Origin of the sequence: Paenibacillus sp. WLX2291, from assembly GCF_046603665.1 — a bacterium.
GTDB lineage: Bacteria > Bacillota > Bacilli > Paenibacillales > Paenibacillaceae > Saccharibacillus.
On the sequence record NZ_CP176755.1, the window covers coordinates 5517227 to 5574897 of the forward strand.

General features: G+C 46.0%; 49 protein-coding genes and 1 riboswitch (1 of these 50 cut by a window edge). Of the genes, 12 read left to right on the forward strand and 37 right to left on the reverse strand.

The window, feature by feature from the left end; translation table 11 throughout:
• The 8 genes from ACDE64_RS23585 to ACDE64_RS23620 form a co-directional block, all read right to left on the reverse strand.
• A protein-coding gene (locus tag ACDE64_RS23585) for a hypothetical protein (RefSeq protein ID WP_411348552.1) crosses the window boundary here: on the reverse strand, window positions 1-11 show its start. 229 nt of this gene lie to the left of the window's left edge; only the first 11 of its 240 coding nucleotides appear in the window; it begins with the start codon at window positions 9-11; its stop codon lies beyond the left edge, outside the window.
• A 159-nt stretch (window positions 12-170) separates the two neighbouring features.
• On the reverse strand, window positions 171-1307 hold the full coding sequence (locus ACDE64_RS23590; RefSeq protein WP_411348553.1) for a glycoside hydrolase family 43 protein: 1137 nt from the start codon (window positions 1305-1307) through the stop codon (window positions 171-173).
• A gap of 243 nt (window positions 1308-1550) precedes the next feature.
• Entirely contained in the window at window positions 1551-4706 is a 3156-nt protein-coding gene (locus ACDE64_RS23595; protein WP_411348554.1) for an S-layer homology domain-containing protein, read from the reverse strand.
• A gap of 137 nt (window positions 4707-4843) precedes the next feature.
• A complete protein-coding gene (locus tag ACDE64_RS23600; protein ID WP_411348555.1) occupies window positions 4844-6166 on the reverse strand; it encodes a PQQ-dependent sugar dehydrogenase in 1323 nt (440 codons plus the stop codon).
• Between the two features lie 282 nt (window positions 6167-6448).
• On the reverse strand, window positions 6449-7849 hold the full coding sequence (locus ACDE64_RS23605; protein ID WP_411348556.1) for a sugar porter family MFS transporter: 1401 nt from the start codon (window positions 7847-7849) through the stop codon (window positions 6449-6451).
• A 467-nt stretch (window positions 7850-8316) separates the two neighbouring features.
• Window positions 8317-9741: an L-arabinose isomerase gene (gene araA, locus ACDE64_RS23610; protein WP_411344486.1), complete on the reverse strand. Its 1425-nt coding sequence runs from the start codon at window positions 9739-9741 to the stop codon at window positions 8317-8319.
• Window positions 9742-9831: 90 nt separating this feature from the next.
• Window positions 9832-10527, reverse strand: coding sequence for an L-ribulose-5-phosphate 4-epimerase (locus tag ACDE64_RS23615; RefSeq protein WP_411348557.1), 696 nt, complete (start codon window positions 10525-10527; stop codon window positions 9832-9834).
• Window positions 10521-12146: a xylulokinase gene (locus ACDE64_RS23620; RefSeq protein ID WP_411348558.1), complete on the reverse strand. Its 1626-nt coding sequence runs from the start codon at window positions 12144-12146 to the stop codon at window positions 10521-10523. Before ACDE64_RS23620 ends, ACDE64_RS23615 begins: the two co-directional genes overlap by 7 nt.
• 791 nt (window positions 12147-12937) lie before the next feature.
• Between ACDE64_RS23620 and ACDE64_RS23625 the strand changes: the two genes are divergently transcribed.
• The 5 genes from ACDE64_RS23625 to ACDE64_RS23645 all read left to right on the forward strand — a co-directional run bounded on the left by ACDE64_RS23625 (window position 12938) and on the right by ACDE64_RS23645 (window position 17493).
• Window positions 12938-14011, forward strand: coding sequence for an iron-siderophore ABC transporter substrate-binding protein (locus ACDE64_RS23625; RefSeq protein ID WP_411348559.1), 1074 nt, complete (start codon window positions 12938-12940; stop codon window positions 14009-14011).
• Entirely contained in the window at window positions 13986-15044 is a 1059-nt protein-coding gene (locus tag ACDE64_RS23630; RefSeq protein WP_411348560.1) for a FecCD family ABC transporter permease, read from the forward strand. Before ACDE64_RS23625 ends, ACDE64_RS23630 begins: the two co-directional genes overlap by 26 nt.
• On the forward strand, window positions 15041-16072 hold the full coding sequence (locus tag ACDE64_RS23635) for a FecCD family ABC transporter permease (RefSeq protein ID WP_411348561.1): 1032 nt from the start codon (window positions 15041-15043) through the stop codon (window positions 16070-16072). The genes ACDE64_RS23630 and ACDE64_RS23635 overlap by 4 nt, the downstream gene beginning before the upstream one ends.
• Window positions 16072-16896 carry an ABC transporter ATP-binding protein gene (locus tag ACDE64_RS23640; RefSeq protein WP_411344492.1) on the forward strand — a complete coding sequence of 275 codons (825 nt, stop codon included), beginning with the start codon at window positions 16072-16074 and terminating at the stop codon, window positions 16894-16896. Before ACDE64_RS23635 ends, ACDE64_RS23640 begins: the two co-directional genes overlap by 1 nt.
• Window positions 16897-17268: 372 nt before the next feature.
• On the forward strand, window positions 17269-17493 hold the full coding sequence (locus ACDE64_RS23645; RefSeq protein WP_411344493.1) for a hypothetical protein: 225 nt from the start codon (window positions 17269-17271) through the stop codon (window positions 17491-17493).
• Window positions 17494-17856: 363 nt separating this feature from the next.
• Here the strand turns inward: ACDE64_RS23645 and csaA are convergent, their stop codons facing one another.
• Together csaA and ACDE64_RS23655 are read right to left on the reverse strand one after the other, a co-directional pair.
• On the reverse strand, window positions 17857-18189 hold the full coding sequence (csaA, locus tag ACDE64_RS23650) for a chaperone CsaA (protein WP_411348562.1): 333 nt from the start codon (window positions 18187-18189) through the stop codon (window positions 17857-17859).
• Between the two features lie 95 nt (window positions 18190-18284).
• Complete coding sequence (locus ACDE64_RS23655) at window positions 18285-19211, reverse strand: DMT family transporter (protein ID WP_411348563.1); 927 nt, start codon at window positions 19209-19211, stop codon at window positions 18285-18287.
• A gap of 185 nt (window positions 19212-19396) precedes the next feature.
• On the opposite strand from ACDE64_RS23655, the gene ACDE64_RS23660 reads away from it, so the two are divergent.
• A complete protein-coding gene (locus ACDE64_RS23660; RefSeq protein ID WP_411348564.1) occupies window positions 19397-20299 on the forward strand; it encodes a helix-turn-helix domain-containing protein in 903 nt (300 codons plus the stop codon).
• A gap of 303 nt (window positions 20300-20602) precedes the next feature.
• Here ACDE64_RS23660 and ACDE64_RS23665 read toward each other — a convergent pair whose 3' ends face one another.
• Window positions 20603-21979, reverse strand: coding sequence for an amino acid permease (locus tag ACDE64_RS23665; protein ID WP_411348565.1), 1377 nt, complete (start codon window positions 21977-21979; stop codon window positions 20603-20605).
• A 142-nt stretch (window positions 21980-22121) separates the two neighbouring features.
• A riboswitch (glycine riboswitch) is annotated at window positions 22122-22202 on the reverse strand.
• 120 nt (window positions 22203-22322) lie between these two features.
• The gene (locus ACDE64_RS23670; RefSeq protein WP_411344496.1) at window positions 22323-23009 is read right to left on the reverse strand and encodes a TetR/AcrR family transcriptional regulator; all 687 of its coding nucleotides are present in this window, start codon (window positions 23007-23009) and stop codon (window positions 22323-22325) included.
• 169 nt (window positions 23010-23178) lie between these two features.
• Here ACDE64_RS23670 and ACDE64_RS23675 point away from each other — a divergent pair, with 169 nt between their 5' ends.
• The 3 genes from ACDE64_RS23675 (at window position 23179) to ACDE64_RS23685 (ending at window position 25761) form a co-directional block, all read left to right on the forward strand.
• A complete protein-coding gene (locus tag ACDE64_RS23675) occupies window positions 23179-24540 on the forward strand; it encodes an MATE family efflux transporter (protein ID WP_411348566.1) in 1362 nt (453 codons plus the stop codon).
• A 361-nt stretch (window positions 24541-24901) separates the two neighbouring features.
• Window positions 24902-25531 (forward strand): hypothetical protein, encoded by a 630-nt coding sequence (locus tag ACDE64_RS23680; protein WP_411348567.1) that lies wholly within the window; start codon window positions 24902-24904, stop codon window positions 25529-25531.
• Between the two features lie 23 nt (window positions 25532-25554).
• Complete coding sequence (locus tag ACDE64_RS23685; protein WP_411348568.1) at window positions 25555-25761, forward strand: hypothetical protein; 207 nt, start codon at window positions 25555-25557, stop codon at window positions 25759-25761.
• Between the two features lie 58 nt (window positions 25762-25819).
• Here the strand turns inward: ACDE64_RS23685 and ACDE64_RS23690 are convergent, their stop codons facing one another.
• From ACDE64_RS23690 to ACDE64_RS23710, 5 genes are all read right to left on the reverse strand, one after another.
• Window positions 25820-26134: a hypothetical protein gene (locus ACDE64_RS23690; protein ID WP_411344500.1), complete on the reverse strand. Its 315-nt coding sequence runs from the start codon at window positions 26132-26134 to the stop codon at window positions 25820-25822.
• 133 nt (window positions 26135-26267) lie between these two features.
• Entirely contained in the window at window positions 26268-26555 is a 288-nt protein-coding gene (locus tag ACDE64_RS23695) for a hypothetical protein (RefSeq protein WP_411348569.1), read from the reverse strand.
• Window positions 26556-26637: 82 nt separating this feature from the next.
• Window positions 26638-26838 (reverse strand): hypothetical protein, encoded by a 201-nt coding sequence (locus ACDE64_RS23700; RefSeq protein WP_411348570.1) that lies wholly within the window; start codon window positions 26836-26838, stop codon window positions 26638-26640.
• Window positions 26839-27161: 323 nt separating this feature from the next.
• Window positions 27162-28904, reverse strand: a complete 1743-nt coding sequence (locus ACDE64_RS23705) for an ABC-F family ATP-binding cassette domain-containing protein (protein ID WP_411348571.1) — start codon at window positions 28902-28904, stop codon at window positions 27162-27164.
• Between the two features lie 227 nt (window positions 28905-29131).
• Window positions 29132-29467 carry a winged helix-turn-helix transcriptional regulator gene (locus tag ACDE64_RS23710; RefSeq protein WP_411348572.1) on the reverse strand — a complete coding sequence of 112 codons (336 nt, stop codon included), beginning with the start codon at window positions 29465-29467 and terminating at the stop codon, window positions 29132-29134.
• Window positions 29468-29572: 105 nt separating this feature from the next.
• Here ACDE64_RS23710 and ACDE64_RS23715 point away from each other — a divergent pair, with 105 nt between their 5' ends.
• Entirely contained in the window at window positions 29573-29956 is a 384-nt protein-coding gene (locus ACDE64_RS23715) for a RidA family protein (RefSeq protein ID WP_411348573.1), read from the forward strand.
• A gap of 283 nt (window positions 29957-30239) precedes the next feature.
• Here the strand turns inward: ACDE64_RS23715 and ACDE64_RS23720 are convergent, their stop codons facing one another.
• Window positions 30240-30872, reverse strand: coding sequence for a flavin reductase family protein (locus ACDE64_RS23720; protein ID WP_411348574.1), 633 nt, complete (start codon window positions 30870-30872; stop codon window positions 30240-30242).
• 328 nt (window positions 30873-31200) lie between these two features.
• Between ACDE64_RS23720 and ACDE64_RS23725 the strand changes: the two genes are divergently transcribed.
• Entirely contained in the window at window positions 31201-31599 is a 399-nt protein-coding gene (locus ACDE64_RS23725) for a MerR family transcriptional regulator (protein ID WP_411348575.1), read from the forward strand.
• Between the two features lie 163 nt (window positions 31600-31762).
• Here the strand turns inward: ACDE64_RS23725 and ACDE64_RS23730 are convergent, their stop codons facing one another.
• From ACDE64_RS23730 to ACDE64_RS23740, 3 genes are all read right to left on the reverse strand, one after another.
• On the reverse strand, window positions 31763-32044 hold the full coding sequence (locus tag ACDE64_RS23730) for a hypothetical protein (protein WP_411348576.1): 282 nt from the start codon (window positions 32042-32044) through the stop codon (window positions 31763-31765).
• Between the two features lie 518 nt (window positions 32045-32562).
• Window positions 32563-33924, reverse strand: coding sequence for a TerD family protein (locus tag ACDE64_RS23735; protein WP_411348577.1), 1362 nt, complete (start codon window positions 33922-33924; stop codon window positions 32563-32565).
• A 258-nt stretch (window positions 33925-34182) separates the two neighbouring features.
• Window positions 34183-35016 (reverse strand): serine/threonine protein kinase, encoded by an 834-nt coding sequence (locus tag ACDE64_RS23740; RefSeq protein ID WP_411348578.1) that lies wholly within the window; start codon window positions 35014-35016, stop codon window positions 34183-34185.
• Between the two features lie 331 nt (window positions 35017-35347).
• On the opposite strand from ACDE64_RS23740, the gene ACDE64_RS23745 reads away from it, so the two are divergent.
• A complete protein-coding gene (locus tag ACDE64_RS23745; protein ID WP_411348579.1) occupies window positions 35348-36331 on the forward strand; it encodes a YndJ family transporter in 984 nt (327 codons plus the stop codon).
• Window positions 36332-36998: 667 nt separating this feature from the next.
• Here ACDE64_RS23745 and ACDE64_RS23750 read toward each other — a convergent pair.
• The 16 genes from ACDE64_RS23750 to yycF all read right to left on the reverse strand — a co-directional run bounded on the left by ACDE64_RS23750 (window position 36999) and on the right by yycF (window position 57645).
• On the reverse strand, window positions 36999-37934 hold the full coding sequence (locus ACDE64_RS23750; protein ID WP_411348580.1) for a nucleotidyl transferase AbiEii/AbiGii toxin family protein: 936 nt from the start codon (window positions 37932-37934) through the stop codon (window positions 36999-37001).
• Between the two features lie 3 nt (window positions 37935-37937).
• Entirely contained in the window at window positions 37938-38708 is a 771-nt protein-coding gene (locus tag ACDE64_RS23755) for an Abortive infection protein AbiEi (protein ID WP_411348581.1), read from the reverse strand.
• 496 nt (window positions 38709-39204) lie between these two features.
• Window positions 39205-40704: an aldehyde dehydrogenase family protein gene (locus tag ACDE64_RS23760; RefSeq protein ID WP_411348582.1), complete on the reverse strand. Its 1500-nt coding sequence runs from the start codon at window positions 40702-40704 to the stop codon at window positions 39205-39207.
• 27 nt (window positions 40705-40731) lie between these two features.
• Window positions 40732-41817, reverse strand: a complete 1086-nt coding sequence (locus tag ACDE64_RS23765) for a 5-methyltetrahydropteroyltriglutamate--homocysteine S-methyltransferase (protein ID WP_411348583.1) — start codon at window positions 41815-41817, stop codon at window positions 40732-40734.
• Window positions 41818-42364: 547 nt separating this feature from the next.
• Entirely contained in the window at window positions 42365-43933 is a 1569-nt protein-coding gene (locus ACDE64_RS23770) for an SAM-dependent methyltransferase (RefSeq protein ID WP_411348584.1), read from the reverse strand.
• 175 nt (window positions 43934-44108) lie between these two features.
• Window positions 44109-45509 (reverse strand): Fic family protein, encoded by a 1401-nt coding sequence (locus tag ACDE64_RS23775; protein WP_411348585.1) that lies wholly within the window; start codon window positions 45507-45509, stop codon window positions 44109-44111.
• Complete coding sequence (locus ACDE64_RS23780) at window positions 45496-45822, reverse strand: helix-turn-helix domain-containing protein (protein WP_411348586.1); 327 nt, start codon at window positions 45820-45822, stop codon at window positions 45496-45498. Before ACDE64_RS23780 ends, ACDE64_RS23775 begins: the two co-directional genes overlap by 14 nt.
• Before the next feature lie 95 nt (window positions 45823-45917).
• Window positions 45918-46397 (reverse strand): 23S rRNA (pseudouridine(1915)-N(3))-methyltransferase RlmH, encoded by a 480-nt coding sequence (gene rlmH / locus ACDE64_RS23785; RefSeq protein WP_411348587.1) that lies wholly within the window; start codon window positions 46395-46397, stop codon window positions 45918-45920.
• 1111 nt (window positions 46398-47508) lie between these two features.
• Window positions 47509-49674: an acyltransferase family protein gene (locus ACDE64_RS23790; protein ID WP_411348588.1), complete on the reverse strand. Its 2166-nt coding sequence runs from the start codon at window positions 49672-49674 to the stop codon at window positions 47509-47511.
• 519 nt (window positions 49675-50193) lie between these two features.
• Window positions 50194-50361, reverse strand: coding sequence for a CxxH/CxxC protein (locus ACDE64_RS23795; RefSeq protein ID WP_411346899.1), 168 nt, complete (start codon window positions 50359-50361; stop codon window positions 50194-50196).
• Window positions 50362-50546: 185 nt separating this feature from the next.
• The gene (locus ACDE64_RS23800; protein ID WP_411348589.1) at window positions 50547-51821 is read right to left on the reverse strand and encodes a S1C family serine protease; all 1275 of its coding nucleotides are present in this window, start codon (window positions 51819-51821) and stop codon (window positions 50547-50549) included.
• Between the two features lie 66 nt (window positions 51822-51887).
• Window positions 51888-52745, reverse strand: a complete 858-nt coding sequence (locus ACDE64_RS23805; protein ID WP_411344521.1) for an MBL fold metallo-hydrolase — start codon at window positions 52743-52745, stop codon at window positions 51888-51890.
• 5 nt (window positions 52746-52750) lie between these two features.
• Window positions 52751-53497 (reverse strand): two-component system regulatory protein YycI, encoded by a 747-nt coding sequence (gene yycI, locus ACDE64_RS23810; RefSeq protein WP_411348590.1) that lies wholly within the window; start codon window positions 53495-53497, stop codon window positions 52751-52753.
• Window positions 53498-53724: 227 nt separating this feature from the next.
• Complete coding sequence (locus ACDE64_RS23815; RefSeq protein ID WP_411348591.1) at window positions 53725-55062, reverse strand: YycH family regulatory protein; 1338 nt, start codon at window positions 55060-55062, stop codon at window positions 53725-53727.
• The gene (gene walK / locus ACDE64_RS23820) at window positions 55059-56909 is read right to left on the reverse strand and encodes a cell wall metabolism sensor histidine kinase WalK (RefSeq protein WP_411344524.1); all 1851 of its coding nucleotides are present in this window, start codon (window positions 56907-56909) and stop codon (window positions 55059-55061) included. The genes ACDE64_RS23815 and walK overlap by 4 nt, the downstream gene beginning before the upstream one ends.
• 1 nt (window position 56910) lies before the next feature.
• Entirely contained in the window at window positions 56911-57645 is a 735-nt protein-coding gene (gene yycF, locus ACDE64_RS23825) for a response regulator YycF (protein WP_411344525.1), read from the reverse strand.
• Window positions 57646-57671: the final 26 nt, after the last annotated feature.

Genomic DNA, 57671 nt, shown 5'->3' on the forward strand with positions numbered 1-57671 from the left:
TTTAATTGCATATGTACCCCTCCTATGGTTACATTTTATACTTATTTTTTTACATATACAAAATAATTTAAAGATGAGGGTAACGATGCTTTATTCTGCCTTTGTAGCAACATGTATGCATCGCTACCTGTATACATAATATTATTTTTTATATGTTATGTGGTTCTACTCTATCTTGCCAGCCGGAAGCTGTCGCCGGTATCCTCCATATCGAACAGCAGACAGCGCGACTCTGGCATTGGGAATGGACGATGCAAAATGAGTTTCCATTGTCCGTCAAAAGTCTGGAACAGCATGCCATGCCCGCTGTCTTCCTTCACAAGCGGCTCCAGCTGTTCCCACGGTCCTTCCAGCTTGCCGCTGACCGAGCGGGCGATCGTCTGGACATAACTGTCGTTCTCATAGCTAGACCAGAGCATCACCAGATTGCCGCCGGATGTGCGATACAACTGGCAACCGTCAGTGACGTACACTGCTGATTCGTTCATAGCGGATTCATGCGAAATCAATTGCGCTTCGTCAACGTTGTTGTGCTGCGGATGTTCGACGTCTTGGGAATGATGAGTCTCGGACTGTTGTAGTTGATTGGAGTCGTTACTCTTCGCTTGTGGTGCTTGTTCAGAGCTATGAACAGTCTGTATCCCTTCGTCGGATGAAGGTTGGGACGACAGCCAAGGTGCTGCCGATCCGCTAAACAGAGGCATCGGCTTGCCTACTGCTGCCGACCAGTCTTCATTCAGTCGTACCGCTTCCATTGCGCCATCTATCGTCTGCACCCATTCGTGACAATACACCATCCACGGATCGTTATGCTCATCTCGGTACAGCGTGCCATCCAGCGTCATCATCGTTTCTGGTACAATCGGACGTTCACTGTTGTTCATTAGAAAAGGACCTGCCGGAGAGTCGCTGACCGCGATGACTGTACCACGCCAATGTTTGTCATATCCTTGAATCGGTTCGCCGTCCAACATACGCTCCTTGTTATGTAGCGTAACGAACAGATAGTATTTACCCTCATGCTCATGCACTTCCGGCGCCCATGCACCATGCTGCGGATGTGCCCATGTATCGTCGGGGATCGTGAAGACGACATGAGGTCCTTCCCAATACTGAAGATCCGTGCTCGTATAAGTCAGCACGCCGTAACGCTCCATCCCGTTCAGCCACGGTGCGCCGCCGGTATAGAGGTAGTATGTATGAGTTTGGTGATCCGCGAGAATAAACGGATCGTGGGCAGGAATATCGGACAAGAGATGACCGGTTTGCGGATGAGCAACGTCGGCAGCGGTGTTGTATGCAGGCATGGGGAACAACTCCTTTGGATGTTTGTTAATTTGATTGTATACGCTTTCAATATAATGAGAAACTCTATTTTATTTTATTTTATTTTAAAATCTTTTTGCAACATTCTGACTCATATGCATTGAATGGTAAATCAAAATTATATTTATATTAGCAAAATAAAACGGGCTCACTTCAATAACATGCAGAAGTGAGCCCATTGAAACTATTTTCTATTTAATTCATAGTAACTAAGATTCTAAAATCTAGATCAAATTAGCAAATTTGAGAATACGCTCCATCATAGAAGCAGTTTCAGCACGTGTTACTGGGTTCTTACTATTTAAAAAACCTACATCATTACCTTGCAATATACCATTCTCTGCTGCATAACTTACATCGTTTTTCGCCCAACTAGATACCAGACTGCTATCTTTGTAGCTATTGAGAGAGCTAGTACTTGCTGCGGTTGTATTTAGATTAGCCAGTTTAGTAGCACGAATCAGAATAGCTGTAGCTTCTTGACGACTGATGTTTTGAGATGGTTTGAATGTACCATCATTGTAGCCATTCAATAAACCGTAAGCGGAAGCAGTATCTACATATGAACTATACCAAGCTCCATCGTTTACATCACTAAATGATTGCCCAGTTGCAGTTGTATCTTGCAGACCAAAAGCACGAACAGCAATAGCTGCAAACTCTGCGCGTGTAATATCACGGTTTGGATCAAATGTGGTATCAGTTACTCCCTCGATAACTAGACGAGAAGCCATATTGTCAATTGCTGCTTTGCCCCAATGATTCGTTGTGTCTGCAAATGTTTTTTGATTCCAGATCAACGCATACGTACCATTGCTTACTAGACTGTTAATCTTCGCATAATATTCACCGTCAATCTGCACAACCTTGGTTGGTACATGCATGAAGGATGTTTGAGATTGATCGTAAATAATACCAGTTGTAATGCGGCTAGGATCGTATCCACCCGGCAAACGCACAAGACGCTCTGCATACTGGTCAAAATTCGGAATCGCCGACTCTGTTCCATTGTACGAAGACGTTACATTGAAATTTATTGCCGATCCAACTACACTGTAGTTTTTGGATGCTGCTGCATTTTGAATAGCTTGTTCAGCCGATGTCGAAGCCGCGGAGACAGTTACGTTGAGATTCAATTGAGCCAAGCTAGCCGCCGCATTGTTTCGCGCAATCAACTCATTGACGCCGAGTTGTTTGGCTGGCAGAATATATCGACCAATCGGTGCTTGAAGTTCGATAGAACCATTTTTCTCATCCAGCCATTTTGCCAGTGTTGCTGGTACTTGAGTATTGATCGTACCGGAATCATCATTGGATTGAATAACCAATGTGTTTCGATTCGATTTTTCAAGTGAATCAATCGCTTTTTGACTATCGACAGTAATGTTGGAAACTTTTTTACCTTCTTTATCTTGTTTAGTTACAACTGCAATCGGATCACCAGTAGTTGGATCTTTAATGGTTTCTGGATTTGGCTCCGTTGTAGGCAAAGTTGGTAGTGTAGGTGTTGAAGTACCACCTCCGCCAGACGTCGAATTGCTGTTTGTTGAATCGTCTTTGTCTTTATTTTTTACAGTTACGTCAATAGTAAATGTTTGATCCATATAAGTGACTGTAATCTTAGCAGAGCCTTTAGAGTGAGCAGTGATCACACCATTGCTGTCTACTGTCGCAACATTCTCATCCGAAGATTGATACGTTACACCATTCTGAATAATTGCGCTGGTACCGTCATCGTACACTGCGCGTACGACTGTAGTTTGTGTTTTTCCTTTTTCCAATGTAACGGCATTACTGTCAGAAGAAATTTTCACTACTTCTGGTTTTACAAAATACACGTGAACAGCCGCTTCCGCTGTTACACCATTATATACAGCTGTGATAACTGTATTCCCTTCTGCAATACCTTGAACGATACCGCTCTCATCTACCAATGCAACAGCAGGCTCTTGCGATTTAAAAGTAACACCGTCTGTTACGGTAAACAGAGTATTATCGTCTCCATACGTAGATTGTACTACTGTTTTATGCGTTTCGCCGATTCTCAGCTTATACTCATAACTATCCAGAAGAAGAGGAGAAACCTTCTTCGTTTTAAAAGAACGAATATCGCCGTAAGATGTGTTGTTATGTGCGTCTATTGCATAAGCACGATACGTATAGCCCGTATCTGAAGTCAGTCCTGTGGCGCTTATTGTATATCCGCCAAGATTAGTATCTGCTGCTGCAAAACGGTACGTATCGTCACCATTTGTGATTTCGATCCCTTTTTCAATAACTGCTGCTTTGCCCAGATCCGTCAACTCACCATATACATCAGCGGTTGCTGTTGTAATTTTTTCGGCTGTACCTGTATTGAGTTGAGCAATTTTCTCTAATGCCCATGTATCAGTTGGAAGTCCATTTGCGGTGAATCCGCCAAATACAATTGTTTGTTCTTCTTGCGCGTCATATGTCATAGCAAGATGACCACGAGCAGTAAATGAACTGTTCAATGTCTGTTTAGACCAGTTACCATTGCTGTAAATCCACGTATCATTAGCTGGACTTCCACTAACGTCTCCGCCAGCAAGTACAATATGTGTACCATCATATACCATGCCGCCGCCAGCTCTGGCTGAAGGTACACTACCTGATGTAATCACTTGCGTCCAATTGGTTCCATCCCAAGTCCAAGTATCATTAAGGAATGTATTTCCTGATACTCCGCCAAATAAAACAGTTTGCTTTAGCTGAGAATCATAAGCAATTTGTCCAAAAGAACGCGCGGATGGTGAGGTAGTTGGAGATGCTTGCGTCCAATCTGTACCATTCCATAACCATGTATCACCATAATTCCCACTATTGGTATCCAATCCGCCAAACAATACGATTCCGCCTGCTACATTGTTAGCAGATGGTGCTGTAGCCATATAAGGAATACGCCGTACACCCGGGTTATGGGCTGGAGTCAATTTTGTCCAGTTCGTACCATCCCAAGACCATGTATCTGTACCGCCGCCATCTCCACCGTACATAATCAGTTTTTGCGTAACCGGATCGTAGGCAAGACCGCCACCACTGCGTGCTAAAGGAGTTGTAGCTGGATTTAATTGCGTCCATCCATTGCTATCCCAACGCCATGTTTGATTGTTACGAGACCCCGCTACTCCACCAAATAAAATTACGTTTTTATTGATAGGATCGTAGGCCATCAATGGCGCTGTACCAGCCAAAGGGTGGTTGTTAGTAGGCAAGCTAGACCATGTATAGGTCTTTGAATAGTCTACATTTGCAGCTGCGACTGCAAATCCCCCTGTGAATTCTGTGAATGTAACAGTCGTTAACAGAAAGCTTAAAAACAAAAGAGTTAGCTTCTTCAATACTTTGCGTTGGTTCAACGCAACCCCTCCCAAATGTGTAATTTAGTAAACTAATTGCAGCTACAAGTTAATTATCGTTAGCCCAAGTCAAAAAATGAATATTTATTTCAAATAATCAATAAAATTCCTCATTTTTTGGTGGAACTATAATAGTTTTATTTTAAAATCAACAGCCGATCATCGTTCGCGCCTGCTGTACCGCGTGCGGTGTTGTTTGTGATCACGTAAATCTTCCCATTGTGAATCGCCACATCGCGTACACGACCGACACCAGTCAAGATATTGCTCATCTTTTTGCTTACCGGATCAAATAGCTTCAGACTTTCGCCAGCAAGCGTGGCGACCAGAATCTTGTCGTCCGGTGTAGCGGCGATGCCGGATGGGGCGATAGCGGTGGTGCCGCCGACATAGACGGGTGCGGTAATGCCCTGAGCGGTTTCTTTGCCCATGACTTTTGGCCACCCGTAATTGGCACCTGCTTTGATCACGTTGATCTCATCCAATCCGGTGCGGTCGGTCTGGTTCGTGCCGGGAATCGGCGAGCCACTTGGACCGTGGTCGGAAGCGTACAATACGCCTTTGGATGTCCATGCCAGTCCTTGCGAATTGCGCAGTCCATAGGCGTAGACGTAGGAATTTTTGAAAGGGTTATCCTTAGGCACGGCGCCGCTTGAGGTCATGCGCAGGATTTTGCCGCCTAAGCTAGAGCGATCCTGCGACAGCTCGCGGCGGTTCGTTTCACCAGCAGTACTATACAGCAGACCATCTGGGCCAAAGGCGAGTCGTCCACCTTCATGGATCGTTCCGCCCGGAATGTTTTCCAATAGCGCCTTCTGTTCTTTCCAAACGCCACCGGTCAGTTTGATCTTCACGATGCGGTTGAATCCGGTTCCGTTCTGTTCATACGCATGGTAAATGTAAGCCGTACTATTGCTGGAGAATTTGGGATCAAGTACAAATCCGGTCAGACCTGCTTCGCCAACGACACGCAGCGCTTTCTTAGTCTGAATCTTTTGCACGGTTTGTTTGCCGTTCTTGATCTGCACGATGCCACCACCACGCTGTGTGATGTATACGGTATCGCCGGAAAATTGGATCGACCATGGGATATCCAGCTTCGTTGCTGCTGTAGTGTAGCCGCCTTTCAGCGAATCGGTAATGCTAGTGTTTTGCTTCGTTGTCGAAGCTGTCGTTTTGGAAGTTTCCGTTGTACCGGAAGATGTACCTGCTGATATGCCAGCAGATGAAGAAGTGTCAGACGATGGCTGCGATGAAGATGTCATTTTGTCAGTTGTATCTTTGGTGTTCGATGTTGAAGATGTAGGCGACGTAGCCTCTGTATTGGATGAACTCGACGAGGCGGACGGTTCCGCCAACGCACCGGTCAGTTGGGATTGCGACGCACAGGCAGAGACGGGCAGGGCGGCAAGCAGCAAAGCTGCGATTAATATTTTTCCTTTTGGATACATATTAAGCATTATATTCCTCCTTCGCTCTTTTTCAATTTTTACCCATAGATAGAGGTAAGAACCGGAATTCACGGAATCCGTAGCATTTCGTTGTAAAAAGAGGCACAGCCCTAGTGTACACTACGATGGATATACACCGGATCATCGCTAAATGCAAAATACAGGCACTCCCATCTGACCAGAAATGTTTTTCTAGATCATAGGGAATGCCTGTATTAGAGCTGTTGCTGTTTATGCAAAAGCGTATCCTATACGTTCGTATCCAATGCCAATGACATATCAACCCTCATATCAAGCGCGTGCATTGGAAGTCTGCGTCTGTACTGCTTTTTGAACACCATTCTCCTCAATCTCTTCTAGCGTATGACCGTGCGTTTCCGGTACACGCGTGCGGATGAACAGAATGCCGAGCAGACAGATGACACCAAAGATGCAAAATACGGTCTGCTGCGACATCGAGGCGGTCATGATTGGGAATAGCAGTCCGACCAGCCACGAGCCGATCCAGTTAAACGATGATGCTACACCGGACGCCTGACCACGAATCGCGAGCGGGAAAATCTCACCGACGATAACCCATGTCAGCGGTGCCCATGTGAACGAGTACGCTGCGACATAGATGGACAGGAACACGACGATCATAATCGGATTGCTATTCGGCATGATCCAGCTGATCACCGCTGGCAGGATAAAGGAAAGACCCATCACCGTACCGCCCAGTGTCAGCAGTGTCCGGCGTTTGAATTTATCCGCGATCAGCAGGAATACGAGCGAGCCGATCACGAGAATAATTCCTTGAATGATCGGCCACAGCAGTGCCGAGCTTGCAGATGTACCAGTTGCCTTTTCCACGATCAGCGGAATGTAGTAGAAGATTGCGTTAGCACCTTGAAACTGTTGGAATGCAGCGACACCGACACCAGCGATGACAAGATAGCGGTACTTGCCGCTGAATAGCTTGCTCCACGATGCGCTGACTGCACTTTTCTCTTGCTTGGCAGTGTCCTGAATTTGTGCCAGTTCGGCATCAATTTCATGTGCTGGACGGATATAGCTCAGCACTTTGCGTGCTTCGTCGATCTTATTGTGTTTGACTAGAAAACGCGGCGATTCTGGCAGACGCAGTACACCAAAGTACAGAATGAGCGCTGGTACGGCAGCCAGACCGAGCATCAGGCGCCATGCCATGACTTCCGGCAGATCTTTGAGCAAAAAGTCGACCACATACGATAGCAGCATACCAGATACGATCATCGTCTGGTTAATACCGGACAAGCGTCCACGCAGCTTGGCGGGAGCCATCTCCGACATGTACGCGGGTACGAGCGCCGAAGCGGCACCGACTGCCAGACCGAGGAACATGCGTACGAAGATCAGATAATACGAACCGTTATGCGGCGCTATCGCCGATAGCACAGAGCCAACCACGAATACGAGCGCTGACAGCAGAATCATGCGCCGTCGACCGAGACGGTCGGACATTTGCCCTGCTAACGCACCGCCGAAGATCGCCCCGAACATGACAGAAGCGGTAATCCAGCCGATAATGCCCGCGCTATCTTGCAAGCCCCAGTCACTTTGCAGAAATGGGAGCGCGCCTGTCATGACACCGATATCGTAACCGAACAGAATCCCGCCAAACGAACCGAAAAAGTAGATAAATCGACTTGAGATTGTTTTGCTGTCTTGCATTGTTTCCATCTCCTCATCCGGACAATGAACGCCTGCGGTCTACCGCATGATCATTCATTCCCACTGTTGATATCCATCTCTCTCTGTATAAAAATATGGAAACCCCAATTGGATTCGCGCTTACATGTTGTTGAATTGTCGTACATCCCGGATATGAAGCTATGGAAATATGAACATGATACGCTCAATAGCGTATATGGTTGTCCCTTTTGCCCACCTAATATGACCAAATAAAAAACAGTCTTTGCGCAGGTATTCTGTCCTTCTTCCAGCGCGTGCGCCTTCCGATGTGACAGTGTATTCCTGTGCAAAGACTGTTTCGTGATCGCCAAATATATAGCGTTTGCAAAACCAGGTTTCTTCTGTCATCTCTTGGGCGTCTTAGGTGAACTTCTGGTATGGGATAAGATAACCGGAACGCTGGATAACAGATCGTCCCGGTCATCTGGTAACTCTTATGATGGGTATTACTTGATGACTACATACTCCAGACCAACCAGCTTCGCGTAGCTGACGATCTGATCGGTAGTCAGGTTCAGGGAAACGACAGTATGGTGACCGCCGCCATTTTCGATCCATGCTCTCACGCCGTCTTGGAAGTTCGGTTTCACTTCCCACAGTACGCGTGCTACCGGAAGCTTCGGAGCGGGAACGGTTGGTTCGAATGCGGATACTTCGTTGATCAGCAGCTTGTAATGTGTACCGAAGTCTGCCATCGAGACAACGACACCTTCACCAGCTTTGCCGTCAAATACGAGACGTGCTGGGTCTTCACGGTCGCCGATGCCGAGTGGAGATACGACGATCTTCGGTTTGCTGCTTGCCAGCGTTGGGTCAACTTCCAGCATATGCGATTGCAGAATCGCTTCCTGTCCTTCGCCCAGCTCGTAGGTGTAATCTTCCATAAAGCCAGTATTTTCGTTATGGCTCATAATTTTCAGCAGGCGATCCAGAGCGGCTGTTTTCCAGTCGCCTTCACCAGCAAAACCGTAGCCCTGCGCCATCAGACGCTGTACAGCAAGACCCGGCAATTGCTTCATACCATGCAGATCTTCAAAGTTGGTTGTGAACGCGGTATAGCCGCCTTGATCGAGGAAGCGCTTGATCGCAATCTCATAGCTTGCTTGTACACGTACGCTAGCTTCCCAGTCTTCTTTGCTGTTGGTGCCATAGTCGAATTCATACAGCTCGCCGTATTGAGACAGCAGCTCGTCGATTTCTTGCTCAGTAACCGCGTTGATCACTTCTACCAGATCGCCGATACCGAAGTAGTCGACTGTCCAGCCGAATTGAATTTGCGCTTCTACTTTGTCGCCTTCGGTTACGCCAACGTTACGCATGTTGTCGCCGAAGCGTGCCACTTTGATATTGAAGCTTTCGTTGTACGCAACAGCTACATCCTGCCAATCAGCGATTTGCTGTTGGACAGCTGGGCGCTCCCAATAGCCGACTACGATTTTGTTTTGTTTGTTCAGACGAGCATTGATAAAGCCGTATTCACGGTCACCGTGTGCCGCTTGGTTCAAGTTCATAAAGTCCATGTCGATCGTTGCCCACGGAATATTTTCGTTATATTGTGTTGCCAGATGCAGCAGTGGTTTTTGCAGCAGCTTCGTACCGCGAATCCACATTTTGGCTGGAGAGAAGGTGTGCATCCATGTGATCACGCCTGCTACTTCGTCGCGGTAGTTAACTTCTTTCATAATTTCGGTGATTTTGTCCGCGCTGACAGCGAGATCTTGCAGGACGAGCGGGTAAGGCAATACGCCGCTGGCATTGAGAGAATCCGCGATCTTCTGTGCGTTATCTTTGACCTGTCCGAGTGCTTCTTCACCATAAAGATGCTGGGAACCTACGACGAACCAGAATTGCTTGTCTGTTGCTGTTGACATGAAATCATCCTCTTTTCGCTAAAGTTATATACAATCCATATTTCAAGTATCAAACTGGTATGTTACGTAGTTTGGAATGAACATCATGGTCTATTTCTGTCCGTAGTACGCATCCTTGCCGTGCTTGCGCAGGTAATGCTTGTCGAGAATATTTTGCGGTAGCTCCTGAGCAAAATGGTTCAATTGACGCGCGTACAGATTCATTTTGCACACTTCTTCCAGCACGACGCTGTTCACGACAGCAGACTTGGCATCCTTGCCCCATGTGAACGGTGCATGACCGTGCAGCAGAACCGCCGGAATTGCCATCACATCCAGACCACGCTTTTCAAACGTCTCGATGATCACGTTGCCCGTCTCGGCTTCATACCCGCGATCCACCTCATCCTTGTTCAGGAAACGCGCACATGGCACCGCACCATAAAATGTATCGGCGTGCGTCGTCCCCATCACTGGCACATCCAGACCGGCTTGCGCCCAGATCGTTGCCCAAGTGGAATGCGTATGCACGATACCGCCGATTTGCTCGTAATGCTTGTACAGCACCGCATGGGTCGCTGTATCAGAAGAAGGACGCATCTCGCCTTCCACCACATTGCCGTCCAGATCGACAACGACCATATCGCTTGGCTTCATCGTTTCGTAGCTAACACCGCTCGGCTTAATGACGAACAATCCGCTCTCACGATCGACCGCGCTTGCGTTGCCCCATGTGAATTTCACCAGACCGTGCTTCGGCAATTCCAGATTCGCTTCATAGACTTCCTGTTTGAGTTGTTCTAACATGATTGGTTTCCTCCGTTCTCCAGCAGATGATCGACAGCAGCTTGCTCAATCGCCAGACCTTGCTGATACCGCTCAATAAAGGTTTCAAATCCTCTGACATCGGCTGCAACTGGTGCAACCTGCTCGCCTTCCACATCGTGGAATACTTTGTTTTCCAAATAGTCATCCAGACGTTCGCTCTCGTCCTTGTTGATCATGTAGGACGCCAGCAGTGCCATACCCCATGCGCCGCCTTCACCAGCAGTCGACATGACCGAGATCGGTACATTCATTGCTGCTGCAACGATACGCTGCCCAACGACCGGTGTTTTGAACAAGCCGCCGTGTGCCAGAATGCTATCGATTACGACATGCTCGTTTTTGGTCAAAATATCCATTCCGATCTTGAGTGCGCCGAATGCGCTGAACAGATGGGTGCGCATAAAGTTCGCTAGATTGAAGCGACTTTCCGGCGAGCGAACGAACAGCGGGCGCCCTTTGTCGATACCGGTAATATTTTCGCCGGAATAGTAGCCGTAGCTGAGCAATCCACCGCCATCTGGATCGGCTTCGAGCGCTTTATTGAACATGACGCTGAACAGCTTCGCACTGTCTGCTTCATAACCCATCGCTTCGGCAAATTCACGGAACAATCCGATCCATGCGTTAATATCACTGGAGCAGTTGTTGGCGTGTACCATGCCGACCGGGCTACCATCTGGCGTCGTCACCAGATCAATCTCCGGGTACACTTTGGACAATTCCTTTTCTAATACGATCATCGCAAATACCGATGTACCGACCGAGATGTTACCCGTGCGCTTGCGTACGCTATTGGTCGCGACCATACCCGTCCCGGCATCGCCCTCTGGCGGACAAAGCGGAATGCCTTCCTGCAAATGCTGTGCCGGATCAAGCAATCTCGCGCCATCCGCAGTCAACGTTCCGGCAACTTCACCAGCGCGATACACTTGTGGCAACAGATCTTCCAGCTTCCACGGATACCCTTTGCCTGACACATGCTCGTCAAACTGCTTGACCATATCCGGGTGATAATTGTGACTGGATTCGTCAATTGGGAACATACCGGATGCATCGCCGATGCCGATTGCTTTGCTGCCAGTTAGTAGCCAGTGTATGTAACCGCCCAGTGTAGTCAGGAATGTCAGTTGCGGTACATGGGATTCCTCGTTCAGAATCGCCTGATACAGATGGGCAATACTCCAGCGTTCGGGAATATTGAATTGGAACAGCTCCGTCAGTTCTTTTGCCGCCTGACCGGTTGTCGCATTACGCCAAGTGCGGAATGGAACGAGCAGCTTGCCGTCATTGTCGAGGGCGACATACCCGTGCATCATCGCTGAGAAGCCGATCGAACCGACCTTCTCCAGCGTAATCCCGTATTGCTGCTGCACATCCTGCTTCATCTCGCGGTATGCGGTTTGCAGACCCGTAATAATGTCCTGCTGATCGTACGTCCAATATCCGTCCTTCAGCTGGTTCTCCCATTCATAGCTACCGGAAGCAATACTCTCAAACTGCTCATTGATCAGAACTGCCTTGATCCGGGTCGATCCAAATTCGATTCCGAGCGATGTTGCACCGCTGGCGATACTATCCTTTACGTCCACCTGACTCATGATCACGTATTCCCCTCTCCCAAATGCGCTGGATATGCTTGTCCGCACTCCGCATCCTGCCTGCATCTATGAACTGCTTGCCGGATCATTGCTATTTGCTGTGCTGTTATACAATCAGATTCCGTCATGCGCCAGAAAAGCGCTTACCGGATAATGTACATACCATATGTTGTTGTTTACGTTCTATATCTCGTTGATGCTGCTAAATGATGAGCATCAATGTGAGTAGAGCGCATACATAATTACAATTTGAATCATTCTATTGAGTCTCTACAAAACGCCATAAAACGAGTGATTACGCGGCATTCATGCCTATATTACTGCAATCTCCACCATCGTAACGCTAAAAGAAGGCGTTTTCTTTTGCTAACATTGTTCAGTATAGATATTGTACGTACATTTGTCAATTTCACAATCATCCTGTATCGCTAATGACCAAAGAAAACGCTTCACTAACAAAATAAATGCTTCTTTTTACTACTTTATCCTGCAAAATTCACCTTTTTACGTTTAACTCCAGACTTGACTATTACATATGTACGTACATTTCATTTGTATAAAGCATATATCAATAGTTTCACATTATTTGTATACATCTATCAAAAACTGCTGATATTTACTCATTTTCATTGACATCGGTTTTGTGAAAAAGCTATATTGAGTGAGGTTGATAATCATTATCATGTTCTATCTATCGTTATCTGTGCTATCCATATACTCAGTTAACAGATTTCATTGCCATACATAGCGTTATCAACTCAATTTATGCATTACGGAAGGGGTTCCTCATAATGAACAGACACACATTTTCCTCGTTGGCTCTGATTCTGTCGGCTCTGCTGATGTTCGTCGTGGTTGGTTGTTCAAACAATCAGTCCACCAATACGGCAACACCAGCTGCCAGCGAAGCAAGTACATCCGAAACGGCGGCGACTGCAACCGATGATGTTCAATATCCGATCACGATCAAACATGCACTGGGCACAACCGTCATTGAGAAAAAACCGGAACGCGTCGCTACTGTGCAATGGGCAAATCAGGACGTGGCGCTGGCACTGGGCGTTGTACCAGTCGGCTTCTCCGCAGCGAACTTTGGCGTGCAGGATGACAGCGGCATTTTGCCATGGACAGCGCAAAAGCTGAAAGAGCTGGGCGCGACCAATCCGAACGTATTTCAAGATACAGACGGACTTGATTTTGAAGCGATCTCTGATTCCAAGCCAGATGTCATTCTGGCAGCATACTCCGGTATTACGCAGGAAGATTACCATCTGTTGAGCCAAATTGCTCCTGTTGTCGCTTATCCGACAGCACCGTGGGCAACAACATGGCGTGAACAAGTCACACTGAATGCAACCGGTATGGGCATGGCAAAAGAAGGCGAACAGCTGATCAAGGATACCGAAGCGCTGATCAACGACAAAGTAAGCGCCTATCCACAAATCAAAGGCAAAAAAGTCGTTTGGGTAAACTTCTCTGCTGATGATCTGTCCAAGCTGCACATCTACACACCGGTCGATTCCCGCGTCTCGTTCCTGTATGAACTCGGCATGGAGTACCCGGAAAGTGTAACCAAGCAAATTACCGATCCTACTAGCTACTCTCTTAATCTGAGTGCGGAAAATGCAGAAGCGTTAAACGATGCCGATCTGATCGTCGGTTATGGCGATGACAAGCTGTATCAAGCAGTCAAAGCTGATCCGTTGTTGGGTAAAATTCCAGCAATTCAACGTGGCTCGGTTGCCTTCATCTCCAGTGATACACCGCTGGTTGCTGCCGGTACACCAAACCCGCTGTCCATTTCATACACAATTGATGAGTATCTGAAGTTGATTGGCGATGCGCTCGACAAAAACAATGGATAATATAGCGACTCCGCATACCGAGCAGCCGCGTCGCCATCTGCCGCAGCATTGGGCACTGGTGATAATCCTATGCATGATTTTGCTAGTTGTCAGCATTGTCGCTTCGCTAATGCTCGGTTCACGACCGATTTCGTTTCGAGAATTGATCGACGGTTTGTTTCATCCAAATGCGCAGTCATACGGTGCCAACATCGTGCGCAAGCGCATCTCACGCACGGTATTCAGTCTGTTCTGCGGCGGCGCGCTCGGAGTATCCGGCGCGCTGATGCAGTCGGTCACCCGCAATCCGCTCGCCGATCCGAGTATTCTCGGCGTGAATACGGGTGCTTCGCTGTTCGTCGTGTGCGGCATTGCTTTTCTGAATATTAGCAGTCCGAATCAGTACATCTGGCTGGCATTGGTCGGAGCAGCATTGACCGCTGTACTTGTATTCGGTATTGGCTCCATGGGGCGTGGCGGTGCTACGCCCATTAAACTTGTTCTAGCTGGAGCCGCCATCAGTGCGGCTCTATCTTCATTTGTAACGGCGATTCTGATTCCGCGCTCGCATGTGATGGATCAGTTTCGGTTCTGGCAGGTAGGCAGTGTGGGTTCGGCGACGTGGAGCGGGATTATGACCTTTTTGCCATTTCTGATTATCGGGCTGATTATTGCCTTCATTACGGCTCCGGCGTTGAATGCGCTGGCGCTGGGCGATGAGGTCGCAACTGGACTCGGGGTGCGTACAGGCACACTGCGTATGATCGCTGCGCTAGCGGGCGTATTGTTATGCGGTGCGGCAACAGCACTGGCGGGACCAATCGGCTTTATCGGGCTGTTGTCTACCCATCTGGTACGGCTATTGATCGGACCGGATCTGCGATTCGTGATTCCGATGTCGGCGCTGGCGGGCGCGATTATTTTGACAATTTCTGATGTGGGCGGCAGGTTGGTCGGTAATCCGGGCGAGCTGGAGGTTGGGGTCGTGACTGCCTTTATTGGGGCGCCGATTCTGATCATGCTGGCGATGCGCTCCAAGGTGAGGTCCTTATGAGTACACAGACGATCTCCTTTATTCGTACCGGACGTCAGCAGCGCCGCCGTCGCTGGATGCTGGTGACTGTATCGCTCGCCGTTCTTGCCTTTGCGTTATGTTGTGCGATGCTAATGCTCGGCAATACGATCTATCCGCTGCCTGACGTGCTGCGCGCCTTGACGGGGGGGAAGATTCAGGGCGTGTCGTTTGCCGTCAGTACGATTCGATTGCCGCGTATGCTGGCGGGGCTGCTGGCAGGCTTTGCTTTTGGAATCGCTGGTTATGTATTTCAAACGATGCTGCGTAATCCACTTGCCAATCCGAATGTGATCGGCATTACATCCGGGTCGAGTGCAGCGGCGGTATTCTGTATCGCTATTTTGCAAACGAGCGGTGCCGTCGTTTCGGTCGCGGCGGTAGTTGCCGGATTGGTGACGACATTGTTCATTTACATGCTGTCGCGGGGCAAATCCTTTTCCATCGGGCGGCTTATTCTGACCGGAATCGGGATTCAGGCGATGCTGGATGCAGTGATCTCGTATTTGCTACTAATCAGTTCGGAAAAGGACATTCCGTCCGCGCTTCGCTGGCTGACCGGTAGTCTCAACGGCTCGCAATTGGATGAATTGCCACCACTGCTCATCCTTGTGCTGATCGGCACACCGATTGTACTGGTGCTGGGACGACATCTGGATATGCTAGAGCTAGGAGAACAGGCGGCATCCTCGCTTGGTGTTAGTACAGATCGGACGCGAATTGCACTGATTGTGAGTGCCGTGTGTATGGTCGCGATGGCAACTGCTACGACCGGACCAATTGCCTTTGTCTCGTTTCTAGCGGGACCGATTGCGCGGCGATTGGTTGGGGTAGGCTTCTCCAATGTGCTGCCAGCGGGACTGGTTGGTGTGAATCTGGTGCTCGCTGCCGATCTGATCGGACAATTTGCCTTTGCGTATCGGTTTCCGGTGGGAGTCATCACTGGACTGATCGGAGCGCCGTATCTCGTCTTCTTGTTAATCCGTATGAATCAAAGGGGCGAACTATAATGAAACCAACACATACGTTTCGGGCAGAGCAGATTGTCGCAGGGTACGAGAACAAAACGGTCATTCACGGTATCGACCTATCCATCCCCGGCAATCAGATCAGCGTGATGATCGGTGCCAATGGTTGCGGCAAGTCCACGCTGCTGAAGACAATGGCGCGCCTGATCAAGCCGCAATCCGGCAGTGTGACGCTGAACGACCAACCTATCGGCAAAATCCCATCCAAGCAGCTGGCACGCGTGATCGGACTACTGCCGCAATCGCCCATTGTACCGGAAGGCATCACCGTTGCCGATCTAGTCGGACGCGGACGCTTCCCGCATCAATCGCTGTTCAGTGGCTGGAGCAAAAAGGATTATGAAGCAGTCGCGGAAGCGATGGATATTATGGATATAACCGAGTTTGCCAATGCTAATATCGACGAGCTATCTGGCGGGCAGCGTCAGCGCGTGTGGATTGCTATGGCGCTAGCACAGGAAACCGATATTCTGTTTCTCGATGAACCGACGACGTTTCTGGATATTACGTATCAGGTGGAGATTCTGGATCTATTGACCGATCTGAATCGCAAGCATGGCACGACGATTGTGATGGTGCTGCACGATATTAATCTATCAGCGCGTTATGCTGATCATATCTTCGCCCTGCACACCGGACGGCTGATTGCACAAGGTTCACCTGCGGATGTGATTACGAGTGAGCGGGTGAAGGAGATTTTTGGACTGGATTGTACGGTCATTCCCGATCCGGTATCTGGCTCGCCGATGGTCGTGCCGAAGGGGCGGTATCATTTCAAGGCGGAATCACATGCTTTGCTTGATTAGCTTGGCTTCAAGTTGATAATAAACGAAATCAAACACCACCGTGAGCATAGGGAATCTTGCCATAATGCGCTACGGTGGTGTTTATTATATTAGCGAAGAATTTAGATGTAATCCAATGATTGTGGGATACACATTATCATTGTGATAAACATACAGTGACCACCTTCTTTTACTAATTTGGATTTTGCTTTACTAAAGAATACGTCAATCGGGGTATGATATAGCTTTCTTTTTATGTAAAATATACCTCAACACGTATATATTGGAGTTTATCTATAGGTATGGGGACAATGATTTACTGCTTCAGCCATATATCGCCCATGTTGTATCGCTACATAATCAAGATCCATTTTAGAAAGGATGATTCTGAGAATGGCAAGCTATTACCTATCCAATACTTTAAATTTGGGCGCAGCCTTTTTCCCGCTCCTTACATTACTTCCATGGATACTCGGCATCGTCCTGATGGCAGTTGGACTCTATTTCCTAATTAAAATCGGAAATCGATTAATCAAACTGATTGATCTGAGTATTGATGAAAAGAAACGCAATCGTTACATCGCCAACTTTCCTTCCAACGAAGATCAGACCAAATAATTGGTACAGACCCAGATCTAGTATACCGTTGTTAAAAAACGTACAGGCATACCCGCATCTACATGGTAAAGCAGATGTATTGCATCATCATGCTTTATCGTTCGCTATCTTCTCTAAATGAACAAAATAAAAAGGCAGTCAGCCCAACCGTTGTCGGATCAAGTACCTAGTTGATTCGTTCATTGGGCTACTGCCTTTTTTAATACAAAGTACAGATACGAATGCACTCCATACCATATCATACAAGCATCACTTTATACGCTCTCTTCCATCAGCAATTTGCATACAGATAATCCGCAACGTATACAAGAACTACACGCCGATATGACCCATTCGCCAACATCCAAATCACCTGCAAGCAGTCTACGCGATCGGCGTGCCATTCGGCACGTCAAATTCCGGCTGCAACAGAATCACATCGCCTTCGCCCGGTACGCCGCCCAGCACTAGCACTTCCGAATCGAACCCGGCAATCCGGCGCGGTGGAAAATTCACAACCGCGACCACCTGCCGACCGACCAGTTGCTCTGCTTCATACCGCTTCGTCAGCTGCGCACTAGAACGCTTCACACCAACTTCTTCTCCAAAATCAATCTCTAGCTTGATCGCAGGCACTCGCGCTTTGGCGAAAAACTCTGCTCCTATCACCGTGCCTACCCGAATATCCAGCTTCAACAAATCTTCAAATGTTGCCATATATCCCACTCCTATCATGATCACTTGTGTAGGCATCATACCATCCGGCATATATTTCATGCCAAATCTGACTCCATTCTATTTGCCAATGGAATTCACCTGATCGGTTCATCCACCGGTACATAGTCCGCTATCGGACGTTTCAGCGATTGTAACCAGAAGTACATGCCCATGCCTAGCAATGTGAGCAGTCCGCCGGTAAATTGAAACGCCGACATCTGCTCACCCAGAAACAGATACGCCATCACAATCGCGAGTACCGGCTCGCCGATAATGCCCACCGACACTGTCGTCGCTCCAATCGATGGAAGCAGCAGATTGAAAATATACTGCCCGAACATCGTCGGAATGATCGCCAATAGCAGGAAGTACGTCCAGTCCGCACCAGAGTATCCGGTCAGCGGCAACTGATTCCACAAACTATACACCAGCAGCATACTACCGCCGATCAGAAAGACGATCACACTATACAGATTGGCGTTCATTTTGCGACTGACCTTTTGCCCGACTAGAAAATACGCCGAAACTGCCAGCGTCCCGATCAACGACAACGCATCACCGAACAGCGCTTGCCGCGATACGCCAATATCGCCCCATGCAATAATGACCGAGCCGAATAACGCCGCCACTAGACAGAGAACCTTCGCTATCCCCACCCGCTCCTTGAACATAAAATACGAACCAATCATTACAAACAACGGCTGTAACGCCAAAATGACCATCGAGCTTGCCACCGACGTATGCACGAGCGACTCCATCCAGAATAGAAAGTGCATGCCCAGCAGCAATCCTGCCGCAATCACACTGCCCCAATCGCTTGCGTTCAACCGTAGCGTGCGCAGCGTACGCCATGGCACGAGCGGCAGCATGATTAGTACGGAGATGTACAGTCGGTACATGCCCGCCACCGCAGTCGGCGTATCCGACATCTTGATCAGAATGGACGAGATCGATACCGACAAAATGCTAATAAACAGCAATACATACGGATGAATACCCCAAAACATCTTACGATTGTTCATTACCATGCCTCCATATTCATAGAGGTCTTATCCGAACGTCTGTGCACAGGCTATAGAGATAAGCCTTAGATCTGATATAATAATATCACCGTTTTCTGTTTCTCGGTGTAAGGATATCCTTCATTTATATCGAAATATCGTCATCTATATATGCAAAATATCAAATGCAGCAAAGGAGAACCCTTATGAGCAAACCTCTATTCGAACATATCGCCTACCCCGACGACTCCTTCCCTTACATCATGTACACCCATACCACCCACAACAGCATCCCCGAAGGGCGCGGCTTTAACGATCTGCACTGGCATGACGAGCTACAAATTACCCTCGCCACCCGTGGCAAGCTCATCATTCAGGTGAACGGCATCGACCACCATCTAGAGCAGGGACAGGCGATTCTGATCAACAAAGGCATTTTGCATATCGCTACATATTTGGAACACGACGGACAGTACGCCAGCTTTAATTTTCCCGAAAAGCTGCTATCCTTCTACGGCGATAGCGTAATGGAAAAGAATTACGTAACGCCTTACACCAACTCATCCCTCGTTTCGCTAGATATCCGAGGTGACCACGACTGGGAACATGCCATTCTGGATATGCTATGGGAGATGAAACGTACATTCGAGATCGCTGGTGCAAGCTGGGGCTGGCAATATGAAGTATCGATCAAGACACTACAGCTGTGGTTCACGCTAATTTCCCATATTCCATTGTCCACCGAGCAGTTGCCCAAACATGCCAAACAGCAGCAGGAGCGATTGCAGCTCATGCTGAGTTACATTCACCAACACTTTGTTGATCCCATCACGCTGCAACAAATCGCCGACATCGCACATCTGAGCGTATCCGAATGCACCCGCAGCTTCCGCAAAACGATCCATATGACGCCCTACGACTACCTGATCAAATACCGACTAAAAAAGAGCTGCGATCTGCTGCTCAGTACGGACGATACGATTACCGAAGTCGCACAGCGCGTCGGGTTTAATCATGTGAACCATTTTATCCAGTCGTTCAAAAAGGCATATGAGCAAACGCCAAAGGAATATCGGAAAGCAAGATTGCAACAGGCACATTCACAATGATCGTCATTGCCAAGCATTAGGCACTTGGTTACTTTCAACACGGACAGAGTGCTCCTGAATGCAAAAGAGACAAAGCGAAATCCAATACCAAACAGCTCTATGCATATATAGATCATAGAGCTGTTCGCACATACCATTATGATTGCAGTTTGTATATTTGAAGATGAGCTGTACTGCATACTCCTACTCGTATGAAATAGGTGCATTTGTTTGCACTGTGTTTCGTATGCCATTTCTGGACATAATAGTTTCTTTGATAGCTGTCACGGCATGTTTGACACTCCGCTATCATTCATCTGCAACTTACGTATTCGTCGTCTCCAACACCGGCTCACTGTCTCTTTTTCGCCCGCGAAGCTGGTACAATACCAGCAGCAAAATAAACCAAATCGGTGTACATAACAGCGCCGGACGCGTCTCACCAGAGATGAGCATAATGACCAGAATACCCGCAAATAACGCCAGTACTACATAATTGATCCATGGTGTAAATGGTGCTTTGAAGCGCGACGTCGCATGCAGCTCCGGGCGAATTCGTTTATACCGAATATGGCACACCAGAATGACACCCCACACCCAGATAAAACAAATGGCACTGATCGTCGTCACAATCTCAAACGCCTGTCCCGGTAACAGCTTGCTCAGTAGCGCACCACCAGAGATCACAATCGTAGAGAGGAACAGCGACTGACTTGGCACATGATTGCGGTTCAGTCTGCCCAGTCGCTGTGGAGCCTGCCCCTTACGGCTCAAATTGTACAATATGCGACTTGTCGAGAACATGCCGCTGTTGCAAGCGGAAGCCGCCGACGTCAGCACGACAAAGTTAATAATGCCCGCTGCCACCGGAATACCGACCAGCGTAAACGTACGGACAAATGGACTTTCCGACGGACTCAGCTGTGTCCATGGATTAATGCACAGCAGCACGAACAGCGCGCCGACATAGAAGAACAGAATGCGCAGCGGAATTTTGTTGATTGCCGCTGGAATACTTTTCTCCGGGTTGGCGGTTTCTGCTGCCGATACACCGACCAGCTCTACGCCAACATAAGCGAATACGACCATCTGGAACGAGAACAGGAAGCCCGACACGCCATTCGGGAATATGCCGCCATGCTCCCATAGATTGCGTACCGATACGGTACCCGCATCCGTGCGGAAACCCATCACCAGCAGTACAATACCTAGCCCAATCAGCGCCAGAATCGTAATGACCTTGATCAAGGCAAACCAGAATTCCAGCTCCCCGAAATTTTTGACGGTCATTAGGTTCAGACCTAACAATACGATCAGACATAGCACCGCTGGCATCCACTGCGGAATATCAAACCAGTACTGCACGTACACGCCAACCGCGATCACATCCGCCATCGCCGTCATAATCCAGCAAAACCAATACGTCCAACCCGTCACAAACGCCGCGCGCGGTCCCAAATAATCCTCCGCAATATCGGTAAATGACTGGTAGCCCGCCTTGGATAATAGCAATTCCCCCAGCGCCCGCATTACGAAAAAAATCGCCATCCCGACGATCAGATACGTGAGAATAATCGAAGGTCCCGCCTTCTCAATCGCTTTGCCGGAGCCGAGAAATAGCCCCGTTCCAATCGTTCCTCCAATTGCAATCAACTGAACATGCCGGTTGGCAAGTTCTCGTTTTAATCCTGTCTGTGTCATCGTGTGTCCCCCTTGATCTCCTATCTTTCTATAAAAAACAATAAAAAAAGAGACTGGATATCATCCAATCTCTCAGCGCACAAGAATAACAAAATACATACGTGCCCCGCAGCATATACGTCGCCGCATGACACCTATCTATTCGTACTCTTCTGTCCGTTTGCCTGAGATTGTGAACCCTTCGGCGCTGCGGTGTACCCGCAGTCTCTCCAGAAGCTGCTCCTGCTGTAGTGTGATCCACAGCAATCATAGCCCTTAAATATATGAAGTTAGTTAGGCATTACTGCCATTCCGATATGTTAACATAGTACCGCCAATGTGAGCAATGGATCAGTGAAAAAAGTTACACATCCATATTCTGCTCCACAATCACCTGCTCAATCCCTAGCAAAATCACCTTCAGTCCAAAATCAAACGCCCGATCACTTCCCATCAGCTCAAACAGCTCATTCTGGAACATGCGCCGGAACAGCCACGTATCCTGATCCGGCATCGAATCCATCACCTGCATCATATGATCGCCCATCGTAGACTGCTGCTCCTGACTCATGATCTCCACATTACGCTGATGCTGATAATGATCCAGCACAAAATAAAACACAAAGTTGATCAGCGTCGTCACAACCTGCATCTTCTGATCCTGCGCCAGCGGTGTTTCCTCTACACAAGAGAGCATCCGGTTGGTGAAGCGGATAATGTCCGGATCATGCGGCAGCGTCATCATCATAAGCTGTGTGGAGCACGGATAGCGGCTCAATACATCACGCGTAGTAACGGCAAGTTCGGTCAGCTGCTGCTTCCAATTGCCCTCGCTATGCAGCTCATCCACGATCACTTTAGATACATGATTCGCCAGCCGCTGGTATAACTGCTGCTTGCTTTTAAAATGCCAGTATAGCGAAGGCGCCTGAATGCCGAGCCGATCGGCAAGCCGCCGCATACTTAATTTCTCAATGCCGTCTTCCCCGAGAAGCTCCCACGACGCTTCAAGAATCTTATCCTCTGAAATTTGAGGCTGCTGCTTTTTCATCTATATCCATCCCTCGAAAAATTTTATCTAACACTGTAAGTTTATGCTTTACAAGCATCTCATCCCATGATAACATCTAACAGTGTAAGGCTCAACTAACACTGTAAGGCAATCATTGATAGACCAAATATTTCAACAGCCAAATTATCTACAGAAAGCAGGAATCCCCATGGATACAGAAAATCTGCACTATTTTGAAAAAGCCCCTATCGCCAAAGCCGTCGCCCACTTTGCCGTTCCGATGATGCTTGGTACATCCATGAGCGTCATCTACTCCATCCTAAACGCCTACTTCCTCGGCACGCTGCACAATACAGCGATGCTGACCGCGCTGGCGCTAACTTTGCCGTTGTTCGCCATCATCATGGCACTCGGCAACCTGATCGGTATGGGCGGCGGTACATTCATCTCCCGTCTGCTTGGTGAAAAGCGCTACGACGACGCCAAGCACGTTTCGTCCTTCGCCTTTTACAGCAGTCTGCTGCTCGGTCTACTCGTCATTCTCGTCGGACTGCCGCTAGTGGATATGATCACTTCCGGGCTGGGCGCGACGACCGAATCGTTCGCATTTACCAAAGACTACGTGACCGTCATGCTGATCGGCTCTCCCGTCGTCGTCCTATTCTTCACTCTGGAAAATATCGTGCGCGCGGAAGGATCGGCAATTACGTCCATGATCGGTATGATTCTGAGCGTTGCCGTCAATATCGTACTGGATGCACTCGCTATCTTCGTACTCCACTGGGGTGTGACCGGCGTCGCTGCTGCTACCGTAGTCTCGAATCTGGTCGCAAGTGCCTTTTACACGCATCATCTGGGCTTCAAAAGCCAATTTCTAAGCGTGTCGATCCAATGGTTCAAAGCCAGCAAAGAGATCATGAGCAATGTCTTCAAAATCGGTGTACCTGTATTTATCATGAGTGTGTTCCTTGGTGCGATGTCGCTGATCCTGAACTATTTTCTGATTGAATACGGCGATGCTTCGGTTGCCGCTTACGGCATCTCGTCGAGATTGCTGCAATTTCCAGAGTTTATTCTGATGGGATTGTGTGAAGGGGTCGTGCCTCTGATCGCCTTCTCGTTCACCGCGAATAAACTGCGGATGAAGCAAACGGTCGGATTTACGATTAAAGTCATTGTGGCTATGGCACTGGTGTTTGGCGTAGTGGTATATGCGGTATCGGATCATCTAATCGGCTGGTTTACGAACGATCCGCAGTTGATTGTGATGGGCAGTTATATTTTGCATGTGACGTTCTTGTCGCTGTTCATTACTGGCATGACGACACTGTTCACTGGTATTTTCCAAGCAACGGGTCAAGGTACGGCGGCGTTTATTATGTCGATCATTCAAGGCGTGACGCTGATTCCGGTGTTGTTTATTGCGAATCATATGAGTGGATTCCACGGGGTCGTGTGGTCGCTGGTCATTGCGGATGCGGTTGCGTTTCTAGTTGGGGCGGGATTGTTGTACGGGCTGCGTAATAAGTTGGAGCCGGAGATGCCACAGGAGCTCGAGACGGCTTTGTAATACGATAAATAGCATATATACATTAAGTCTTTCAGCGTGAAAGGCTTAATGGTATACATAACATTCATTCTATATTTTATTTTTCAAACATTGATTATTTAATAACTAAGCTTTATTTGTGTATAAGACCAAAGTAATAAATGTTATATCTTGTATACCAATTAAATGATCTTCATGGTAAATATAGTAAATGATAAAAGGCTCAATTTAGCTAAGAAAATAGTTTGTTTTTGTCGAAAAGCTTTATCAATCAAAATATTTTGTTAGACTAAAAATGTATTCAAACCTATAAATGAAGGAGGCTTGATTGTATATTTTAGTAATAATTATATGTAGAAAGAACATATACTTAGGAGGAAAAATGAAAAAAACAATTGGTTTTTTATTAGCTTTAGTGCTTTTCACAGTAGCTTGTACGCCGACCTTCGCTAGCGATACTCAAAATAAAGAATTTACAAAACAAGATATCTTGGCTTTAAAACCTTATGTATCTGTAAATGAGAATGGATTTTTTGAACTAGATTATTCTAAAGCTCAAAAAGATGAGGTGGATTTAGAGCTACTACAAGGGCAGAAAATCTACTTTGATACGTTAAACAAGCAAATTGAATCTGGCGAGTTAAAGGCACATTCTGATTTAAGTATTACGTCTGAAAATCTAGCACCTCTTACTTCTGATCTCAGCAAATCGGTCACAGCATCTTGCGCTGGAAAAAATACAGCTGTCCAACAATACTGGTGGGGTTATAGCCGTTATATGAATAGTTGCGAAGCTAATAGGTTTTCTGCTGACCTTACCGGTGTATCGGCAACTAGTGGTGGGGTTGCTATAGTTGCTGCTTATTTTGGAGCTATTCCTGCCATTCCTCCAGGAATCACAGCAGCTTACTTTGGACTACTGGCTTCACGAGTCGCTGCTAACAATGCAAATAGTACAGGTATTTACTTGGAAATGACTTGGGCATTAGCTTTTAACATTACTCCTCAATAATTTTTTACTTAGGGGGTGAACGTATGTGGAACTATAATAACTTTGTTATATATATTCTTCCTGTTTTAGTATTGATTCTTCTTGTAGCAATTATTATAAAAGCGGTAAGAGAGTACAAACAAAGTGATGCTACTCAGAAGAAAAAAAGTTCTAAGCAAATTATCATTTCTTCACTTTTAACTCTCATTCTTATTTCTGGTTTCCTTTATTATCTGGTAGCAACAGTTTAAATGTATCCAAAAAGACTGTAGTTTAGAACTACAGTCTTTTTTGTGATTGCATTGTCTATTACATATCATCCAGTTCCTCCAACTTTAACAGGTCAATTATATCATCACCTTGTTCAATGATTTTAACTTGTTTTTCTTTATGATAATCCCATCCCTGATCGATAGCATACTGGATCAGACGTGCGCACACTAGAGGACGATTGGGATTCACATCATGCATTCTTCTCCAACTAAATAGAAATTCAACATAAGAGGTTTTGGAAGAATAGACTTTGACACTAACCATCGGAATCGAAGGTTTCTGGTTGATCACACAATGGAATGTATAGTCATTCACAGTTACTTTCTTTTGTAGTTTCTCAAATAATTTCATCCTATTCTCCTCCCAATCATTGATTATAATAGGTACATGTATTATACCTGAAAAGCAGATTCGACCGATCCATTGCCTGCATAAGCTGAGATTTCTTCACTTTTAACTCTAGTTCTAATTTCTCGTTTCGCTTCTACTTGCTTAACCACCATGCATAGATACGCGTAGCCACTCCTGTACAATTTTCCTTGTTAAAAGCTTGCGCATCAAACGCCTTCACAAACACATATGTAACGAGATCAATGGCTTCATCCAGATTATGAACATCTACCAAACCATATAAAATCTGCCATGCTTCCTCTTCAAATTCGTCCGCGATCTCACCTTTATCGGACAAGCCGTACGGGTCGAACTCACATAGAATCATATTCAACTCGGCGTATAACTCGCGAAAGTGATGCAATACTTGAACTTTGTCCATAGGCATCCCCTATTCTCATAATCGATTGCTTCAAATAAAATGCTAAAGTACTTCATTTAGCAATACTTGCCATTCCATCTTACTACATATCCCGAACCAACGACGTATCCAAATACTCACTTCCCAAATACCCGCTACACAGCACCGGACGATTCACAATTTCATAGAACTTCTTCATATCTTTGCCATGCGTCTGAACCCAATCCTCAAAAGAATCGAACTCCTCTTTGGAAATTTGATGATATTCCGGCGAGTCTGCCACCCCAGTCAGCACTTCATACACGTCTGTCATCCTGCATATTTTTAACGTCTTGAATATCTTCAATGTCTTTAATCCTCTTTATCCCATCATACATCCGCAGCCAAAAAGAAAACCACTCCCAATAGAGTGGTTTCTTCACAAAAATACATTGAATTATAAGTATGATCGTACGAATGAGCAGGAATAGATATATCCATCGTATTCGATTATATCGATTACCTGTTTCTCCTCATACCCATCTTCCATTGCGAGCGAACTATAAGCCTGTCTACTGGATATACAACGAAGATTACGCCATCTTAAGAAAAAAGTCTCTGAACAACGTACCATGTTACAGCTTCAACTTAAAGCAACTTGATCAGCGCTTCCAGCTCATCCATCAAGCTCTGCGCGCCTTCAAAGTCCGTGTTTTTCAAAGCCAGTTCAATCTGTAGTTCCACAGCCTTTTTCTTCTGCTCGTTTGCCAGATAGTCTTTGTCAAAATGGCTCGCATAGATCATCTGTCTGAATTTGCGCATACTCATTTTCCGAATCGTCTTGTTGTCGATGATCAGCACATAATCCATCCCGTTCACAACCGAATAGAAATCATGCGAGATCATCAGAATCGCGCCTTTGTACTCCTTGATCGCTGTTTCCAGCGCAATCTGTGTGTAGATATCCAAATGGCTTGTCGGCTCATCGAGTAGCAACAGATTGGCATTGCTAGCAGCAATCTTCGCTAGTTGCAGCATATTTTTCTCGCCGCCGGACAGTGATTGGATCTTCTGATTCAAGATCTCCCCTTCAAAGCCATAGCTAGACAGATACGCTCTGATTTCATCATACGTGCTGAATCCAGCTTCGATAAACTCCTCCAGAATACTATTGGCATCGGTCAACGTCTCGCCTTGCAACTGAGATAGATAACCGACCTGCACGTCGTCATGAATGGCAATCGAATCCTGCTGATTACGGAAAATATCCCGCAGCAATGTCGTTTTGCCCGTTCCGTTTGCACCGATAATCGCCACTTTGTCTGTCGATTTCATTTCAAAATCCACATGCTCTAGCAGTAGCTCGTCAAAGGAAACACCGTAGTCATTCACCTGTACAATAACGGTTTCGTCTTCCAACTCACGCTTCAGCCCAAAACCAATAAGCGGCTGTTTAATATCCACGAATGGCGCTTTGATGCGGCTTGCTTCCAATCGTTCCTGTACCTTCATTCTCGCCTTGAGCGCTCTGCCACGGGACTCGTCGGAATTGTATGTCGCGATGGTACGCAGATTATCGATAATGCCTTCATTGCGCGCCACTTCTTCCGCTTCAGCGACAGCAATCTCCTGCATCTCAATCTTCGTTTGCAGCAATGAGAAGTTGTAACCGATATAGCGTCCGTCAAACTCCTGAATCTCTGCATTTTCGAGATGAATGATTTTGTTAAAGCAATGATTGAGCAGATAGCGGTTATGCGTGACGACGAGCAGCATGCCTTTGTGGGAATTGATAAGCTTTTTGAGCGCATTGAGATTTTCAAAGTCCAAAAATACATCCGGCTCATCCATAATCATCAGGTCAGGACGATTCAGCATTTCCTTCATCACTTGAATGAGCTTGAATTCGCCGCCACTCAAGGACGATACATCGGTATCTTTGAGCTTCATCAGATTGGCGAGATTGAGTTGCTTGTTAATTTTGCTCTCAAAATCATCTCCGCCGATGGCTTCCATTGCATCCAGCGCCAGCTGGTATTTCTCCATAAGCGCATCCATATCCGATGTGGTTGCCATCTCAGCATAGATGTCGGTAATCTCATCTTGGATCTTCATAAATGGTTCTGCGATATATTCAAAAACGGTGATTGGCTTGGTCGTATCGACTTGGGAAAATTGACTGACGTACCCGATGGTGACACTTGGATCGATCTCCAGCTTGCCATCGAACACATGCCGCTGCGGGTCGATCAGCATATCGATCAAGGTACTTTTCCCACTGCCGCTCGTTCCGATAAATGCACAATGTTGCCCTTCTTCCAGTGTAAAGGAGATATTGTTATACAGTTCCTTTTGCGGGAACGAGAAGGAGAGGTTTTCAACTTTAATCATAGTGTTACCTTTCTGAATCGCCGTAACGGCGGGTATTGTGGCTTGGTTGGTAGTGTGTAAACTGTAATGTTGCCGATTCTCAGATTAACACTGTTTGGGGGCGAGTACAATTGATTTATAACCAGTCCCGCTGCTTTATCATTCTCCTGCTCTCTGTGTAACAACAAACGACTACAAGCTATACCATGATACCAACTCACAACATCGCTGTAGAGCAACCAATCATCTTACCGATTCTGCGCTCCCCACTCGCATAATTGCTCCAATACAGGCAATAACGTTTGTGCTTTGGGTGTCAGCGAATACTCCACTTTCTGTGGAATTTGCGGATACTCTTTCCGTGTAACCAGCCCATCTGCTTCTAATTCTTTAAGCTGCGCGCTCAGAATCTTGTACGTAATCGCTCCGACCTGTCGCTGCATCTCATTAAAACGAACGGGTTGCCGGGCTGCCAATACATACAAAATCGCCATCTTCCATTTTCCGCCGATGACAGACATCGTATAACCAAACGGAGTGTTCTGAATGACCGTATCCTTGCCTTTTAAGTCAGTGATACCCATGCTTACACGATCCTTTCGGATAGTAACTATCGTAATTGTGCGTACTATCCCTATATTTTCGCCCAGTTTATACTAGCCTTACTTCAAAGTAAAGGAGCTGTACACATGGCTATTATTCAAACGTACGATCATCATTTGTGGGATCACGGCATCTCCCAAGGCTACCGTGTCAACGATACACTGTATATCTCTGGACAATTCTCGCATCATGCAGATGGCAAATTTGTCGGAGCGGAGGATATCGAAGCGCAGGTACGACAAACGCTGAACAATGTGGATGGTGTATTGGAGCAATTCGGTGCGACGCAATCCAATTTAGCCTATGTGGAGCTGTACTTAACCGACGCCCAGGCACATGGAGAGATTGCGATTAAGCTGTTCAAGGAATATGTCGGTGAGCATCGTCCGGCAGGTAGTATGATCGGCGTAACGTATCTGGCTTTTCCTGAGCAACTGGTTGAGATTCGAGCAGTGGCGCATATTGGATAATGGATAGCAGGTACTACGTAGAGGTAACGCTCAAACGTAGAGACGATATCATTCGTATAGACAACCTCATTGAAAAAGGAGGACTGCGAGTGCAGTTCCTCCTTTTTCAAATGTTACGATTGGCGATACAGTGTGAATAGATCCGACGTCTATATTGAGATGTTGGGCATCTATAGTAAGAGTTTGAATGAACATGTACAGTGCTTGCATAACATCTCTCTGCGCACCTATACGTATCATTATCTCCATAGATGAGTCGCAATCCACTCAGAGATACATTGATTTATTTGACATTAGCCGAATCATTACGCTGTGGATGTGCAATCGTAAATACATCAGACATCCGAGCGTAGTATTCACCTGCCAGACGAGCAACGGGTTGAAGCTGGAACAGATCAATCTTCCCATCGTTATAAAGAGCATCCTCAATGTGCATCTGCACGACACGACCAAGCACAAGATTCGAAGACCCGGCTCCCTCGCCAATCTTCACAATGTCTTCTAATACACACTCCATATGAATCGGACTTTCCTGCACGCGATATGGCTGCACCTGCACACTCGGAACAGGCGTTAATCCCGTTTCCCGAAACTCGCTCACCCCATAGGCAAACTCGAACGACGCTTCATTCACTTGTGACACGATCTGTTCAGTCACAATATTAATGACAAATTGCCCGGTCGCTTCAATATGGCGCAGTGTATCCTTCTTTGTCCCATCCTCTGGACGAGTTAAAGGCGCAAAGGCAACGGTAAACGGCTGCGGACACACACCACAAAAGTTACTGAACGGTGCCACATTGGGAATGCCCTCCGCAGACATCGTCGACACGAGCGCGATCGGTCGCGGCACAATCGAACCTGTATATAATTTGTAGCTATCTTTCCACGTTAGTTGGTCGGTAATAATCTCCATGCTTATCGCATCCTCTCTTCGTCTACACGCATACGTAGGTAGACCAATGATCTGATCTATCCATCTCCGTCCCAGCATCTTAGTTGCCTCAGAAATGGTATGGCTGAAGTATACGAATTCGAGCCGACTCGAAGTCAAGCATCGGAAATAAAATGTTCCGCAGCCTACGATCCAGACCGCATCATCAGGAATCAAACGTAAAGCATCTACCATTTCGCAACAAATATAGTGGAAGCAAACGTACATCAGCCAGTGCCAAACTTGACTTCGAGCTAGCTCGAAGGTGTACGATTATAACAAAGATATTGCACGAAGGAGAGAATATTCCATGCTAAGCATCAGCCAGGTCACCGCACAAACCGGATTAACTGCCTACACACTCCGCTACTATGAGCAAATCGGCGTACTGCAAAACCCTAAGCGCAAACAAGGCGGCGCTCGTATATACAGCGAGAGCGATGTCAAATATATTCAATGCCTCGTCCATTTGAAAAAGCTAGGCTTATCGCTGGAGGAGATTACAGAGTTTACACGTGACGGCTGTGTCATGGAGAAAATCAAACAAGGCGAAGACCCGGCTCACTTCATACCAACACTGAGCAAACGAACCGAGATTCTGTCTAAATATCTTGAGGAACTGGAAGCCAAGCGTCAGGAGCTGGATGGAATTATTGCGATGACACGGGAGAAATTAGCGGGGTATCATGAGCTGGCGCAGGATCTTTGAGAGAATAGATTCGTGTATAGCGAGCGTAGAGCGAAAACGGAGTTTGATGCTCGAATGTAAGACACAACACCCCGTTTACATTTGCCATTCCTCGGAGTAACACTGTTTATAGAGAGCAATTGATTGTTTGGGGTGTGAGATGTACTGTGTATCTTTGGGGTTGCTATAGATCTTGCAGCAATGACATGTCCAACTCCGCTCTGCCCAGATACCCGCTGCACAGCACAGGACGCGCAGCGATCTCATAAAATTTCTTCATATCCATATCGTCATTCCGACCCCAAACTTCAAATGAATCAAATTCTTCCTTGGAAATCTGATGGTACTCTGGTGTATCGGTGAAGCCGGTTAGCACTTCATACGCATAAATGTTATCGCCAAATGTGCCGACAGAATGGTATCCGCCTTCTTTTAGGCGTACATATTCTTTATAGTGGATGCTCATTATTATCGCGCTACCTTTCACTCGTTTCTGTTATTTACTCCTATTGAGCTTCATCTTATAAATATATCTATTCGTTGCTGCCCCTTTCCTTTACTATCATGCAAGCAGTTGCCGATCGTCTTGCCCAGTATTCTCAAGAATATTGCCAAAAGCCTGCAACAATCTGTCCAATCTCATCTCCCTTAATTGTAGCGTACAATTCCCTCCGATCTAGCCCGCTGTGTATTCGTTGTATGTATCCGATTGTTCTTGATACAAGATGCAGTGTGTTCTGCGTTGTAGTATATCCATAGGATTCTCCATCATTATTGTCCGATTCTCCTATAAAGAATGTAATGGCGTGCGATTCAAACAGCTTGAATGCTGCATATAGAGTACTTTTGCATGCACCGGGTATACAGTCGTAATCGTTGGATTAGCACATAGGTATGTGTACCTTATGCTCTACAAGGATCAATAATTGGATATTGATCCTTATCTTCTTTCAATCCTCGTTTCTCCATCCAACCTATACTAGACTACTTATAATCATTGACCGGACCTTCATCCATGATCACTTCCACCATACGGGAAGCATCTAGCTTGAGCGCAGGTCTGTATTCGGAATTTGGTCTACTGTACAGTTCCAGTGGGCTAATAATGACGCCATCTGGTGTATTGTGCAGGATTCCCGGTACGCAGGTGTAGATCTTGTCGTTATTGTTGGCATTTTTGGCAGAGATCGTGACCGATGTGCCGCTATGATTATCGATGCTCATCGACACTTTATATCTGTAAAATGAACCCGTACCGTTAGATTGAGCGGAATACACGACAGGAACAACAGCAACAATATCGTCGGTCAGTCTTAATTTGATCACCTCGGTCTTGATAGCTGCGCTACTTCTGCCAACATCTCCCATATGCTCGACGGCTCCATTACCGTAGTTTTGTAGAGGTGGCGTTTTCTTCGCACCGAACATGGCTACGTCGATCTGCTTGCCAGCCTTGGTGTAAACGAGAGCGTAGATATCATAATCTGTACCCGTCTTCCAAGATACGGTTGCTGTGATTTCTGGCGTTTTATCAATGATGACGGACTTCTGCCCTTTTTCGAGATTGACCTTGCCCGTGACCTTTTGCAGGTTGATGGATAGAGGCAATGGCTGATTGTTTGATGCTGCGGGAGCAAGTACGGGTGGTGCGGTCGACTGTGTAGGAATAGATGAAGATGGATTGAGCTGTTGTGCAGGAACAGATGAAGGCGAAATAGACGACTCTGAAGCAGAAGTAAGCTGTGAAGCAGATGAAGCAGCTTGCGTAGGTTGGGATGAAGGATTGGCAATGGTATCAGGCGCAGAAGACGCGTTCGTTTCATCCGCTTCCACCTCGACACCATAGTTGGCACATAGCCCTTCAAGCCCGGAGTCAAATCCACGCCAGATCGACTTTGCTTTGGTCTGACCGTTTCTCAAGTATAACTCCAGCACAATAATGCCATTTTCGTTTGTAAATGTAGATGGCGTGAGCTGGATCATCGTATCGCCAGTATGGATCTCTGCGGTCAGATTATTTACATTAGCAAATCCCGTGCTATTGTCTTCGGTTAGCGTTACTGCTATTTTGATAATGCCTGATGGGACTTTATCCATGTCAAAATCGAGTGTATGAACTTTGGTATTGCCGGTTTGCTGAGATGGTAACAGAGTGGCTACGCCTGTAGCGCTGGTCGGTTGATTGTAAAAGATAATGCCGCTATCTCCCTGTACCTTATCGGCATCAGTGAGCAGGAAGGCGGTAAGTGAGATGTCGATGGTAGGCGAGATGTCGTGGCTGATGGTGATGTTGCCTTTTGCAGAACTCAAGGTTGTATTGGCACCCATTTGAAGAAATTGATTCATTTGAGGATCACTCCCGTTGGTTATTAGGTTAGATTGAAGTCGATTGTTGCGTTCTCGGTATGTAACCTATGTGCTGATTCACTTATATTACCACAGGAAGGAAATAGTTAGGATATACATAAATATACAAAAGGGCGGCTACTTTCATGATAATGTGGTTCTGCGTGATCTTCTTTAAAATACATTACCACTCATCTATTACTGTTGATTTTCTCTGATCCAATCAAGAGTAACGGTTCTTTTGTGAACCTGATCGAATCAAGGTGTAGCTGCCGTGATCGCTTTATTCCAGGCGTCAAAGTATTCGCCAATTGATAAATACCGATCCTCTTTCCTTACACTAACCGCTTTCAAAGCGATCTTGAATAGCTGTTCATTCGCTTGCCACGTATCCAAACGCCTCTCTGTTCCACCGCCAAATAGCTGAAAAGCTGTGGCGCCCATCAGGAATACATTGGATCGTTCATCAATCTCTGCTCCCAGTTGAAATTCCTCAGGAGACATATAGCGACTGGATCCCCACATCCGTCCAACCGTGTTGATCACTGGGGATTTGGCGTAAAATTCAATATCACAAATTCTCGTTTCTCCTGAAGCAAAGTCATACATAATACAACCGTCGTAAAAGTCGACAGCGATATATCCTCTTTTGTTAACATGTGTATGGAATAGCAGAATCTCATTGTATATATCCAATTTCTGTTCCAACGGCAATGCCAAAAATTCCTCAAAATGATCATATTGTCTGCCCATGCACTCTCCTTCAAACCACTCAAACACCGTCACATAGCCATCTCTGACCTCCTTATGTTCGATCATGTTAATCAGAGTTGGGTGATTCAGATCCTGGTAAACTGACACAGTGGATTGTAATCGAGTAATCGCGATGTCTGTACTGATACTGCTCAACACAGTTGCTGCACCTGCTACTTTGATAAACAGCTTCCTGTGATCATTTACGACACCAAAACAGATATATCCTGAATCTTGCCGATCAAATACGGTAAACACCTTGCCATACTGAGATAGAAAACGAAAATCGAATTCTTCTTTCAACTCAAATGTAATTCCATCGATCATTGTCTTTACCATAATGTGTGACCACCCTATCTCGTCTAGTCTTGTATGCCGAAAATGGATAAAATCAATGGTGATGACTTTACGAGAACGTCTCATCTTCACCTTTTCTTGAGAAGCTTACTTCATCCAATAAAATACGATACTAATGTTTATTTAAAATATGCCTACTCTATGTATCCATTTAATATCATTATATCTTCAAACATACTGTACGGCTCAATACAGCAGATAAATCAGCAAACAACTATGTTAGACTACTAAAAGAGCATTCTCAATCTAGTATACAGCTCAATAAACAGATATAAGCAGATACAACACTAAATATAGTTAGAAAGGAGCCGCCATGCCCCGTTTCCAATCACAACAGATGACATCCTTATTCGCACCTATAATCCCAGGCACCATCTTAATCATCCTCGTATTCTCTCTTGATTACTTTGCATTGGAACTCGTCGAAAAGTTTCTGCTATATGCGGCTTTTGTGATTGTTCCTCTGGTCATTTTAGTATTGAAATACGAAGAGAAGACTGCCATTCAACAAACGATCTATACTGCGATAAAGTGGTTTCAATTCCCCGCAGCGCTTCTCGCTCTGGCATCTGTGATGAGCAGTAACGTCTGGGGATTCGCAGGTACAACGATACCGGGCTTGCTCTCTCTAGGCTGGCTATTGCTCACTTTATTGCTTGGGTTGTACGGGATTGTCACGATAGCGATATATAAAGGTAAAATAGCAGAAATTGCGATTGGTGCAGGGCTGATCTACTTTTTCATTGGAGGATTTTGGTTCACTTTATACCAGTATCAATTTACTCTCTTCCAAGCAAATCCTGACACCTATGCACTCAATTCCGTCCATTTTCATTTCTCCTCTGCGATCGTTCCGATTTTTATTGGGATGCTGGGGCGGATTATGGTGAAGAAGAGCTGGTATCCATGGGTCGTTGCCATCGATATTGTCGGACCGATTCTGATTGCGATTGGGATGATGTTCTCTAAGCCCATCGAGTATATCGGTGTCACGTTGTTCGCTTGTAATATTGTAGTGTACACGACATATTTGCTTATGTATTTGAAACGAAATCGAAATACGTTGTACAAACAGGCACGTTTCTTTTTGATTCTTTCTTGTCTGGCATTCTACACTATTATCTTGATTTCACTATTCTATCCGCTGCTGAAAAACAAGTTTGACCTAACGATTCTCGATTTCATCCCCATGTATGGAGCGCTACATGCGTTTGGCTTTGTGTTGTGCGGATTGATTGGTTGGGTTCTCATTGTAGTCTCTATGCAAAAACATTCGCCTGTGCCAATCGGTAAGTGATGCACTTTGGCTGGATTGGCACGCACAGGGCACGCGAATTAAACACAATGTATTTTTTGACAACCTTTCGGAACACCTATTCGTGGAAGTGTGCCGTGGATCATATATGGTCGATCATAATCTGTTTCTATCGCCGACTAATTTCAAAAATATGGCGCAAGGCGGAGCTTTTGCTCATAATTTGTTTGCAGGGTAGTTTATCGTTCGGTCTGAGATAACGCGTGCGATGCCGTATCATTTCCTGCATGGGACGGTGATGGGAAGTTTACGACAGGTCCGTTTGAGTTGATTGAGGATGGCACGTTTAAGTTTGCGATTTAGTTGATTAAAAAAGATACAGTCATTTTGGGTGACTGTATCTTTTTTATTTGTGAAATGTATACTCTTCACATTGATCTAAAGGCTTTAATGTAACAAATGCGAGAAACAATTGTAATATAGTCATGATTGCTATACTCTCCTTTAGAAAGTCCTTTTTCGCCAGAGAATTTTCATTCTGCTTATGATGTCGTTCTCCATATTGTCTATAGAGAAAAGTAATTGACGCTAGACTGAATATTTGCAACAGAGCTATTTTATTTGGGATCTAAACTATACAGATAACTCTAATTCCAGAGTCATTAAAAGCTAATATTAGGATCGATCGCGGAGTGGTATACATTCCATTTTATTGATGATTAGCTTGTAAGTCTTCCCAATTTGCTTTGTGGTGGTTCCATTCACTTAAAAAATCCTGTTCATCCAGTACATGATTATAAATCGGTCTGAGAAAAGTATGAATGCATTCCATTACTTCTTGAAAAGTAGGAGAATCATCAGGCTTCAAATTGCGGATGAAGTTGCTCCACATGATTAACCGACGCTTATCATTGTAGAAGTCTTTAGAGAAAATAATATGATCTTTATTAATAATAGTTGTTCTCCGCTTGAACGTTGCTGAAACTGCATGGCATAAACGAGATCCCTCAAATGAATTGGTTCGTGCTAGTGTAAAGATGTCATAGAAATCTTTCATACGACTGTTTGCAACGGATAAGGAAACCATCGCTTCAAACTTTTCAGCAATGACTGATTCATTCGTGTAAACCAATAATTCTGGTGCACTCATATGTGGTAACAATACAGGATAATCGATTGTTTGCGGATTTGGGATGATAACATCACCAAAACCAATATCCAACTGTAACCTTTCTCTCATATTACCAAGTGAGCAAGGAATTATAATACGTACACCTTCATACTCAGCATCCTCTTTAATTATCTCATGTTGAATTTGTTCAGTATGAAAAACAACCCCGTCGTTTTCAACATCGTTGGGTTGTAATTTACAAATATCCTTAACAATACTCGCTAAAGTAAATGAATCATTGCTTAAACTTCGACCAGAGAAATCCATATCCCTCGTCGGTCTAGACTTAAATTTCGTGACTGAATATAAGTATAATCCACCTTTAAGGATGAAGTTTTCTTTGTAGTTGGACATCGACAAGCGTGTAAGAAAGCGTTCCTGATAGTAAAGAATAGATATTGCGTTGAAGGCCTTATTATTCTCTTTAGCAATATTCTTAAGTTTATCAATGACAGAAGCAGCGAAGTTCGTCACCAATTACAACACCTCGAGATAATTATTTAGGATAAATTTCACTCTCATTTTCTCCGCATACTGCATTAACTTATTGTAATCGATCTTTTTATTAGTAAAATACTGTTTTAAACTTTCCTTTACGATATTAGCATCAAGTTTATTTCTGAACTTTATAACATCGCAAATAGTCCGTTCAAGATCATAAACTTTTACTAAATACCCATTTATATCGACCTCTTCAATTCCTATTCCAAATGTATCATTATCAAAATAGTGTAGACGAATTGGGGGATATATTGGAAGTGACGGTTTACTTTGCTTCCGCGATATTGCAAAGTTGTACTCACTAGGAGTAAATGTACCTAGTTCATGATGAGCCAATGCAGAGTAGAGACATATTACGCCTTTGGGTACATACAACGCCGCCTCGACCATATCAGGCAGCTCTTTTTTAACATCTGGCAGCGCATAAAGTCCCCGCTTTATTTTTGTAATTACACCCATTTTCTCAAGTTTGTTTAAATTATAAGAGTTAAATCCTTTTTTCACAAGAGAAGCTGAATCCATAATACCATTATGTTCCTCAAAGAATTTTTGTATATCTAAATAATTTTTATGATTATTTTTTAAATTAACCATCGATTTTTTGTCTTTAATTTCTAAAATAAAATCATTCAGATTATTGATATCCGGATTTTGTCTTATCATTTCAAAAAATTCTTCTTCTTTAAGATCAAACTGGTCAAAAATTTCTTTTATTTTTTTTATAACCATATCATCCAAATCAATCACCTCTATTATTCTCCAAAAACGTATACACTTAAAAATAAGTGTATACGTTTTTGGAAATATTATAAGCTTTTTTCGTATTTTTTTAAACAAATACTCTACACTTATAAAAAATGTAGAGTATTTGTTTAAAATTTGCGATCTATTCAAACTTTTTAAAACAACATTTTCATTAAGAATATTATTAATAAAATATATTGTGGCATCTAAAAACAAATACAGTTTGAAAACAGAATTGACATTTATATAAAAAACATTCCGCCCATGGAGTGATCTTTTTGCACAGAACTCGTCTACATAATTACTGATTCTTCGTATCCCAAGCCAGATGATTCCTCCAGTCAGACCAGACAGCCTTTAATCCTTCTACTAGCCACTCTTCGCTTTTCTCTAAAAAAACACCCTATCTGCCGATTCTCAATAATCAGCAAATAGGGTGCTTCCTTCTATCCTACACTCGTTATGAATAGTACTACTTACAAGCTAACTCGTATATCCCTTACTCAGGAATATACGGAAGATCCAGCATCTTCGGCACATTGATCACATGCTGCTCCGTATACGTACGAATGCCTTCTGTGCCGTACTCACGACCAATCCCAGACTGCTTGAATCCACCAAATGGAAAGCGAACGTCTAGCCCCTGAACCGCAGCCGTATTGATCATCGTCGTTCCAGCCTCGAGCTGACGCGCAACAGAGATCGCATCCTCTTCGTTGCCCCACACCGAGCTGGTCAATCCATAGATACTTTCATTGTGGAGACGAATCACCTGCTCTACATCATCGAACGGCAGAATCGGAACCGTCGGACCGAATTGCTCCTCCACTACGATTGGATCATGTACGTCACAATCCAGAACCAGCGTCGGTTGCAGATAATACCCCTCGTCAAACCGCTTTTGATCCAAAATACGACCAAGCGGGATCACCTTCGCCCCGCGCTGCTTCGCATCTTCCACCAGACTCAGCACGTACTCTCTCTGCTTCACGTTATTGACCGGACCGACTGTTGTATCTGGATCAAACGGATCGCCGATACGAATCCAACGGTTCGCCGCCTCGATATATTTTTCTACAAACTGGTCATAGATCGAACGGTGTACATACACGCGTTTGGCGATCATGCAGATCTGACCGGTCGTCAAGAAGTTGGAAATCACAATCCGGCGCATCGCACGCTCGTCCTCAACGTCAAAGCTACCCAGGAAAATCGCTGCATCATTGCCACCCAGCTCAAGCGTCATATCTTTGATCGTGTCCGAAGCTGCTTTGATAATATGCTTGGCTGTCTCAGTTCCGCCTGTAAAAGCGATCTTCGCCACATGCGGATTCGTAGTCAGTTCCACGCCCACATCCGCTGCTCCATGAACGACATTAATGACGCCAGCCGGAAACTCGCTTGCAATAATGTCAGCTACCTTTGCTGCTGCTAGCGGCGCATACGGACTTGGTTTCAGCACGATCGTATTGCCCGCCAGCAAGGCAGGGGCGATCTTGATCGTAGACAAGGCAATCGGATAATTCCACGGGCTGATCGCCGCCACTACACCGATCGGGTCATAGGAAAGAATCGTTTTGCCGTGATCATGCTCTTGCACCTGTTCTTGCAGAGCCGCTTCCGCTTCATTACAAACAAACTCCATCCACATCAACGAAACATAGATTTCGCCGTGCGCATCATACAGCGGTTTGCCGTGCTCTCTGGACAGCAAATGCACGATTTCATTCTCAGCTGCTCGGATCTTGTCAATCGCTTGGCGCATGCTCGTCACGCGCTCGTGAATATCGGTTTTTTTCCAAGTTTGAAAAGCTGCTGCTGCCGCTTCGATGGCTTGAGCGGCTTGTTCCTTTGTCGTAACAGGGAAATAGCCCACGATCTCGGTCGGATTCGCTGGATTCTCTTTGGCTGATTGGGAAACAGACGTTACGTTCTGTCCATTGATCAACGCTTCAACGGTAATGGCGTTCACAGCATCCTGATTTGCTTGTATTGTCATTGTATAACCCCTTACGTTTGAAATGGATTACGCCCACACTTCGTCTGCAATTTCCTTCACGTAACGCAGCTTCCGCCATTGTTGGTCTTCTGTTAAAATATTGCCTTCTTCCGTAGACGAGAATCCACATTGCGGGCTCAAGCAAAGCTGCTCTAGAGGCACATACGTAGCTGCTTCGGCAATTCGGGCTTTGATTTGTTCTTTATTTTCCAATTCGCCAGTTTTGGATGTGAGCAGACCGAGTACGATCTTCAGATCTTTGCGATTCACATGTTTTAACGAATCAAAGCTGCCGGAGCGCTCATCGTCAAACTCCAAAAACAATCCGTCTACATCCAAGCCGCCGAAGATCACTTCAGACGCATAATCATAGCCGCCTGTCGAGAAATAATTCGATTTATAGTTACCGCGGCAAATATGCATCGTCACTACTAGATCCGCTGGTTTATGAGCCAACGATTCGTTAATCATGCGCTGCATCGTTTTCAACTCTTCTGCCGGTTCCAGCCCTTTGGCACGTATCTTATCATGACCTGCGTCCGAGAAGAGGTCTGCCCAAGCAGTATCATCTAGTTGTAGATAGCGACAACCCGCGTCATAGAAGGTTTGGATCGCTTTTTGATACGCTACGATGGTGTCTTGCAGGAACGCTTCGCGATCTGTATACACATTGGCATCATTCTCCAAGCGATACAGTAGCATATTCGGGCTCGGAATCGTCTGCTTTGCTACCGCATCACCTGCATGCTGTTTAACAAATTTGAAATCCTCTACGAACGGGTGCGTCGAGAAATCGACTTTGCCTACGACGCGAATCCCGCCTTTGCGTGTTTGCATATTATGAAATTTCGGCCCTTCGATTTGTTCATACAGCTCTACGCCGTCCAGACCGCCCAAGAAATCAAAATGCCACCAGCTTCTGCGCAGCTCGCCATCTGTCACGCCGATCACACCGTTTTCCTTTTGCTTTTCAATGATGCGGATAATCTCTTGATCTTCTACAGCTCTTAATTCTTCATGAGTGATGCTACCTGCTTTATATTGTTGACGCGCCTGACTCAAGTTGCCAGGACGTAAAAAGCTACCTACATGGTCGTGTCGAAATGGAATCATATTATGTGCTCCTTCTGCCTTTTTGTTCTAATGAGTATAACATGAGCGAAACAGAGTCCTGTCATATAAAAAAGGCATGTCTAGTCATATGCTGGGGCTATAGCCAGCAGGGTAGAAGTGGCAATAGTTCATACACGTCGAAAAAAAGCATCGCTTTCGTTCCATTGTATAGGGAAGTTGTACAGTATTATTTTCGAAGCATAGTCCCTTTATATATAGTTACCAAAGCGATTCTCACCGATCGTTCTTCTTTTTCTTCAGATAGCTTTCTTCCTGTTCTTCAGATAGCTGATTATGCTTTTTGGTCGATAAAATGCTATATCTCTTTTATGCTTTCTTGTTAGATATGACTTAGCATAGAGTGCAATGTAACTTCCAAAGAAAAAGAAACGAACAAAAAACACATCCTCTACCTTAAAATTAGTTTTTACTGAATAAAGGGGGATGTGTTTTTTAAGTTAGATTATATCGTTTGGTTTATAAAAGCTTGCGGTTAATGATTATACTATTTACCTTATATTAATAATGGGTACCTTTTATTCCATGCTTATGAATGACTCTCAAATTGGCTCATCAACGCCAACGCTTCTTCATGATCCGGCTCGACTTCCAACAATTTCCGCACATACATCCATGCTTCGTCTTCGATCTCCAATTCAAAACAGCACAGCGCCAGACAGTAATACACCGTCGATATGATCTCGTCCTGATCTTCCTGTACCGAGATTCCCAAGAAACGTTTGGATTGTTCATACATCCCCATTTCAAACAAAATCAGTCCGATATCAAGCGCCAGATCGTAACGCTGCTCCATAATATAATACGATGACCACATCTTCTGAATACCCATCCACAGATCCTCATATTCATCGTCCGCTGCATCCGGCAACAGATGCGAGATTTGCTTCAAACTCTGGATGAAAAACTCTGAATCATATCCGCCCAACCGCCAAAAGCTTAGCAACTCCTGCATGCCCATACTCTTGATATGGCGATCGACCCATACCTTGATATTGAAAAAGTCATCTGGACCAAACCGTTCAATACAGCGACGGTACGACAATCTTGAATGCACGTAGTCCATTGGTGCGTCCACATGGAAGATGCAGCCGACATTGATATTTTTGTAATGATGCGGTGGAAATAACGCCAATGCACCTTGCTGCTCAAAGAAATATTGAATCGCATGATAATTCGCCGTCAACGAAAAGCTACCGCCATGCAAGATCAACTCCGGCGGTTCCGCGAACCTCCATTGCTCCAGCAAATGATCACCTTTGTCAGCCGAGATCAAGACAAATCCTGACTGCGATAAACGATTCAATCGTTCCAAACATGTTAATCCAGCAGCAGGAAACAAAATATGCGAGTCCTCCAGCTGCTCCCGATAGAGCGCAATCACATCGCGATAAGGATATGTGGGTTGCTCGTATTCAGACGCGCGTCGATGCTCGTAACGTAGCTGTATGTTCTTCAACGAGCCTGACGGTTTTGCGGACTCCGAATGTTGCAGACCTTGCACATGCACGTCGGTTTCATAAATGTTGCCACCACCTACATACAGTAGCTCTTGCGGAATGCTGTCAAAAAAATAGTTCGCAATAATAACTAGCGGTTGCTGCAATTCCTTTTCACGAATCGTAGTGCCAGATACAACAAGATGTAGCTCTGTATCCTGAACCGCATCATATTGCGCAAAGTCCAGTAATCCCTCGGCAATAAAAGATTGCAAAGCGGGATGTTGTTGCCACGCCAATACATTGTTCATCGCCAAATCCGTCATCACATAGCGGAACGAAGGCAATGCAATGCCCGCATAGTCACGAAGCTGGCATAACTCATGCAATACGTGATAAGCAAACCGCCCTGCTCCTGCTCCCAGCTCTACGATAATGATAGGCTCAGATTCGGCACCATTTCCCTTATTCGCTCGATCTTGCAGAAACCCAAATAGCACTTCCGCATAGGTGGCAGCGATCATCGGGTTGCTCGTAATGTATTGAGGAACCTGATTGTTTTTCCAAGCCTTTGTTCCTTGTTCTTCATAATACTGGCGCTGAATATCCCAGATCGGCGCCTCACTGAATCGGTAACGCTGTTCTATGTTGCTTGTCATGTAGAAGACCCTGCTTTCTTCATTTCATTCAAATTCAACTGTAATACTCAGACAATTTATCGACTATTCATGTAATGGAAAACGCATTATACAAATAGAAAAATATAATTGAATACAAACCAAAAAAAATAAGAGGCTTCATTAAAATACATAAGTCTCTTATCTTTTACTCACTTTAAACATCAGGCGTTCCCAACACATAATGCTGCTCTTTATTTTGACTTAATTCGCTATTGCTTATTATCATATTTTTCAATAAAATTTCCATGAAAAAGTGAACTAGTCCCTTAATATCCCCTTCGTCTGCTCTCTCTAGGTACCTAAAATAATCTTCTTTTTTAGATACTTCTACATATACAGGAGGTAAATTCCTAAGCTTTAATAACCAGTTCATCAATGCTCTGGAGATACGTCCGTTTCCATCGTTAAAGGGATGAATTTGAGTTAACCTATGGTGTATTTTAACAGCTTTTTCAAGAACTATAGAATAAGAGATTGCGCTTATCTCTTCTAATAATTCTAAAATTTCTTGATCCAAATAATACAGTTCTTCTAATATTTTCTGATACGGTACTGTACGGATAAGAGCACCAGATATTTCATTATCATTTGTTCGAAATTCTCCTGCTAATTCGGGATTTGGAGAGAGCTTGAATAGAAATTTATGTAACTCCTTCAACTCATAACGATCAGGAAGTTGTTGAGTTCTGAAGATATGGTTACATATAAAATAATGACCTACTGTTTCTATAATACTCTTGTTTTCTCCATAATCTTTAAAATATTTGCTTTTACGTTGCTCTATTCTTAGGTCTGTACATATCTCGGCTACTTCTTCTAACTCTAAATCCAGCCCTTCTATTCTTCCATCGTTATAAATAAGATGGTTTTTCAATTTTAACCAGTGCGGGCTTACATCTTTCTGAGGAATGTAAGAGTATGAATCTACAATATTAGCAAGAAAAGTAGGGTCCTGTTTAGCTAGATTGAGTTGTTCGATTCTTGTGAAAGCTTTATACTTTTCGAAAAACTTTTTCGTAGGCTTTTCCTTTATTTTTTTTAAATTGAGTAGCCTCCAGTAAAGACTCATGAAGCTTACTCCAAAAACTATACTGAGTCTAAGTACATCGTCATTCTCCAAATATCCCTCATTATTCTCATAAGTCTGAGCAAAACCTAAAAGATACTTTTCAGGAGCAAGTAAGTGACCAGCAAAATTATCAGCAAACTTCTCTATGGGATCATCCGTTCTAGTCGGACTAATACTGACAGAATGATCTTTTAAATGGTGGCATAACTCATGCGCAGCAGTAAATCTTTGTCTTTCATAAGGTCTTTTTGAATTGATCGCTACTGTAGCAACTACATTTTCACTATCTGGCGAATACACACCTTCTATATCTTTAAACGGTCTAAATTGGTAGTAGACTTTAAAGTCAGAAAGCATTTTAAATATATTTATAGGAAATTCAGGTTTTTTCTCATTAAAATAGACCTCTAGAACTCTATCAGCTAATTCCCTGGCAGAACAGCTTTGACTGATAGTTCTGAGGCCTATTAATTTAGTTGACATCATACACTTGTCTAGAAATTTGCTTCTGGAAGGCCAGGAACTCAAGAACTTGCTTTTGATCAGACTCAGCTATGTGAGCACCGTTCCTTGCTAAAATAACAGTTTGACATTCTTCACTTTCTGATAGCAAGTATTCTTTTGAACAACCATAAATTTCGAGCATAAAATTAACTATTCGTATTTCTGGGTATAATGTTCCTTCTTCAATTGCTTTCAATTCATCTTCAGTAATTCTTAACAAGTTTGCTACATAATTCAAAGTCAAGTTCAGCCCTACTCGGCAATCAGCTGCACGCATAGAATTAAACCTTTCCATATGTTTCCACTCCTTTTCATATAACTTTATTATAAACGAACTATTGACAATCGCAACAAATAGTTATATTCGACTTAAAACTAATATCGTCATTCTTACTTATGATACGGTTCCCCCCGATTAATCTTCACCGCCCGATACACCTGCTCCACCAGCACCAACCGCATCAACTGATGCGGCAGCGTCATTCGCCCAAAACAAAGCCGCTGCTGCGCTCGTTTCAGCACCTCATCCCCAATCCCATGACTGCCACCGATCACAAACACCACATGACTATTCCCATACGTTCCCAGTCGATCAATCTCCGCCGCCATCTCCGCCGAACTCCACAGCTTCCCGTCCAGCGTCAACGCCACCACATGCGCATCCGGCTTGATCTGCGCCAAAATCCGTTCGCCTTCCTTGTCCTTCACAATCTTCACCTCAGCATCACTTAGCGTATCCGGCGCCTTCTCATCATTCACTTCCGTCATCTGAAACTTAATATACGGCGTCAACCGCTTACTATACTCCGCAATCCCCTGCACCAAATACTTCTCTTTTAACTTCCCGACACCAATAATCTGAATATGCATACCCTACCCCTTTTCAAAGTCCAATCATTCCACAACTCTCACGACCAACAATCACTACCCCACTATATCGCGATTCCCACAACCCTGTCTGCATTTTTCGTGTATGTAACTGAACTCAATCTCTCAACCATATACGCCACAACTCATATGTACCCCCAGCAAACCTTTAACATATTCCAACCCAATACATGAGGATTCTTCAACGAACTGTACTTCAATCAACTACCAACTTTCAAATCTTTATAATGCTCACTTCACTCCACATTTTCTTTAAGCAAATTTTTTTTGAATAAATCAATACATCTCTATACTTAACTATGTATAAACAACAAATAGATAATAAGAATAAAAACACAAATGACTAAGGTTCGGAGAAAAAAAAACTACAAATATAGAAAACCAACAATATTTGACCAACATTCCACTCTATACACTAATCTTCCTTATAATCTATATACCGCACAAACTATATACCTACTACACATAATTATCTTATAAAGATACTCATCTCAGTATGAAAAACTCCAATCAAATTCTCATCAACAAAAATCATCTAGGCACTATACACCAATATATTACTCAATATAAAATATCTGCCCACGTGCTCCACCACATGCCCCAATACGCTGGAACAGCGTACTCTTCCCACCCTCCTCCCCGTGGTTTGGTGAGTCTTCCACCGCCGTATAATCCCCATTCATTAATTATGGATGCAACACGCACGGAACGGAGGAAAGGAAATAAGGGAAAAGCACGACTTATAGTGTTTGCGAATTTCAAACACGGTGTTTAATGAAAAGTGATTTTTGCGAAAGCAAAATATCTTACCGCTTTGGAGGGGCGGGAATCTACAATTTATTCCTAGTCCTTAGATTCCCGCGGCTCCACCGGAGTGCGTTCCCTTATTCCTTTCCGCAGTGCTGTCCGCCCTATCCACCCAAACTCAGTCAAGGAGCCTCACCAAACCACCCCACAAAATTGAAAACTCCCTCCACACCAACCATCCGGTCAGCACAAAGGGAGCACTTGCCACGCTATATCGCATTCACTACTATTATCGTCATTCCAACTTCAATATTTAATACATTATTGGAATATTGTGTAAAATAAATTATTTCCCTTTCACTGCCTGCGCTACAATCGTCGCAAATACTTTTGCACCCGCTGGATTCACATGCACACCATCCGTAGCAAAGAAGCTGTTCTGCCCCTTACTCGCCGAGTACCAGTCCACCACCGTAATACGCGGGTCGTCCGCCGCTACCGCGTTGATCGTATCATTCACGATACTTTCCCATGAACGCGGTACACGCGTATTCACCATCACGATCTTCTTCGCGCTTCCCAATTCGCTCAGCAGATCTTCCAGCTGCTCACGGGTAAACGAACCGTTCGTACCGAGTTCCAAAATGACCGTGGAACCGAGGTGACCGCCGCTACGCAGCTGCTGTACGACTCCCGGAGCTTCGGTCATTTGGCGACCGACGCGACCGTCGATGGTGATGCCGGGCATCGTTTGGGTCATGTAATGCGCCACGTCCAGCATGACGGAGTCGCCGATCGCGGTGACGTTGTTGCCGGAGGTGATTTTATCTAGCGTTTTCTTGGTTGCAGCGGCTGGTAGAGATGTGTTGGAAGAGTCTTGTTTGTCGCTGTCGCCACTACTGTTATCTTTAGACTCACTGGATGAACCGTTTGATTGGGAATCCTGATCATTGGTTCTGCCGGATGACGGTTTGTCCGTTCCAGTGGACGATGAATCTGTATTGTGATCCGTAGAAGAATGACTACCTTCTGTGGAATCTGTATTAGCGTCTGTACTTGCATCGGTAGATGCAGGATCGGTTGCATCCTTGTCCTTGTTATCCGACGACGTGCCGCTTTGGTCGGACTCGCTGGATGGTTTATCGTCCGATTTGCTATTGTCATTTTCCGTAATGCCACTTGCTGCATCCGTATCTTTGTCCTTGGACGAGTGGGATACGTTCGTTGGTGTCGTCTGGCTTGATCCAGTAATGAAGACGCTCTGCGGTTGCTGTGCTTCTGCGGTTTCTTCTGCCGTCGTAGTCGACGATAGCAGATGTCCGAGTACAGCAGCAGATAGAATGAAGATACCTGCCGCAGAGCCACCGATAATCCAGCCGCGCGAATTGCGCCAGTTGGAACTGCCGATACGTCCGAAGGAATAACGGAATCCTTTAAGGCGGATCGGTTCTTCCACATATCGATAGGACAGCTCAGCAAGCGCGATGCTGACAGCAACCTGAATGATCGCTTTGATCACAGATGGTTCGCCGGTGTCGACCTGTGGTGTACTGAGAGTGATCACCGGAAAGTGCCACAGGTACAGTCCATATGAACGCTGTCCGAGCCAGCGCAATGGTTTGCAGCCGACGAGTACAGCAAGGCGGCTTGCCGGATGCGCTAGTACGGCGATCAGGATAGCGGTGATGATAGAGATGAGTACAAGTCCGCCTCGATACAGAAACGGCTCGTATTCGTTTGTATGCCAGATCGACCACAGCAGTACGATCAGGGCAGCCAAGCCGACGGCATCCAGCAATCCTTGTGCAGGTGCGGATACATTCGCTTTGAGCTTGATGCTTGGCCACACCACTGCTAGCGATGCGCCGATCAGCAGGGCGAAGATGCGCGTATCTGTACCGTAATATACACGGCTTGGATCGGTTCCGGGTACATACAGCACTGCCATCAGCAGCGCCGAGATGAACGCCAGACTCATGATCCAGCCAGACAGATTGGCACGCTTCGGCAGAAATTTCAGCCCTAGCATTAGCACAAACGGCCATAACAGATAAAACTGTTCCTCCACCGCCAGCGACCAGAGATGACCGAGCGGCGAAGCCGGGCCAAAGCTTTCAAAATACGATACTTTATGAAAAATAAACCACCAGTTGCTCACATACAACAGTGCTGCCGGAATATCTCCGTGCAAGGACGCCAATCTGGCATGATCCCCGATCAGACACCACAGTCCAACGACCAGAATCATGACGTACATGGCGGGCAGCAGACGCCGCGCCCGTCGTTTCCAAAAGTCGACCAGATCAATGCGGCGATTGCGCTCCCACTGACTGACGAGAATGTCCGTGATCAGATAACCGGACAGTACAAAAAAGATGCCTACGCCGAGCAACCCGCCCGGTGCCCAGTCCGTATTCAGGTGATACAAAATAACCGCCAACACCGCGAAGGCGCGCAGACCATCCAGTCCGGGCATATAGCGGTGTTGCTGGAGCGGCTTAGACGACATCATATGTCCACCGCCCTCTATGTATGTTAAAGCCTTCTTGCAAGGCATCTATTTGTTCCAACCGTCGATTCGCATTCTGCATGTCTGTACGTAACGTCCGTATCTTGATGTCGTTCATATTCAATTATCCTTTCCAGAGGTCATTATTCATCCCGTGCTGCTTGTTTCCTTGCTCGCAGGAACCGACATGACCCATTATATCCAAGTATGCTGCTGTAATCGTCTCAAACCAGTTAAAATTAATTTACAGCAAAGTCGTAAATTGTCCGCACATTCCAAATAAGCGCAAAACTGGATGTATCTGGCGCTAGACATAGGAAAACAAGGACCCTATCCAACCGGTCCCTGCCCCTTCTGTTCATGATCTGTACGCGCTACTGTAAGAATGTCTGGCTAGTTATCATAGTATATCGCATTCATATTCATCGGCTACTGTATACCTACTCAAACAGGCAGTAACCGGTATCCTTTTATAGCTCCGTGGTCAGGCAGATTCATGAGCAATCCGGACCGGCAGGGTAATCAGACAACGAGAAATTCGCCGTGCTGCTCACAATAGATACATTTCGCAGGTGGATCCCAATCGGAAAATTCCGTTTCCTTCAGATCCACTACATCTGGTGCATCTTCGTATTCATCTACAAAATCTTCAAGCGCTTTTTCCACATGTTCTTTGCATACTACATACATTAGCATTCCAACTGTCCCTCTTTCCGTGCACGTTACAATTCCGTTACCGTCACTTCAACATTTGATATATACGTTCATCGTTTCCTCTATTACCGTGTTGTTCACCATTACGCGGTTTGTGTATGATTCAATCGCCGGAGCAAAGATTTCATTCGACGATGTTCTGTTCATAGATAGGGTATTATTCAGTCGCGATCCGGGGTTTCCTGAAGCTTGGCTGTAACCGAGTCCTTTTTCCCGTCGCGGTAATACGTTATTTTGATATCGTCACCGATTTTCTTTTGATTGTATAAATATTTGCGCAGATCGAGGGTGGATGTAATCTTCTGCTTGTCCAGCTGTACGATCACATCGTCCACTTTGAGACCGGCTTCCTGAGCGGGGCCGCTCACTTCCATCGCGATTGCGCCTTGAGTGACGTCGTCCGGCAGCTTAGGCTTCGGCGCGTCATTTTCCTCTTCTTCATCATACGAGCGATAGGCATACTGACTATCCAGATCCATGCTGTACACGCCGAGGTATGGACGATTGATCTTGCCGTCAGCCATCAGCTGCTTGGCGTAGTCCATCACTTCGTTGATCGGAATCGCAAAGCCCAGTCCTTCTACACCCGTATCAGAGATCTTCATCGTATTGATGCCAATCAATTCGCCGCGCAGATTCACAAGCGCGCCGCCGCTATTGCCTTCATTGATCGCCGCATCCGTCTGAATCACGTTCTGCTCCCAGTCGTAATTCCCATCTTGGTTCAGCGATACCGGGATTAGCCGATTATCGTAGCTCACAATCCCTGATGTCATCGTACCATTAAACCCTAGTGGATTGCCAATCGCCATCACCGTTTCGCCCAATTGCAGCTGATCCGAGTCGCCAATCGCGGCGATCGTATCGATATCCTTGCTATCGACGGACAGAACAGCGATGTCACTAATAAAGTCCGCCCCGACGACATTTGCCTTCAACATCGTGCCGTCAGTCAATACGGCATCGACTTCATCTGCACCGGAAATAACATGATTGTTGGTGACGATGTATGCCTTGCCGCCATCTTTGCGGAAAATGACACCCGAACCGAGCGCGGACTCATCCAGCGCGGTTATATCTTGCTCTTCCAGACCTTCCTGATAGTTCACAATGCTGACGACCGCAGGACGTACTTTGTCAGCAACCTGAATGAGCTGCTCGTATGGACTGCCTGCCGTCTGCTGTACGGGTATGGCTGTACTCGCTGTCGCCGCACCGGAATAGTTGCTGTGATACCACAACAAGCCACCCATAACCGCAAGTACGGTAACTGCGCTTGTGACTGCACTGACCAGTACCACCTTCAGCATGGACGCTTGTGTACGTTTCCGTCCCGCCGGCGAGCGAAGCGATGGGTATGATTTACGCGAAGAGGAGACGCCGCGTTTGGAGCTACGGACTTTGGTTGAATAGAAATCATCATCAAATAACGCCATGCTCATCGCTCCTCTATTGTGCCTGATCTACTGTTGCAGCGTTCCTGCTGTCGCTTCCGGCTTCCGTCATGGTCTGGATGGGATTACCTGCACCGAATCTTCCGCCTGGCGAATGTCGCTCAGCGCATCCCATGGAGTGGGACGGTTATAATACGTTTCACATAATTGAAATTCATGGTCTTTGTAAAAGCAGCCCCGGCTTTCCATCGCATCGCGTACGGTCAGCTTGGCAAGCTCCATCATATTGTGATCCAGACTAAGATGCGCGAGGTACGTACGCTTCATTTTCTGGCATAGCAGTTCACTTAATGCCGTTCCGGCTGCATCGTTGGATAAATGACCAACATCGCTGAGAATGCGGCGCTTCGTATTCCACGGGTAACGTCCCATACGCAGCATCTCGATATCGTGATTCGCTTCCAGCACCAGCACATCCGAGTTGGATATACTTTGCATCACCTTGTCGCTCACATAACCGAGATCAGTTGCTAGGCTGAGCTTCTGCTCACCATCTTTGAACACATATCCGACTGGCTCTGCCGCATCATGCGAGATGCCGAACGATTCGATTCGTAGCGAGCCAAAGCTTAGAAAATCACCAGTCTGCATCACTTGCTTTTGCTCCGGGGTGATTTTGCCAACTGCCTTCTCAATCGCCATCCATGTTTTCTCATTGGCGTAGATGGGCAGTCCATATTTACGCGCTACAGCACCGAGTCCGCGTACATGATCAGAGTGCTCATGCGTGACCAGAATGCCTTGCAGCTGGTCACCGCTGAATTCGCGCTCCTTCATCAGCTCGTCGATCCGCTTGGCACTCAGACCCGCATCGATCAGCAGGGCTGCATCTTTATTTCGAACGATGGTCGCATTGCCTGTCGAACCACTCGATAATACTGTAAATTGTATGCCTGTGCCTATCATATATCCTACTCCTCATTTTGTGACGACGGGGTAACGATCACTTCCCCGCTGATTCCCTGTACATAATAGAATGCGCCACTTTCCAGCGCAATTCGCCATACCGGTAGCGCGACCATACTATTATCACCGGTGCTCTGTCCGTAATAGCCCAGAGTAATATCCTTAACAACTGCCCCTTCCGGCAGATCATGTTCAATAACAGTTCCAAGTGCGGTTGATGCCGACAGAATCTCCTGTCTCGGCTCATCCGCTTCATCCTGCTGCAACGTGAGTTGCGGAGCAAGGTAAGAATGAATCTTCTGATTACTATAATACAGCTCCAGATTCATATTAAACAGGGGTAAATCATTATTTATGAGCGGATGCATAGCAAAAACGCCTTCTTCTGCAATAAGCGCATCGTACTGATATGTGGAAAATTGAGGGATTTCCGTCGATAGCTGCTCTTTTAATTCCTCTTCATTAAAAATCAATTGGCTATCTGCCGCTCGCTTGAGTTGGATCGGCTCACTGTTCACTGGTGTCGTATCGCGATACGGAATCGGACCTAGAATCGGCGTATCGCGCGGAATCTGCGCATTCACTTGAATATGCTTATCCTCCAACGCACGCTGAGCATTCTCGCTGAGTGAGGCAATATCCAGATTGGACTGTGCCTGATCGCGAATATCCATCCAGAGCTGGTATCCCAATATGAGGTTCAGCAGTAAAAAGGCACCGATCAGTACTGTTTTGGCACGTCCCCAGTCCATCTGTTCCTCCTATCTACCCGCCTGCACGTAGTATCGTGTGTAAGCGGGCAATTTCTCGCAGATTATAATACAAATTCATCTAGCATTGTATGTGAGACAATAATTGTATCTATACGTGTACATATGCAATCCATTGTATATTTTTGAATTTCTACTATCTACTGAATGAACGAATACGGAATGAACAAAACTAACAAGTAACTGCAATCCCATAATCATAATCACATTCACTTGCTATTCAGCAGTTGCGTACTGCCATCCTGCAATTTCACCATCCATACTGGCGTCAGTACAACAACCCCATTGCCTAGTGTCGGTCGGTAGGCAGGTGACAGATCGACAACCTGCTTGCCTACTGGAATCTGGCTTTTCAGCAATTTCTCTAACGCTTGTCCGCCAGGCAAAGTTTGCATGGATGCGGTGGTGGATTGCCCCGCAGTAGAATCAGTTTTAGTCGATAACGCTGTATCGCTACCGGATGAAGGGGTGGTCAAATACAGCATCGAGCGCTCATACGAGGATACCGTATTATGCTCCACTACCAGGCGCATATAGCCAAATTTCACCTTATCCGTCTCCATGACCGGATACGAACGATAATACTGGCGGAAAATAAATCCGGCTTTGCTATCGCTACCGTTATTGATATTCAGCATATACGTACCCGGCCAACCGCCATGCTGATTGACAAAATCAACCGCAGACAGCACATTGTCCGAATTGTTGTTGCTGCCAGTAGTCGGTGCAGTCGGATCGGTATAGGTCATCCATTTTTGCAATGTATCTACTTGTAAACTGCGCTTGCTATCGGTATAGATTTCAATGCCGTTCTGTTCATTAATGTTGCGAATCGCACCCGGATCGAAAAACAGATTGCGCTGCATCTGCTCCGTCGTCAGACTGTCCAGCTTTAGCGTCACTGCCGGAATACTCAGACTGCTCTGCGGGATGTAATAGCCACCAGTCGTATACTCATAGCCCATACTATTCTCGCCAAGCAGCACATTACGCGTAATCTGCTCGCTTTTCAGATCGAGATCGTTGGCTTCATACACCACATCACCACTCGCACTGAAAAAGAATGCCTTGGTCTGGCGATCTTCCGATGAGTTATAGATCCAGATCCGGTTCACCGAATCACCTTCAAACAGCGAATCTGGATTCAGCTTCATGCTGCGTTCCAGCAAACTGACCGGAATGCCACTGCCAAAGGTCAGCTCGATCCCATCATCGCTACGCACCGTGTTCCAATCGATGCTCTGTACGGACAGACGGCGGAACTGCCCAAAGCTATTTTCACGTAGTCCATTATAAATCGTAGTATATGCATCTGACGACGGATAGAAGATCGTATGCCGGTCGCCAGTCATATGAATGATCATTTTATCGGGAAATAGCATATTTTCGATGCTGGAGTGTGGACCGATATCTTCCGCCTGCACATAGCCGGATTCGGAATTAACGACCGAATCCGCACCCGGCATTCGGTAAATGAGGAAGTAACTCTGCACCAGACTGATGATAATCAGAATAGCTAGCAAGGCGGACTTGATATTCTCCCTCATTCTTCCACCTCTCCTTCCTCATGCAGTGGTAGCAATACCGTTACTGTTGTGCCTTGTCCCAGCTCGGAATCAAGGGCAATGGAGCCGTTGTGTGCGCGCACTATTTCCTGGGCAATAGACAGACCAAGCCCGGTTCCGCCCATATTGCGTGAACGCGCCTTATCTACCCGGTAAAAGCGTTCAAAGATCCGTGCCAGATCCTGCTGTGGAATCCCGATCCCGGTATCCTGAATAAAGATTGCCAGCATGTCATCCTTAGTGCTGTATGCACCGAGCGTCACACTGCCGCCATCCATCGTATATTTGAGCGCATTGGACACGAGATTGTCCAGCACCTGATCAATCTGATCGCGGTCAATCCACACACTACCCACATTCGGCTGAATATCGATATCACAGCCGATCTGCTTTTGCTTCATTTGGACAAAGAAGCGGTCAGACGTATCTTCCAGCAGCTCCAATACACTTGTACGCTTTTTGCGCAAGGTCGCTTCGCTGGAATCAAGACGCGATAGATGCAGCAAATCGCTGACCAGTCGAATCATGCGCTGGGTTTCATTTTGAATGACACCGATAAAACGTTCGGCGAGTGCGCGTTCATCCAGCGCCCCGTCTTCCAACGCTTCGGTGTAGCTCTTAATCGTAGTCAGCGGTGTGCGCAGTTCATGCGAGACGTTGGCAACAAACTCGCGCCGCGCGCCTTCCAGCTTCTCTTGCTCGGTCACATCCTGCAAGACGGCGATGACACCAGCAACACTATCTTTGCGGCGATGCACGGTGCTAAATGTAACGCGTACGATGGAACTGCTGCTCTCGTCCGGCTCGCTCAGCGTCAGCATCATCTGACGTAGCGTACCTGCCTGCAATTTGCCACGCTCGGTTTCGGATAGAGGGAGCAGGTCAATGAATGCTTTGCCCGTCATATCCTGCTCGCTGGCAGATAACATCGCAGCAGCAACCCGGTTCACGAGAATGACACAGCCATGCTCGTCGGTAGCGATCACGCCGTCACTCATATTTTTCAAAATAGACGCCAGACGTTCTTTTTCCTCTTCATTCTGTGATAACGCATCACGCAAACGTCCAGTCATATAATTGAATGCTTCGCTCAATTGACCGATCTCATCGTTGCTGTACACGGTCATATGATGGTCAAATTCGCCTTCCGCCACCTGCTTCGCACGCCTTGTCATCTCCTTGATCGGCTGCGTAATCGTATGCGCCAGAATAACGCCCAGAATCGCCGTCATCACCAGCGCGATCAAGATGCCGTACAGGAAAATGCCGTTGATCCGCTTCATCGTATCGTACAAATCCGCCATCGACGCGACGATATACACCGCCCCGACCGTGCGATTGTCGCTAATGATCGGCTCGGCGACCACTCGCTTGCGCTCGCCCGTATCGTCGATAATGTATTCTTCATTGTTGTTAATGCCTTGGAGCGCACGACTAACGACAGTCTGTGTATTGCGGCGAGCTTCTACGCCAGACGTATTGTCCAGCGATGACGTAAGAATACGTCCACTCGCATCCAGCACCTGAATCTCCTGAATCTCGGTGCCGCTCATATTGTACAAATTGTCGACAATCTGCTTGAGATCATCGACAGAATTGGAAAAGGTATCGCCACTGCCAGACCATTTGTTCTCGATCAATACGGACAGCAGTTGTGCCCGCTGCTGCAAATCCTGTGTAAAATTGCTTGTCAGCGAGTTCTTCATCGCACTGACAAAATACACCCCGATCAATTGCATCGAGATCAGGATCAGCAGTACATAGATAATAATCAGCCGCGCCTGAATCGTGCGGCTGAAGCCCGGCAGCAGCCGCAGTCTGCGCTTCACGTTACATGCCTCCCGCTTTGGGACTGCGCATCATATAGCCAAGTCCGCGCCGCGTCAAAATATACTCTGGCTTGCTCGGATCGTCCTCGATCTTCTCACGCAGGCGTCGAATCGTCACATCGACCGTACGCACATCCCCAAAATATTCAAATCCCCATACTGCCTGTAGCAGATGCTCGCGAGTCATCACGCGACCTGCATTTTTTGCCATATAATACACCAGCTCATATTCACGATGAGTCAGGTCGAGCGGTTCCCCGTCCTTGTACACCATATACATATCCGTATCGATAAACAGACCAAACAGACTCAGCCCATTTTTGTTCTCTTCTTCTTCCGGTACGCTGACCGCTGTAGCGGCAGGCGCTTTTTTCTGCTGACGCCGCATATGGGCTTTGACCCGGGCGAGCAGCTCACGCGTGCTGAACGGCTTGGTCACGTAATCGTCCGCGCCTAGCTCTAGACCAAGCACTTTGTCGATCTCGGCGTCCTTGGCAGTCAACATGATAATCGGCATATCCAGCCGCGTACGTACTTCGCGGCACACATCCATTCCGTCCTTGCCGGGTAGCATCAGATCGAGCAGGATCAGATCCGGCTCTTCTGCAAAGGCTTGCTCCACTCCACTGATGCCGTCAAAGGCGCATATGACTTCGTAGCCTTCTTTTTCGAGATTGAATTTTAGAATATCTGCAATCGGTTGTTCATCGTCAACGACCAGAATTTTTCCCTGCATGGCTGGATTCACCTCATAATGACTTT

What these genes read in the sequence shown, in the direction of transcription:
- ACDE64_RS23605 (WP_411348556.1), bottom strand. Translation starts at nt 7,849, where the DNA reads ATGCAAGACAGCAAAACAATCTCAAGTCGATTTATCTACTTTTTCGGT.
- ACDE64_RS23600 (WP_411348555.1), bottom strand. Translation starts at nt 6,166, where the DNA reads ATGCTTAATATGTATCCAAAAGGAAAAATATTAATCGCAGCTTTGCTG.
- rlmH (WP_411348587.1), bottom strand. Translation starts at nt 46,397, where the DNA reads ATGCATATTCAGATTATTGGTGTCGGGAAGTTAAAAGAGAAGTATTTG.
- ACDE64_RS23705 (WP_411348571.1), bottom strand. Translation starts at nt 28,904, where the DNA reads ATGATTAAAGTTGAAAACCTCTCCTTCTCGTTCCCGCAAAAGGAACTG.
- ACDE64_RS23760 (WP_411348582.1), bottom strand. Translation starts at nt 40,704, where the DNA reads ATGACAATACAAGCAAATCAGGATGCTGTGAACGCCATTACCGTTGAA.
- ACDE64_RS23590 (WP_411348553.1), bottom strand. Translation starts at nt 1,307, where the DNA reads ATGCCTGCATACAACACCGCTGCCGACGTTGCTCATCCGCAAACCGGT.
- ACDE64_RS23770 (WP_411348584.1), bottom strand. Translation starts at nt 43,933, where the DNA reads ATGACAAGCAACATAGAACAGCGTTACCGATTCAGTGAGGCGCCGATC.
- ACDE64_RS23730 (WP_411348576.1), bottom strand. Translation starts at nt 32,044, where the DNA reads ATGAGCATCCACTATAAAGAATATGTACGCCTAAAAGAAGGCGGATAC.
- ACDE64_RS23680 (WP_411348567.1), top strand. Translation starts at nt 24,902, where the DNA reads ATGAAAAAAACAATTGGTTTTTTATTAGCTTTAGTGCTTTTCACAGTA.
- ACDE64_RS23775 (WP_411348585.1), bottom strand. Translation starts at nt 45,509, where the DNA reads ATGATGTCAACTAAATTAATAGGCCTCAGAACTATCAGTCAAAGCTGT.
- ACDE64_RS23660 (WP_411348564.1), top strand. Translation starts at nt 19,397, where the DNA reads ATGAGCAAACCTCTATTCGAACATATCGCCTACCCCGACGACTCCTTC.
- ACDE64_RS23695 (WP_411348569.1), bottom strand. Translation starts at nt 26,555, where the DNA reads ATGGACAAAGTTCAAGTATTGCATCACTTTCGCGAGTTATACGCCGAG.
- ACDE64_RS23640 (WP_411344492.1), top strand. Translation starts at nt 16,072, where the DNA reads ATGAAACCAACACATACGTTTCGGGCAGAGCAGATTGTCGCAGGGTAC.
- ACDE64_RS23715 (WP_411348573.1), top strand. Translation starts at nt 29,573, where the DNA reads ATGGCTATTATTCAAACGTACGATCATCATTTGTGGGATCACGGCATC.
- ACDE64_RS23795 (WP_411346899.1), bottom strand. Translation starts at nt 50,361, where the DNA reads ATGTATGTAGTATGCAAAGAACATGTGGAAAAAGCGCTTGAAGATTTT.
- ACDE64_RS23725 (WP_411348575.1), top strand. Translation starts at nt 31,201, where the DNA reads ATGCTAAGCATCAGCCAGGTCACCGCACAAACCGGATTAACTGCCTAC.
- ACDE64_RS23805 (WP_411344521.1), bottom strand. Translation starts at nt 52,745, where the DNA reads ATGATAGGCACAGGCATACAATTTACAGTATTATCGAGTGGTTCGACA.
- yycF (WP_411344525.1), bottom strand. Translation starts at nt 57,645, where the DNA reads ATGCAGGGAAAAATTCTGGTCGTTGACGATGAACAACCGATTGCAGAT.
- ACDE64_RS23625 (WP_411348559.1), top strand. Translation starts at nt 12,938, where the DNA reads ATGAACAGACACACATTTTCCTCGTTGGCTCTGATTCTGTCGGCTCTG.
- ACDE64_RS23615 (WP_411348557.1), bottom strand. Translation starts at nt 10,527, where the DNA reads ATGTTAGAACAACTCAAACAGGAAGTCTATGAAGCGAATCTGGAATTG.
- csaA (WP_411348562.1), bottom strand. Translation starts at nt 18,189, where the DNA reads ATGGCAACATTTGAAGATTTGTTGAAGCTGGATATTCGGGTAGGCACG.
- ACDE64_RS23675 (WP_411348566.1), top strand. Translation starts at nt 23,179, where the DNA reads ATGGATACAGAAAATCTGCACTATTTTGAAAAAGCCCCTATCGCCAAA.
- ACDE64_RS23800 (WP_411348589.1), bottom strand. Translation starts at nt 51,821, where the DNA reads ATGGCGTTATTTGATGATGATTTCTATTCAACCAAAGTCCGTAGCTCC.
- ACDE64_RS23690 (WP_411344500.1), bottom strand. Translation starts at nt 26,134, where the DNA reads ATGAAATTATTTGAGAAACTACAAAAGAAAGTAACTGTGAATGACTAT.
- ACDE64_RS23620 (WP_411348558.1), bottom strand. Translation starts at nt 12,146, where the DNA reads ATGAGTCAGGTGGACGTAAAGGATAGTATCGCCAGCGGTGCAACATCG.
- ACDE64_RS23630 (WP_411348560.1), top strand. Translation starts at nt 13,986, where the DNA reads ATGCGCTCGACAAAAACAATGGATAATATAGCGACTCCGCATACCGAG.
- ACDE64_RS23685 (WP_411348568.1), top strand. Translation starts at nt 25,555, where the DNA reads ATGTGGAACTATAATAACTTTGTTATATATATTCTTCCTGTTTTAGTA.
- ACDE64_RS23745 (WP_411348579.1), top strand. Translation starts at nt 35,348, where the DNA reads ATGCCCCGTTTCCAATCACAACAGATGACATCCTTATTCGCACCTATA.
- ACDE64_RS23645 (WP_411344493.1), top strand. Translation starts at nt 17,269, where the DNA reads ATGGCAAGCTATTACCTATCCAATACTTTAAATTTGGGCGCAGCCTTT.
- ACDE64_RS23740 (WP_411348578.1), bottom strand. Translation starts at nt 35,016, where the DNA reads ATGGTAAAGACAATGATCGATGGAATTACATTTGAGTTGAAAGAAGAA.
- ACDE64_RS23665 (WP_411348565.1), bottom strand. Translation starts at nt 21,979, where the DNA reads ATGACACAGACAGGATTAAAACGAGAACTTGCCAACCGGCATGTTCAG.
- ACDE64_RS23635 (WP_411348561.1), top strand. Translation starts at nt 15,041, where the DNA reads ATGAGTACACAGACGATCTCCTTTATTCGTACCGGACGTCAGCAGCGC.
- yycI (WP_411348590.1), bottom strand. Translation starts at nt 53,497, where the DNA reads ATGGACTGGGGACGTGCCAAAACAGTACTGATCGGTGCCTTTTTACTG.
- ACDE64_RS23655 (WP_411348563.1), bottom strand. Translation starts at nt 19,211, where the DNA reads ATGAACAATCGTAAGATGTTTTGGGGTATTCATCCGTATGTATTGCTG.
- ACDE64_RS23670 (WP_411344496.1), bottom strand. Translation starts at nt 23,009, where the DNA reads ATGAAAAAGCAGCAGCCTCAAATTTCAGAGGATAAGATTCTTGAAGCG.
- ACDE64_RS23765 (WP_411348583.1), bottom strand. Translation starts at nt 41,817, where the DNA reads ATGATTCCATTTCGACACGACCATGTAGGTAGCTTTTTACGTCCTGGC.
- ACDE64_RS23815 (WP_411348591.1), bottom strand. Translation starts at nt 55,062, where the DNA reads ATGAGGGAGAATATCAAGTCCGCCTTGCTAGCTATTCTGATTATCATC.
- ACDE64_RS23780 (WP_411348586.1), bottom strand. Translation starts at nt 45,822, where the DNA reads ATGGAAAGGTTTAATTCTATGCGTGCAGCTGATTGCCGAGTAGGGCTG.
- ACDE64_RS23720 (WP_411348574.1), bottom strand. Translation starts at nt 30,872, where the DNA reads ATGGAGATTATTACCGACCAACTAACGTGGAAAGATAGCTACAAATTA.
- ACDE64_RS23790 (WP_411348588.1), bottom strand. Translation starts at nt 49,674, where the DNA reads ATGATGTCGTCTAAGCCGCTCCAGCAACACCGCTATATGCCCGGACTG.
- ACDE64_RS23710 (WP_411348572.1), bottom strand. Translation starts at nt 29,467, where the DNA reads ATGGGTATCACTGACTTAAAAGGCAAGGATACGGTCATTCAGAACACT.
- ACDE64_RS23735 (WP_411348577.1), bottom strand. Translation starts at nt 33,924, where the DNA reads ATGAATCAATTTCTTCAAATGGGTGCCAATACAACCTTGAGTTCTGCA.
- araA (WP_411344486.1), bottom strand. Translation starts at nt 9,741, where the DNA reads ATGTCAACAGCAACAGACAAGCAATTCTGGTTCGTCGTAGGTTCCCAG.